Annotated in this window: 51 protein-coding genes and 1 pseudogene (2 of these 52 only partly in view); 38 read left to right on the top strand and 14 right to left on the bottom strand. The window is 65.2% G+C overall.

The genetic code is table 11. The features are described from left to right. Positions 1 to 479, bottom strand: partial view of a peptide-methionine (R)-S-oxide reductase MsrB gene (gene msrB, locus AWB78_RS10710; protein ID WP_062604545.1) — the 5' portion only. Its footprint begins 37 nt before the window's first position; only the first 479 of its 516 coding nucleotides appear in the window; it begins with the start codon at positions 477 to 479; its stop codon lies beyond the left edge, outside the window. 186 nt (positions 480 to 665) lie between these two features. On the opposite strand from msrB, the gene AWB78_RS10705 reads away from it, so the two are divergent. From AWB78_RS10705 to AWB78_RS49695, 3 genes and pseudogenes are all read left to right on the top strand, one after another. Further along, positions 666 to 1,397: a response regulator transcription factor gene (locus AWB78_RS10705; protein WP_062604544.1), complete on the top strand. Its 732-nt coding sequence runs from the start codon at positions 666 to 668 to the stop codon at positions 1,395 to 1,397. Beyond that, a complete protein-coding gene (locus AWB78_RS10700; RefSeq protein ID WP_062604543.1) occupies positions 1,394 to 2,914 on the top strand; it encodes a sensor histidine kinase in 1,521 nt (506 codons plus the stop codon). Before AWB78_RS10705 ends, AWB78_RS10700 begins: the two co-directional genes overlap by 4 nt. A gap of 907 nt (positions 2,915 to 3,821) precedes the next feature. Beyond that, a pseudogene (locus AWB78_RS49695) lies at positions 3,822 to 4,373 on the top strand (ESPR domain-containing protein); the annotation flags it as partial. On the opposite strand, the gene AWB78_RS48260 reads toward AWB78_RS49695, so the two are convergent. Continuing rightward, positions 4,370 to 5,641 carry a hypothetical protein gene (locus tag AWB78_RS48260; RefSeq protein ID WP_062604542.1) on the bottom strand — a complete coding sequence of 424 codons (1,272 nt, stop codon included), beginning with the start codon at positions 5,639 to 5,641 and terminating at the stop codon, positions 4,370 to 4,372. The pseudogene AWB78_RS49695 and the gene AWB78_RS48260 overlap by 4 nt on opposite strands. Before the next feature lie 52 nt (positions 5,642 to 5,693). Between AWB78_RS48260 and AWB78_RS48255 the strand changes: the two genes are divergently transcribed. The 8 genes from AWB78_RS48255 to AWB78_RS10655 all read left to right on the top strand — a co-directional run bounded on the left by AWB78_RS48255 (position 5,694) and on the right by AWB78_RS10655 (position 15,750). Beyond that, a complete protein-coding gene (locus AWB78_RS48255; RefSeq protein ID WP_062604541.1) occupies positions 5,694 to 8,399 on the top strand; it encodes a YadA family autotransporter adhesin in 2,706 nt (901 codons plus the stop codon). A 158-nt stretch (positions 8,400 to 8,557) separates the two neighbouring features. Beyond that, on the top strand, positions 8,558 to 9,250 hold the full coding sequence (locus AWB78_RS10685) for a FadR/GntR family transcriptional regulator (protein ID WP_062604540.1): 693 nt from the start codon (positions 8,558 to 8,560) through the stop codon (positions 9,248 to 9,250). Between the two features lie 132 nt (positions 9,251 to 9,382). After that, on the top strand, positions 9,383 to 10,315 hold the full coding sequence (locus AWB78_RS10680; protein WP_062604539.1) for a dihydrodipicolinate synthase family protein: 933 nt from the start codon (positions 9,383 to 9,385) through the stop codon (positions 10,313 to 10,315). 412 nt (positions 10,316 to 10,727) lie between these two features. Then, positions 10,728 to 11,831 (top strand): ABC transporter substrate-binding protein, encoded by a 1,104-nt coding sequence (locus AWB78_RS10675; RefSeq protein ID WP_374729458.1) that lies wholly within the window; start codon positions 10,728 to 10,730, stop codon positions 11,829 to 11,831. Between the two features lie 81 nt (positions 11,832 to 11,912). Further along, positions 11,913 to 12,989, top strand: coding sequence for an ABC transporter ATP-binding protein (locus tag AWB78_RS10670; protein ID WP_062604537.1), 1,077 nt, complete (start codon positions 11,913 to 11,915; stop codon positions 12,987 to 12,989). Next, positions 12,986 to 13,849 carry an ABC transporter permease gene (locus tag AWB78_RS10665; RefSeq protein ID WP_062604536.1) on the top strand — a complete coding sequence of 288 codons (864 nt, stop codon included), beginning with the start codon at positions 12,986 to 12,988 and terminating at the stop codon, positions 13,847 to 13,849. The genes AWB78_RS10670 and AWB78_RS10665 overlap by 4 nt, the downstream gene beginning before the upstream one ends. Beyond that, entirely contained in the window at positions 13,849 to 14,757 is a 909-nt protein-coding gene (locus tag AWB78_RS10660) for an ABC transporter permease (protein WP_062604535.1), read from the top strand. The genes AWB78_RS10665 and AWB78_RS10660 overlap by 1 nt, the downstream gene beginning before the upstream one ends. A 57-nt stretch (positions 14,758 to 14,814) precedes the next feature. Then, a complete protein-coding gene (locus tag AWB78_RS10655; RefSeq protein WP_062604534.1) occupies positions 14,815 to 15,750 on the top strand; it encodes an aldose epimerase family protein in 936 nt (311 codons plus the stop codon). Positions 15,751 to 15,873: 123 nt separating this feature from the next. Here AWB78_RS10655 and AWB78_RS10650 read toward each other — a convergent pair whose 3' ends face one another. Continuing rightward, a complete protein-coding gene (locus AWB78_RS10650) occupies positions 15,874 to 16,326 on the bottom strand; it encodes a response regulator (protein ID WP_062604533.1) in 453 nt (150 codons plus the stop codon). A gap of 196 nt (positions 16,327 to 16,522) precedes the next feature. Between AWB78_RS10650 and AWB78_RS10645 the strand changes: the two genes are divergently transcribed. Together AWB78_RS10645 and AWB78_RS10640 are read left to right on the top strand one after the other, a co-directional pair. Next, the gene (locus AWB78_RS10645; protein ID WP_062604532.1) at positions 16,523 to 17,218 is read left to right on the top strand and encodes a response regulator transcription factor; all 696 of its coding nucleotides are present in this window, start codon (positions 16,523 to 16,525) and stop codon (positions 17,216 to 17,218) included. A gap of 164 nt (positions 17,219 to 17,382) precedes the next feature. Next, the gene (locus AWB78_RS10640; protein ID WP_062604531.1) at positions 17,383 to 17,901 is read left to right on the top strand and encodes a hypothetical protein; all 519 of its coding nucleotides are present in this window, start codon (positions 17,383 to 17,385) and stop codon (positions 17,899 to 17,901) included. 15 nt (positions 17,902 to 17,916) lie between these two features. On the opposite strand, the gene AWB78_RS10635 is transcribed toward AWB78_RS10640, so the two are convergent. After that, positions 17,917 to 18,273 (bottom strand): hypothetical protein, encoded by a 357-nt coding sequence (locus tag AWB78_RS10635; protein ID WP_062604530.1) that lies wholly within the window; start codon positions 18,271 to 18,273, stop codon positions 17,917 to 17,919. A gap of 400 nt (positions 18,274 to 18,673) precedes the next feature. On the opposite strand from AWB78_RS10635, the gene mprF reads away from it, so the two are divergent. From mprF to AWB78_RS10620, 3 genes are all read left to right on the top strand, one after another. Next, entirely contained in the window at positions 18,674 to 21,268 is a 2,595-nt protein-coding gene (gene mprF, locus AWB78_RS10630; protein WP_096031771.1) for a bifunctional lysylphosphatidylglycerol flippase/synthetase MprF, read from the top strand. Beyond that, a complete protein-coding gene (locus AWB78_RS10625; RefSeq protein ID WP_062604624.1) occupies positions 21,265 to 22,560 on the top strand; it encodes a virulence factor family protein in 1,296 nt (431 codons plus the stop codon). The genes mprF and AWB78_RS10625 overlap by 4 nt, the downstream gene beginning before the upstream one ends. A 71-nt stretch (positions 22,561 to 22,631) precedes the next feature. Beyond that, complete coding sequence (locus AWB78_RS10620; protein WP_062604528.1) at positions 22,632 to 23,015, top strand: VOC family protein; 384 nt, start codon at positions 22,632 to 22,634, stop codon at positions 23,013 to 23,015. Here the strand turns inward: AWB78_RS10620 and AWB78_RS10615 are convergent. Together AWB78_RS10615 and AWB78_RS10610 are read right to left on the bottom strand one after the other, a co-directional pair. Further along, positions 23,008 to 23,517: a DUF1993 domain-containing protein gene (locus AWB78_RS10615; RefSeq protein WP_062604527.1), complete on the bottom strand. Its 510-nt coding sequence runs from the start codon at positions 23,515 to 23,517 to the stop codon at positions 23,008 to 23,010. The two genes, AWB78_RS10620 and AWB78_RS10615, sit on opposite strands and share 8 nt — an antisense overlap. A 93-nt stretch (positions 23,518 to 23,610) precedes the next feature. After that, the gene (locus AWB78_RS10610) at positions 23,611 to 23,796 is read right to left on the bottom strand and encodes an oxidoreductase-like domain-containing protein (protein WP_062604526.1); all 186 of its coding nucleotides are present in this window, start codon (positions 23,794 to 23,796) and stop codon (positions 23,611 to 23,613) included. Between the two features lie 160 nt (positions 23,797 to 23,956). Here AWB78_RS10610 and AWB78_RS10605 point away from each other — a divergent pair, with 160 nt between their 5' ends. From AWB78_RS10605 to AWB78_RS10595, 3 genes are all read left to right on the top strand, one after another. Further along, entirely contained in the window at positions 23,957 to 26,449 is a 2,493-nt protein-coding gene (locus AWB78_RS10605) for a penicillin acylase family protein (protein WP_062604525.1), read from the top strand. 97 nt (positions 26,450 to 26,546) lie between these two features. Continuing rightward, the gene (locus tag AWB78_RS10600; protein WP_062604524.1) at positions 26,547 to 28,016 is read left to right on the top strand and encodes a M20 family metallopeptidase; all 1,470 of its coding nucleotides are present in this window, start codon (positions 26,547 to 26,549) and stop codon (positions 28,014 to 28,016) included. A 181-nt stretch (positions 28,017 to 28,197) separates the two neighbouring features. Beyond that, positions 28,198 to 29,307, top strand: coding sequence for a malate/lactate/ureidoglycolate dehydrogenase (locus AWB78_RS10595; RefSeq protein WP_062604523.1), 1,110 nt, complete (start codon positions 28,198 to 28,200; stop codon positions 29,305 to 29,307). 57 nt (positions 29,308 to 29,364) lie between these two features. Here AWB78_RS10595 and AWB78_RS10590 read toward each other — a convergent pair whose 3' ends face one another. Next, entirely contained in the window at positions 29,365 to 30,264 is a 900-nt protein-coding gene (locus AWB78_RS10590; RefSeq protein ID WP_062604522.1) for an NAD-dependent epimerase/dehydratase family protein, read from the bottom strand. Between the two features lie 108 nt (positions 30,265 to 30,372). Between AWB78_RS10590 and AWB78_RS10585 the strand changes: the two genes are divergently transcribed. Beyond that, complete coding sequence (locus AWB78_RS10585) at positions 30,373 to 31,272, top strand: LysR family transcriptional regulator (protein ID WP_062604521.1); 900 nt, start codon at positions 30,373 to 30,375, stop codon at positions 31,270 to 31,272. Positions 31,273 to 31,301: 29 nt separating this feature from the next. Beyond that, positions 31,302 to 31,694: a RidA family protein gene (locus AWB78_RS10580; RefSeq protein WP_062604520.1), complete on the top strand. Its 393-nt coding sequence runs from the start codon at positions 31,302 to 31,304 to the stop codon at positions 31,692 to 31,694. A gap of 3 nt (positions 31,695 to 31,697) precedes the next feature. On the opposite strand, the gene AWB78_RS10575 is transcribed toward AWB78_RS10580, so the two are convergent. After that, positions 31,698 to 33,395: an acid phosphatase gene (locus AWB78_RS10575; RefSeq protein WP_062604623.1), complete on the bottom strand. Its 1,698-nt coding sequence runs from the start codon at positions 33,393 to 33,395 to the stop codon at positions 31,698 to 31,700. Between the two features lie 282 nt (positions 33,396 to 33,677). Next, on the bottom strand, positions 33,678 to 34,472 hold the full coding sequence (locus tag AWB78_RS10570) for a sulfite exporter TauE/SafE family protein (RefSeq protein WP_062604519.1): 795 nt from the start codon (positions 34,470 to 34,472) through the stop codon (positions 33,678 to 33,680). 178 nt (positions 34,473 to 34,650) lie between these two features. Here AWB78_RS10570 and AWB78_RS10565 point away from each other — a divergent pair, with 178 nt between their 5' ends. Then, entirely contained in the window at positions 34,651 to 36,906 is a 2,256-nt protein-coding gene (locus tag AWB78_RS10565) for an amylo-alpha-1,6-glucosidase (protein ID WP_062604518.1), read from the top strand. Positions 36,907 to 36,951: 45 nt separating this feature from the next. On the opposite strand, the gene AWB78_RS10560 is transcribed toward AWB78_RS10565, so the two are convergent. Continuing rightward, positions 36,952 to 38,133: a 4-hydroxybenzoate 3-monooxygenase gene (locus tag AWB78_RS10560; protein WP_062604517.1), complete on the bottom strand. Its 1,182-nt coding sequence runs from the start codon at positions 38,131 to 38,133 to the stop codon at positions 36,952 to 36,954. Between the two features lie 187 nt (positions 38,134 to 38,320). After that, positions 38,321 to 39,376 carry an aldo/keto reductase gene (locus tag AWB78_RS10555; protein ID WP_062604516.1) on the bottom strand — a complete coding sequence of 352 codons (1,056 nt, stop codon included), beginning with the start codon at positions 39,374 to 39,376 and terminating at the stop codon, positions 38,321 to 38,323. Between the two features lie 217 nt (positions 39,377 to 39,593). Between AWB78_RS10555 and AWB78_RS10550 the strand changes: the two genes are divergently transcribed. The 5 genes from AWB78_RS10550 to AWB78_RS10535 all read left to right on the top strand — a co-directional run bounded on the left by AWB78_RS10550 (position 39,594) and on the right by AWB78_RS10535 (position 42,766). Continuing rightward, a complete protein-coding gene (locus AWB78_RS10550; RefSeq protein ID WP_198399247.1) occupies positions 39,594 to 40,592 on the top strand; it encodes an AraC family transcriptional regulator in 999 nt (332 codons plus the stop codon). Positions 40,593 to 40,778: 186 nt separating this feature from the next. Then, a complete protein-coding gene (locus AWB78_RS10545) occupies positions 40,779 to 41,159 on the top strand; it encodes a COG4315 family predicted lipoprotein (RefSeq protein ID WP_062604515.1) in 381 nt (126 codons plus the stop codon). A 95-nt stretch (positions 41,160 to 41,254) separates the two neighbouring features. Continuing rightward, positions 41,255 to 41,395: a hypothetical protein gene (locus AWB78_RS46420; protein ID WP_157697453.1), complete on the top strand. Its 141-nt coding sequence runs from the start codon at positions 41,255 to 41,257 to the stop codon at positions 41,393 to 41,395. A gap of 58 nt (positions 41,396 to 41,453) precedes the next feature. Continuing rightward, entirely contained in the window at positions 41,454 to 41,978 is a 525-nt protein-coding gene (locus AWB78_RS10540) for an RNA polymerase sigma factor (RefSeq protein WP_062604514.1), read from the top strand. After that, positions 41,975 to 42,766 (top strand): anti-sigma factor family protein, encoded by a 792-nt coding sequence (locus AWB78_RS10535; RefSeq protein ID WP_082883281.1) that lies wholly within the window; start codon positions 41,975 to 41,977, stop codon positions 42,764 to 42,766. Before AWB78_RS10540 ends, AWB78_RS10535 begins: the two co-directional genes overlap by 4 nt. Before the next feature lie 63 nt (positions 42,767 to 42,829). Here the strand turns inward: AWB78_RS10535 and AWB78_RS10530 are convergent, their stop codons facing one another. Next, positions 42,830 to 43,048 (bottom strand): hypothetical protein, encoded by a 219-nt coding sequence (locus AWB78_RS10530; protein ID WP_062604513.1) that lies wholly within the window; start codon positions 43,046 to 43,048, stop codon positions 42,830 to 42,832. Between the two features lie 408 nt (positions 43,049 to 43,456). On the opposite strand from AWB78_RS10530, the gene AWB78_RS10525 reads away from it, so the two are divergent. Then, positions 43,457 to 43,981, top strand: a complete 525-nt coding sequence (locus AWB78_RS10525) for an RrF2 family transcriptional regulator (RefSeq protein WP_062604512.1) — start codon at positions 43,457 to 43,459, stop codon at positions 43,979 to 43,981. A 6-nt stretch (positions 43,982 to 43,987) separates the two neighbouring features. Here AWB78_RS10525 and AWB78_RS10520 read toward each other — a convergent pair whose 3' ends face one another. Beyond that, positions 43,988 to 44,410, bottom strand: a complete 423-nt coding sequence (locus AWB78_RS10520; RefSeq protein ID WP_062604511.1) for a BspC domain-containing protein — start codon at positions 44,408 to 44,410, stop codon at positions 43,988 to 43,990. 237 nt (positions 44,411 to 44,647) lie between these two features. Here AWB78_RS10520 and AWB78_RS10515 point away from each other — a divergent pair, with 237 nt between their 5' ends. From AWB78_RS10515 to AWB78_RS10480, 8 genes are all read left to right on the top strand, one after another. Next, complete coding sequence (locus tag AWB78_RS10515) at positions 44,648 to 45,208, top strand: putative glycolipid-binding domain-containing protein (RefSeq protein WP_062604620.1); 561 nt, start codon at positions 44,648 to 44,650, stop codon at positions 45,206 to 45,208. Positions 45,209 to 45,252: 44 nt separating this feature from the next. After that, positions 45,253 to 46,308, top strand: a complete 1,056-nt coding sequence (gene selD, locus AWB78_RS10510) for a selenide, water dikinase SelD (RefSeq protein WP_062604510.1) — start codon at positions 45,253 to 45,255, stop codon at positions 46,306 to 46,308. A gap of 16 nt (positions 46,309 to 46,324) precedes the next feature. Further along, positions 46,325 to 47,251, top strand: coding sequence for a cation diffusion facilitator family transporter (locus tag AWB78_RS10505; protein WP_062604509.1), 927 nt, complete (start codon positions 46,325 to 46,327; stop codon positions 47,249 to 47,251). 160 nt (positions 47,252 to 47,411) lie between these two features. Next, positions 47,412 to 49,973, top strand: coding sequence for a mechanosensitive ion channel family protein (locus AWB78_RS10500; protein ID WP_062604508.1), 2,562 nt, complete (start codon positions 47,412 to 47,414; stop codon positions 49,971 to 49,973). 84 nt (positions 49,974 to 50,057) lie between these two features. Continuing rightward, entirely contained in the window at positions 50,058 to 51,137 is a 1,080-nt protein-coding gene (locus tag AWB78_RS10495) for a purine-nucleoside phosphorylase (RefSeq protein WP_062604507.1), read from the top strand. A gap of 528 nt (positions 51,138 to 51,665) precedes the next feature. Beyond that, entirely contained in the window at positions 51,666 to 51,983 is a 318-nt protein-coding gene (gene flhD, locus AWB78_RS10490; protein WP_014250878.1) for a flagellar transcriptional regulator FlhD, read from the top strand. Between the two features lie 18 nt (positions 51,984 to 52,001). Next, on the top strand, positions 52,002 to 52,664 hold the full coding sequence (gene flhC, locus AWB78_RS10485) for a flagellar transcriptional regulator FlhC (protein WP_062604506.1): 663 nt from the start codon (positions 52,002 to 52,004) through the stop codon (positions 52,662 to 52,664). 165 nt (positions 52,665 to 52,829) lie between these two features. Beyond that, on the top strand, positions 52,830 to 55,217 hold the full coding sequence (locus AWB78_RS10480; protein WP_062604505.1) for a DNA polymerase II: 2,388 nt from the start codon (positions 52,830 to 52,832) through the stop codon (positions 55,215 to 55,217). Between the two features lies 1 nt (position 55,218). On the opposite strand, the gene AWB78_RS10475 is transcribed toward AWB78_RS10480, so the two are convergent. After that, the gene (locus AWB78_RS10475; protein WP_082883280.1) at positions 55,219 to 56,223 is read right to left on the bottom strand and encodes a hypothetical protein; all 1,005 of its coding nucleotides are present in this window, start codon (positions 56,221 to 56,223) and stop codon (positions 55,219 to 55,221) included. Positions 56,224 to 56,494: 271 nt separating this feature from the next. Between AWB78_RS10475 and AWB78_RS10470 the strand changes: the two genes are divergently transcribed. Together AWB78_RS10470 and AWB78_RS10465 are read left to right on the top strand one after the other, a co-directional pair. After that, positions 56,495 to 56,734, top strand: a complete 240-nt coding sequence (locus AWB78_RS10470; protein WP_062604503.1) for a hypothetical protein — start codon at positions 56,495 to 56,497, stop codon at positions 56,732 to 56,734. Between the two features lie 117 nt (positions 56,735 to 56,851). Continuing rightward, positions 56,852 to 57,022, top strand: the 5' end (the start) of a protein-coding gene (locus tag AWB78_RS10465; RefSeq protein ID WP_232477666.1) for a DUF3574 domain-containing protein. It continues 216 nt past the right edge of the window; only the first 171 of its 387 coding nucleotides appear in the window; the start codon lies at positions 56,852 to 56,854; its stop codon lies off the right edge, out of view.

Below are 57,022 nucleotides of genomic sequence, written 5' to 3'. Positions count from 1 at the left end.
TTCATGCAGTAGCGCAGGCCGGTGGGCTTCGGACCGTCATCGAAGACGTGTCCCAGATGACCGCCGCAGCGCCGGCAATGCACTTCGGTGCGCGCCATGCCGAACGAACTGTCGATGCGCGTCGCGACCGCATGATCGAGCGGCGCCCAGAAGCTCGGCCAGCCCGTGTGACTGTCGAACTTGGTACGCGACGAGAACAACGCCAGCTTGCAGCCCGCGCAACTGAACGTGCCCGCGCGATGCTCGCCGTTCAGCGGGCTCGTGTAAGGGCGCTCGGTGCCTTCGCGGCGCAGCACGTCGTATTGCGCTGGCGTCAGCAGGCGGCGCCATTCGTCATCGGGATGGACGATTTCAAACTGCTCCTGCGACGATGCCCGCGGCTGTGCGCCGGCCGCGAGCGCGCGCAGTCGTCCGCCCAATGCGAACGCGGCGGTGGCGGCCATGGTGCCCGTCAGGAGAAAACGGCGGCGTGTCGGCATGATGCGAACCTCGTTATCGGGTGGATTAGCCGCATCGTAGGCGCGCGTGTATCCCCGAGTCCTCACCGAAAGTTAAATTAAATGTGATACTTGGCCGCGGGCTTTTCTGCACAATGGCACATACGCGCGTGTTCAGTTTTGCGGACAGCGCGCGCATCGTTCCTTGTCCGTCGATGACATTCGCTCATGGATCATCCGAAACGCATTCTGATCGTCGAAGACGACGTGCATATCGCCGATGTGCTGAGTCTCAATCTGCGCGACGAGCGCTATGAAGTCGTGCATAGCGCCGATGGCGCAGAAGGTCTGCGTCTGCTCGAACAGGGCGGCTGGGATGCGCTGATTCTGGATCTGATGCTGCCGGGCGTCGATGGCCTCGAAATCTGCCGCCGCGCGCGCGCGATGACGCGCTATACGCCGATCATCATCACGAGCGCGCGTTCGAGCGAGGTGCATCGCATTCTCGGCCTCGAGCTCGGCGCCGATGACTATCTCGCGAAGCCGTTCTCGGTACTCGAACTCGTCGCGCGCGTGAAGGCGCTGCTGCGCCGCGTCGATGCGGTCGCGAAAGATTCGCGGCTCGATGCGGGGCGTATCGAAGTGGCGGGCATCGCGATCGATCCGCTCGCGCGCGAAGCATGGGTCGATGGCGCGCGCATCGAGCTCACGCCGCGCGAATTCGATCTGCTCTATCACTTCGCGCGTCATCCGGGCAAGGTGTTCTCGCGCATGGACCTGCTCAACGCGGTGTGGGGCTATCGGCACGAAGGCTACGAGCACACCGTGAACACGCATATCAACCGGTTGCGCGCGAAGGTGGAGAGGGACGCGGCGGACCCGAAACGCATCCTCACCGTGTGGGGCCACGGCTACAAGCTCGCGACCCCGGCGCCGGAAGGCAAGGACGCGGCGCCGTGAAGCTCACGCTGTCGCAACGGCTCTTCGCGGTGTTTTGCGTGCTGCTGCTCGCCTGTTGCGGCGCGTCGGCGTGGCTGCAGATCCGCGCGAGCGATCTGCGCGAGAAGGAGGTCATTCAAAGCCTGTCGCGCGGGCTCGCGGCGCATATCGCGCGTGATGGCGCGCTCGCCGATGCGAACGACATCGACGCCCCCGCCGTGCGCCGTCTCTTCAGTCAGCTGATGGTGGTGAACCCGAGCGTCGAGGTCTATCTGCTCGATGCCGCGGGCCGCATCCGCGCCGACGATGCGCCGCCCGGGCACCTGAAGCGCGATCACATCGATCTCGCGCCGGTGCGCGCGTTCCTGAACGGCGATCCCTTGCCGATTCCGGGCGACGATCCGCGCAGCATCGACACGCGCAAGGTCTTCAGCGCCGCGCCGCTCGCGGCGCCGGGCAAGCCGCCGTTCGGCTACGTCTATGTCGTGCTGCTCGGCGAGGAGCATGATGCGCTCGCGGCGAAGGCATCGGCGAGCACGGTGTTGCGCACCACGCTCGCGTCGATGGGGCTCGTCACGCTGCTCGGCCTCGTCGCGGGCGTGGTCGCATTCGGGCTCGTCACGCGGCCGCTGCGCCGCCTGACCGAAGCGATGCGCAAGTTCGACGCGCGCGGCGCGCCCACGGAACCGCCGTTGCCATCGATGCCCCTCGACGACGGACCCGATCCACGCGCCGACGAGCGCGATGAGATCGTCGTGCTCGAGAGCGCCTTCGCGCAGATGGCGGACCGAATCGGCGAGCAATGGCGCGAGCTCGGCCGGCAGGATCGCGAGCGGCGCGAGATGGTCGCCAATATTTCGCACGATCTGCGCACGCCGCTGTCGTCGCTGCATGGCTATCTGGAGACGCTTGCGCTCAAGTCGGACACGCTCGGCGAGGCGGACCGCCGCCGCTATCTGTCGATCGCGCTCGCGCAGAGCGCGAAGGTCGGCCGTCTCGCACAGTCGCTGTTCGAGCTTGCGAAGCTGGAACACGGCATGGTCGCGCCGGAAGCCGAACCGTTCTCGCTGGCCGATCTCGTGCAGGATGTGTTCGAGAAGTTCGAGTTGCCGGCGCAATCGCGCGGCGTGCGACTCAACGCGCGGATCGCGCCGCGCCTGGCCGTCGTGATGGCGGACCTGGCCATGATCGAGCGCGTGCTCACGAACCTGCTCGACAACGCGATCCGGCATACCCCCGCGCAAGGGCTGGTGGAAGTGACGCTCGCGAATGCGGGCGATCCTGCCGACCGAGTCGAGGTCACCGTCAGCGACACGGGACCAGGCATTCCGCCCGCGATGCGCGATGCGCTCTTTCAGCGGCCGTTCGCATCGGGTGGCGCGCATCGGGGAGGGTTGGGCCTGCTGATCGTGCAGCGCATGCTGCAGTTGCACGGCAGCCAGATTCGATTGGTCGATGGCGAGGGTGCGGGGACCACGTTTCGATTCGATCTGCCGGCGGCTGTGGCGCGATCGGGCGGTGGGGTGCGGGGAACCTAGGCGCTCGGGGGGATTTTCTGAGCCGCCCCAGGTTTTTCGGGCCGCGGTCTGACGCGTGCCCGGTCGCATCAACCCTGGCGCAATCGACGGATCGTGGCTGACGACTTGCCGGTGGGGGCTTGCGCGTACGTGTCGCTGCCAGAGGGCCTTGAGCGGCGCTGGCGTTGTCGTAGAGCGGCGCCTGTCTTTCAAGACGCTCGAACTATCGACCGGGCAGGCTCACGACACGGAATTGCCATTCATGGCGATTGCCCCCACAGCGGACGGCCACTGGCTTGCTGCCCGATTCGCTCAACGGGCAGCGTGGGCTCTGGCATCAACAGCGACCGCCGACATTTTTATTGCCTTTTCGCGATTACATGACCGCTCTCCTGAGTCGTGGCCATGAACGCCAAACGAAACCGAATGGGTTTCTCGGCTTCAGACTTTTCAAATATCAGTGGCTTGTTTCACTGCGTCAGCGCCAATAATTTGTTTGCGTTTTGGCATCTATATTTATGAATTGACTGCCAATATCGCTAATTGGGTATTTTAACTGCCGTTGAGCAGCTAAATGTATTCGGATTTGATGAAGAAGCCTTGCGACCATCTAGGAATCGAGCATTTTTACACTCGATTTTAAGAATTCCTCAATTGAAAAAAGTCAAAGAAAAACCAAGAATTGCGCGGCAATCGTGCGGCATCAATTCTCGGTCAGGATAACCCGCTCTTTCTGAGATAAGCAATACCAAAAACGGTGTTGGATTCGTGCTCTCTGGCAAGTTATTTAAGCCGGGGTTTGCATCATTTCTTCCACATCGGCACCGGTAGGTTCTCCGCGACAAACTGTTTGTCTCTGCGCTGACGAGCAGGCGTTTTACGCCGTGATATTGCATTTTGAGAAATTTGAATTTTTGAGGCTTTTTTTATGAATAGAACGCATAAGGTGGTTTGGAGTCAGGCGCAGGGGGAGTGGGTCGTCGTGTCTGAAAATACCCGGACAAAGGGGAAGGGTGCACGGAAGTCAGTGGTGGCGGTGGCTGCTGCTGCGGCGGCGTTGGGGGCAGGGGGGGCGCAGGCGGTGGGACCGTCGAACGGCTATGCCATTGGCACCTTCGGCACCGGAAATCAGAACTGCTTTATGTCGTCGGCTGCGGGTCCGCAGTTCGGCACTGACTGCGATGACGCGAGTAAGGCCGGCACGGGTTTTATGGCGTTCACCACACTCGGTTCGGCCGGCGCTTATGCATTAGCCGTCGACAGCAACACGATCAAGATAGGCACCGCAGGGGCGGACCGCTTGTCCATCACTACGGCTTCCGGAATTACGACGGTTGCCGTGACCGCGCAGCAAACCAACATCAGTGGGGCCTTATCTGTCGGCTCGGGCATCAATGCCAATGGATACAAGATCACAGGGCTGGGGGACGGGGACACTAGTGCTGGCAGCCAGGAAGCCGTCAACGGCGGGCAGCTCTACGATGTGTTCTCCAGTCTCGATGGCAAGATAAGCTCGTTGTCGACTTCGACCTCGACGGGCTTGAGCACCGTGACGTCCAAAGTCGGTTCGCTGTCGACAGGGCTCAGCACGGTGACGTCCAGCGTGGGCTCGCTCTCGACGGGGCTGAGCACGGTGACGTCCAGCGTGGGTTCGCTTTCGACCGGGCTGAGCACGGTGACGTCCGACGTGGGTTCGCTGTCGACCGGGCTGAGCACGGTGACTTCCGACGTGGGTTCGCTGTCGACGGGCGTGAGTACGGTGACGTCGGGTCTTGCGTCGCTGTCGACATCGACGTCGACGGGCTTGAGCACGGTGACCTCCGACGTGGGCTCGCTGTCGACGGGCTTGAGCACGGTGACCTCCGATGTGGGTTCGCTGTCGACGGGCGTGAGTACGGTGACGTCGGGTCTTGCATCGCTGTCGACTTCGACGTCGACGGGCCTGAGCACGGTGACGTCCGACGTGGGTTCGCTTTCGACGGGCCTGAGCACGGTGACGTCCGACGTGGGCTCGCTCTCGACGGGCTTGAGCACGGTGACGTCCGACGTGGGTTCGCTTTCGACGGGCGTGAGCACGGTGACCTCCGACGTGGGTTCGCTCTCGACGGGCCTGAGCACGGTGACGTCCGATGTGGGTTCGCTGTCGACGGGCGTGAGCACGGTGACGTCGGGTCTTGCATCGCTGTCGACTTCGACGTCGACGGGCTTGAGCACGGTGACCTCGGGCGTCAATTCGCTGTCGACGGGCCTGAGCACGGTGACGTCCGACGTGGGTTCGCTGTCGACGGGCGTGAGTACGGTGACGTCGGGTCTTGCGTCGCTGTCGACTTCGACCTCGACGGGTTTGAGCACGGTGACCTCGGGCGTCAACTCGCTCTCGACGGGGCTCAGCACGGTGACGTCCGATGTGGGTTCGCTGTCGACCGGCGTGAGTACGGTGACGTCGGGTCTTGCATCGCTGTCGACTTCGACGTCGACGGGCTTGAGCACGGTGACCTCGGGCGTCAATTCGCTCTCGACCGGCCTGAGCACGGTAACTTCCGACGTAGGCTCGCTCTCGACCGGCCTGAGCACGGTAACCTCCGACGTAGGTTCGCTGTCGACGGGTCTGAGCACGGTAACGTCGGGCGTCAATTCGCTGTCGACGGGTTTCGACTCATTGTCCAGCTCGACCTCCACCGGCCTGAGCACGGTAACCTCGAGCGTCGCCTCCCTATCGACGGGGTTGAGCACGGCGACGTCCAACATTGCCTCCCTGTCAACGGGCATTGACACACTGTCGGCGTCCACCTCGACTGCGGTGATCTCCCTGTCCACCGGCATCGACACGTTGTCGACCTCGACCTCGACCGCCGTCGGCTCCCTGTCGACGGGCGTCAGTTCGCTGTCGGTCGCGCTGAGCAACACGGTTCAATACGACACTCCGGATCACACGAGCGTGACATTCGGCACGCTCGGAACGCCCGTGACGCTCGACAACGTGGCCCCCGGCGCGGTGAACGAAAACAGTCTGCAAGCCGTGAACGGCTCGCAACTCTTTGCAACCGCGCAAAGCGTCGCGGACGCTCTGGGCGGCGGCGCATCGGTGGACTCCGACGGCAAGGTCACGCCGCCGACCTACACGTTCACAGACAAGGACAACTCGACGTTCGACAATGTCGGTGACGCGCTGACGAACCTCGATGGCCGCGTGACGCAGAACACCAACGACATCACCACCATCAACACGTCGTTGAGCACCATCTACAACACCGGCATCAAGTATTTCCACGCCAACTCGACACTGGCGGATTCGTCCCCGACGGGCGCGGAATCGGTGGCGATCGGTGGCGCGGCGGTGGCGTCGGCGGACAATTCCGTCGCGCTCGGCTCGAACTCCGTGGCGGATCAGGCGAACACGGTGTCGGTCGGTGCGCCGGATGCGGAACGCCGGATCACGAACGTCGCCGCAGGCATCGATTCGACGGACGCCGTCAACGTCTCGCAGTTGACGTCGACGATCTCGACCAGCCTCGCGAACACGGTGACCTACGATGATCCGTCGCGCACCAGGATCACGCTGCATGCCGAGGATCCCGCGGCCCAGGTGACGATCGACAACGTGGCCAACGGCAAGGTCGACGCCACGAGCCACGAAGCGATCAACGGCTCGCAACTCTTTGCAACCGCGCAAAGCACCGCGGACGCTCTGGGCGGCGGCGCATCGGTCGACGCAGACGGCAAGATCGTCAAGCCGAGCTACACGTTCACAGACAAGGACAACTCGACGTTCGACAATGTCGGTGACGCGCTGACGAACCTCGACGGCCGCGTGACGCAGAACACCAACGACATCACCACCATCAACACGTCGTTGAGCACCATCTACAACACCGGCATCAAGTATTTCCACGCCAACTCGACACTGGCGGATTCGTCCCCGACGGGCGCGGAATCGGTGGCGATCGGTGGCGCGGCGGTGGCGTCGGCGGACAATTCCGTCGCGCTCGGCTCGAACTCCGTGGCGGATCAGGCGAACACGGTGTCGGTCGGTGCGCCGGATGCGGAACGCCGGATCACGAACGTCGCCGCAGGCATCGATTCGACGGACGCCGTCAACGTCTCGCAGTTGACGTCGACGATCTCGACCAGCCTCGCGAACACGGTGACCTACGACGATCCGTCGCGCACCAGGATCACGCTGCATGCCGAGGATCCCGCGGCCCAGGTGACGATCGACAACGTGGCCAACGGCAAGGTCGACGCCACGAGCCACGAAGCGATCAACGGCTCGCAACTCTTTGCAACCGCGCAAAGCACCGCGGACGCTCTGGGCGGCGGCGCATCGGTCGACGCAGACGGCAAGGTCACGCCGCCGACCTACACGTTCAAGGACAACTCGACGTACAACACGGTCGGTGGTGCGTTGACGAATCTCGATGACCGCGTGACGCAGAACACCGCCAACATCGCCACGATCAACAACACGCTGAACAATATCAACGAGGGTGGTGGCATCACGTACTTCCACGCCAACTCGACGTTGAACGATTCGTCGGCGACCGGTACGGAATCCGTCGCGATCGGAGGCAACGCCCAGGCTGCGGCGAACAACGCCGTCGCGCTGGGTTCGAACTCGGTGGCGGATCGGGACAACAGCGTGTCGGTCGGTGCGAAGGGCGCGGAGCGTCAGATCACCAACGTCGCCGCCGGCACGGCAGATACGGACGCAGTCAACGTGTCCCAGTTGAAGCAGGCCGGGCTCATCAATGGCGATGGCTCGTCGAAGACGGCCGTGACGTACGACACCAAAGCGGACGGCACTACCGACTACTCGAGCCTCACGCTCGGCGACGGCACGGTCAACACGACGATTCACAACGTCGGGGAAGGCGTTGCGGGCACCGATGCCGTGAACGTGAACCAGATGAACGCCGCGATCGATCGCGTGACGAACATCGCCGAGACCGGCGGCAATCCGATGTTCGCCGCGCAGGGCAATCGCGACACCGAAGCCGCCAGCGCGACGGGCGCGCACGCCACCGCGATGGGCGCAAACGCGAGCGCGACCGCCGACAACTCCGTCGCGCTGGGTGCGAATTCCGTGGCGGACCGCGTCAACACGGTGTCGGTGGGATCGGCGGGCAACGAGCGTCAGATCACGAACGTCGCCGACGGTACGCAGGCCACCGACGCGGTCAACGTCCGTCAACTGAATCTGGCGGCGGCGCAATCGCAAAGCTATACCGATTCGCGCATCGCCGGCGTGCAGAGCCAGATCAACGACGTGTCGAAAACGGCCTACGGCGGTATCGCCGCCGCGATGGCCGCCGCAGGATTGCCGCAGCCTACGACTCCCGGCAAGACCATGGTGGCGATCGCGGGTGCGCGTTACGCGGGTGCCTCCGGTGCGGCAATCGGCATCTCGTATGTCACGCAGGACGACAAGTGGGTCGTGAAGGCATCGGGCAACACCAGCAGTTCCGGCAACGTCGGCTTCACCATCGGGGCCGGTCATCAGTGGTAATGCCGTGGTAATCGCCTGACGTAGCATCAGGGCGATCCGGATCGGTCGACGCAGCGATTGCGTCGACCGATTTTTTTTTGACACGCGGTCGCCCATCTTTGGGCGAAAAATCTGCCTTACAATCGTTGACCACCCTGACAAGCACGTCCCGCGCGAACATGAACGAGCGTAAGTCATCCGGACTCGCCGACCGGATCTACAGCGACATCCTCAACAGCATCATCGAAGGTGAGTTCAAGGAAGGCGACCGGCTCCTCACCGAGCACGCACTCGCCGAACGTTTCGCGACCTCGCGTCCGACCGTGCGCGAGGCGCTGGCGCGGCTGCGCGCGGACGGCATCATCGTGACGCGGCGCGGCTCGGGGACGATCGTCGGACGCCGCCCCGATCCGGACGTGCGCCGCTTCGCGCCGCTCGAAACGCTGTCCGACATCCGCCGTTGCTACGAATTTCGCGTGGTGACGGAGTCCGGCGCGGCCGAGCTCGCCGCCATCAAGGCCGACGAAGACGACATCCGCGCGATTCAGGACGCGTGGGACCGGCTCGAACGCATCGTCGAAGCGCAGCAGGGCATCGGCGCAAAGGACGATTTCGCGTTCCATCTCGCCGTCGCGCGGGCGTCGAAGAATCAGTTCTTCATCACGGTGCTGTCGTTCATCGAGGAACAGGTCGAGTTCAGCATGAACCTGTCGCGCAATCTCTCGTTCGTCAAGACAGTGGAACGCCAGCGGCTCGTGCAACGGGAGCATCTCGACGTGCTCGAAGCAATCCGCGCGCGTGATCCCGCCCGCGCCGGAAAGGCGATGCGAGCGCATCTCGAGAATGCCGTCGACCGCATGTTCGGCAACTGACCAGGCTCGCGGCAGTTGTCACACAACCTTGATCGCGGCGCGCTAAAAGTTTCGAGTCCGGGCAAAGTTGTTTGACAACTTTTGGCCATCTTGCTAATTTCGGTGACTCTCTCACCGATCCAGCGAGGCGCCATGAACATCGATCCCATCGTCGTCAGCGAGTTCTCCGAAACCGTCTTGGCCGTGCCGCCTCTGGCGCGGCGCGCGGATTATTCGCTCGATCCGGACCAGAACCGCAAGCTCATCGCGCATATCGAGGCGGGCGGCGTGCGCACGTTGCTGTATGGCGGCAACGCGAATCTGTATCACGTCGCCGTCAGCGAATATCGCGAGTTGCTTGACATGTTGGCCGAACTCGCCGGTCCGCACACGCGCGTCATTCCGGCCATCGGCCCCGACTACGGCAAGATGCTCGATCAGTCGCGCATCCTCGCGCAGACGGACTACCGCACCGCGATGATTCTCCCGCTCGCGGGCTTCACGACATCGCAGGGCGTCGCCGATGGTCTCAGGCGCCTCGTCGATGTCGCGGGCATGCCGTTCACCCTCTATATCAAGAGCGAGGGCTACATCGACGTCGATACGCTCGCCGCGCTCGTCGACGAAGGCACGCTGCTCGCGGTGAAATATGCGATCGTCCGCGCCGATCCGGCCGACGACGGCTATCTGCGTCGCCTGCTCGAATGCGTGCCGGCATCGAAGGTCGTGTCGGGCATGGGCGAGCGTCCGGCGCTGATCCACACGCGCGACTTCGGTCTCGCCTCCTGGACGACCGGCTCGGGATGCATCGCGCCGCACGCGGTGATGGCGCTTCTGCGCGCCGCGAAGGACGGCCGCATGGATGAAGGCAAAGCGCTGCACGACCACTTCCTGCCGCTCGAAACGCTGCGCGACGACATCTCCCTGATTCGCGTGCTGCACGATGCCGTGACGCTTTCCGGCATCGCCGACATGGGTCCGATCCTGCCGCTGCTGAGTGCGTCGCCCGACGCTTCGCTGCCTGTCATCGCACGGGAAGCGCGCAGACTTCTCGCGTTCGACGAAGTCGTCAGCAAGCAACGATAGCCAGCGAAAACTAACGGGAAACCCGCGGTTAAACGCGGTTAAACAGCGAGGTAACACGCGCTCGGGGTATATCCCGAGACAGCTTGCAAAGCGCTATCGGCAGAGGAAAAAGGGCGCCTGCGCTGTTTCGGTAACAGCCTCGGCGTGATCTGATTTGCTTGACATCCTATAACCGCGTTGGCTATTTTTCAGCATCCAGCCGCAACGAGGACGCACGCGCACGAAAACACGCGATAAAACAGAACGAAGCAAAATCAGGCCGGCGATCGACACAATCGACAACATCGACGATACGACCGGACCTCTTCCCAACCCACGGTTGCGAGAGAAGTGAGGAGACAACATGGCTTTCAAGGCAGGACTGTCAGTAAAACTGGCGGCGGTTTGCGTCGCCGTGACCGCGGCATTCGGCATGAGCGCGGCGCGCGCGGCCGATCCCGTATCGATCAACATCGTCGACGTCGCAGGCAATCTGCAACTGACGCAAAAGGGCTTCGAGGCGTTCAAGGCCAAGTATCCCAACCTCGTGTCCAGCATCACCTTCACGAACGCGCCCGCGCCGCAGCTGCCGGGCAAGATCAAGGCGATGCAGGCGGCGGGCCGCTCGGATATCGACCTCGTCGTGACCGGCACCGACGCGCTCGCGGCCGGCATTCAGCAAGGCCTGTGGGAAAAGCTGCTGCCGGATCAGTCGAAGGCGTTCCCCGGCGTGCTCGACAAGTACGCGCCCGGCCCGCGCAAGATGCAGGACATCGCGCAGGGCTACGGTCTCGAAGTGACCTACATGCCGGCCGGTCCGCTGCTCGAATACAACCCGGCCAAAGTCACCGACGTGCCGAAGACGCCGGATCAGCTGCTCGCGTGGTGCAAGGCGCATCCGAACAAGCTCATCTATGCGCGTCCGGCCAACTCCGGTCCGGGGCGCACTTTCCTGATGGGCCTGCCGTACGTGCTCGGCGACAAGGACCCGATGGACCCGGTCAACGGCTGGGACAAGACCTGGGCGTTCCTCAAGCAGCTGAACGACTGCATCCCGTACTACCCGGGCGGCACTTCCGCCGTGATGAAGGAACTGGGTGAAGGCACGCGCGACATGACCGTCACCGTGACGGGCTGGGACATCAACCCGCGCGCGCTCGGCATCGTGCCGGCGGAGTTCAAGGTCGGCGCGTTCGACAACATGACGTGGGTCAACGACGCGCATTACATGGTGATCCCGAAGGGCGTGCCGAAGGAAAAGCTCGACGTGCTCTACAAGCTGATGAACTTCATGCTCGAGCCGGCGCAGCAGGCCCTGACCTATGACGATGGCTACTTCTATCCGGGTCCGGCGGTGAAGGACGTGCCGCTCTCGATGGCGCCTGCGAAGAGCCAGGAAGTGATCCAGAAGTTCGGCCGGCCCGAGTACGCGAAGCTGCTGGCGGATCGTCCGCACGTGCTGCCGCTCAACGCGCAGGCGATGGTCGCGGCGTTCCAGAAGTGGGATCGCGAAATCGGCGCGGCCAAGACCAAGTAAGTTGGCGTATCGCTGTGATGAGACGGCGGCGTTCCCTCGGAGGAGCGTCGCCGCTTGTACAAAAAAGCGCAGGAAATTGTCATGAAGCACACTTTTGAGCAGTTGCGCCTCGACTCGGTCTCGCGCAGCTTCACCAATGCGGAAGGGCAGCAGCTCGCCGCGTTGAAGGGCCTCGATCTGAATATCCAGCGCGGCGAGTTCATCGCGCTGCTCGGGCCGTCGGGCTGCGGCAAGTCGACCGCGCTGAACTGCATCGCCGGATTGCAGCCGTTGACCGGCGGCGGCATCTGGCTCGACGACAAGCGCATCGACGTGCTGCCGCCCGAGAAGCGCGGCTTCGGCATGGTCTTTCAGAACTACGCGCTGTTTCCGCATATGTCGGTGCTGGATAACGTCGGCTTCGGCCTCAAGATGCGCGGCGTGTCGAAAGCGGAAGCGACCAAGCGCGCGAAGGCCGCATTGCAGCTCGTGCAGCTGATCGGCCACGACGCCAAGCTGCCCGGCCAGCTGTCCGGCGGCCAGCAGCAGCGCGTGGCGATCGCGCGCGCGATCGTCATCGAGCCGCCGCTCGTGCTGATGGACGAGCCGCTGTCGAACCTCGACACCAAGCTGCGCATCGAGATGCGCGCCGAGATCCGCCGCATCCACGGCAAGCTGGAGCGCGCGACCATCTACGTGACGCACGATCAGGACGAGGCGCTCTCGATGGCCGATCGCATCGTCGTGATGAAGGAGGGCGTCGTGCAACAGGTGGCGTCGCCGAAGGAAGTCTATTCGCGGCCGAAGAACCTGCATGTCGCGCGTTTCATGGGCTTTCGGAATGTCGTGCAGGCGACGCTCGAAGGCACGCAGGGCGAATCGGTCGCGGTGAACGCGAACGGCGTGAAGCTGCTCGGCACGCCGATGGAAGGCTTCGACAGCAAGCGCGTGTCCGTCGCGCTGCGTCCCGAGGACATGGAGCGCGCTGCCCCCGGCGCCGACAATGCATTCGATGCGCACGTCGAAGTGGTCGAATACGGCGGCCGCGATTCGCTCATCATCGTGAACACGGCGTTCGGCAAGCTGTGGGCGCGCATCGCGGGCGAATGCAGCGAAGGCGAGCGCATTTCGCTGCGCGTCGCGCCGTCGAAGACGCTCGTCTACGGAGAAGAAAAATGATCGCGCTTCCCGCGCAGCGCGATCCGAAGGGCTGGCTCGTCGCGCCGGCGCTCATTTTCATTCTCGCGCTGTTCATCTATCCGTTCGCGTACGGGCTGATGCTGTCCTTCAATCCGATGAACGGCGGCGGCATCTGGGCGAACTACGTCACGTTCTTCACCGATTCGTCGATGTGGCCGACGATCGTCGTCACGCTGAAGCTCGCCGTGCCCGCGACGATCATCAACGTGGGCGTGTCGGTGCCGGTCGCGTTCGCGCTGCGCCGCACGTCGCCGTGGCAGAAGTTCGTGACGACGCTGCTCGTCGTGCCGGTGACGCTCGGCACCGTGCTGATCGCCGACGGCATGCTGACCTACTTCAGCCCGAACGGCTGGTTCCCGCAGGCGTTGCAGGCGCTGCATCTGTATGGCGATGAAGTGCGGCTCACGCACAACTACTGGGGCGTGCTGATTTCGCTGATCGTGTCGGGCTTCCCGTTTGCGTTCCTGCTGACGCTGTCGTATGTGACGGGCATCGACCCGACGCTCGCACGCGCCGCCGCGACGCTCGGCGCGAGCCCGTGGCAACAGTTCCGTCAGATCTATCTGCCGCTCCTGCTGCCCGGCCTCACGATGACCGCGTGTCTCTCGTTCGTTCAAGCGTTCTCGGTGTTTCCGTCGGCGGTGCTGCTCGGCGCACCGGCCGGCCCCACGCGCGTGATCTCGATCGCCGCATCGGAGGCCGCGTTCGAGAACTACGATTACGCGCTCGCTTCGACCATCGCGATCGTGATGGGCTTCGTGCAACTGCTCGTCGTGGGCGGCATGCTCGGCGCGCGCCGCTTCTTCTACACGGGTCCGGTGACGGGAGGCAAGGGATAATGACGACCGATAACCGCGCGGCGTCCGGCTGGCAGGCCGGCACGCTGACTCCAAGCACCGGCAAGAACATGAAACAGCAAAGGAGCCTGCGCGACAGGCTATGGAAGTTCTTCGTCTGGACGACGATGGCCTTCTTCCTCATCAACGTGCTGCTGCTGATCGCGACGGTGGCCGTGAATTCGGTGGCCACGCGCTGGTTCGGCACGCTGCTGCCGCAGGGCTTCACGCTGCACTGGTACGCGCAGGCGTGGAGCGACTTCCAGCTTTCGAGCGTGCTGCTCGTGACGCTCGAAGTGGTGGGCGCGGTGGTGCTGCTGTCCATCGCGCTCGGCGTGCCGGCCGCGTATGCGCTCGCGCGCGTGCAGTTCCCCGGCAAGCGTTTCGCGATGCTCGTGTTCCTGCTGCCGCTGATGGTGCCGCCCGTGACCTACGGCATCCCGATGGCGACGGTCATGTACAAGTTCCATCTCGCGGGCACGCTGACCGGCGTGATTCTCGCGAACCTGGTGCCGGCGCTGCCGTTCGTCATTCTCGTGATGACGCCGTTCATCGAGCAGATCGATCCGAATCTGGAATCGGCCGCGCGCATTTTCGGCGCGAACACGTTCCGCTATTTCCGCTACGTGCTGCTGCCGCTGCTCGTGCCGGGCATGCTCGCGGCGGGACTGCTCGTGCTGGTGCGGACCATCGGCATGTTCGAGCTGACCTTCTTCACCGCCGGTCCGACGACCCAGACGCTCGTCGTCGCGCTGTACTACGCGGTGTTCTCGACGGGCGTGCGCGCGCCGCAATCCATCGACGCGATGGCGATGATCTACATGGCCATCACGATGATCTGGGTGCTGATCGCGCTGCAGTTCGTGAGCCCGACGCAGCTCGTGTCGCGCGTGAAGGAACAGAAGCAGTGATGTCCGGCGCGGCCGCGGAATGCGGCCGCGCAGACTTTTTCATACCGAAGCCCCGTCGTGACGAAAATCCGTGAAGTCGTAGAGTTGAACGCCGAGCCGCGCCTGAGCATTTCGAGCGGGCCGCATCTGATCGAAATCGCGCCGGCGGCGGGCGGGCGCATCACGCGCTTCGCCACGCGGGACGAGCGCGGTCTGCACGACTGGCTCGCGCCGGTGACGGTCGCGAGCTGGCCGTGCGACGCGTGGCCGAAGGGCGGAAGCTATCCGCTCGTGCCGTTTTCCAATCGTGTGCGCGATGCGCGCTTTCCGTCGCCGGATGGTTCCGCGGTCGAACTCGCGACGTTTCCCGGCATGGCGCACGCGCTGCACGGCTTCGGCCAGTTCGCGGCATGGGGCGTCGAATTGCAGGAAGCGGATTGCGTCGTGCTGCGCTATGTGCACGGCGAGGGCGAACACGGCTGGCCGTGGGCCTTCGAGGCCGTGCAGATGATCGAGGCGAACGCGGACGGAGCGAGACTGTCGATGCGCGTCGTGAACCGCTCGTCGAGTCCGATGCCGGTCGGCCTCGGGTTTCATCCGTACTTCGGCGCGCAGGAAGCCGAACTCCATACGACGACGCACTGGCGTCACGAAGCGGAAATCGCCATCGAGCCGACCGACGAGCGGCCCGCGCACCGCCACGTGCGGGAAGCGGAAGGCTACACGCGCTATCTGGGCGGCTGGAACGGCCGCGCGACGCTGCGCTACGCCGATGGCCGCACGCTCCAACTGAAAGCCGACGACGCGCTGAGCCACGTCGTCGTGCATTGCCCGGCCGGAGCAGGCTATCTGTGCGTCGAACCGGTCTCGCATGTGAGCGACGGCTTCAATCTCGCGGCACGCGGCTTGGCCGGCACGGGCGTCGCCGTCATCGAGCCAGGTAGTGAAATACAGGCGTCGCTCGTGATGGCAGCCGGCGCGAACCCGGTCCGGCGCGACGGCGGCGCCGCCTGACGCGCGCCTCGACACAGGCGCGCTCGCGGGGCGCCGGGAGGCGCGATGCATTTGCCGGCAATCTCCCCCCGGCGACGAGGCAGGCATCCCTGTTCATGGCGGCACCTCCATCCAGTTTGCGTATCAGCGCGTGAGCGGCATGGAAAAGAACGATTCGACGAGATCGACGATGCGCCAGGTCGCGCAAGGCCGGCGGCAGTGGGCGTCGAAGCCGGCTTCCTTGAGCGTTTGCACCGGATCGGCCGGCCACACGTTGCTCATCGCGACGAGCAGGCGTCCGGTGACGTCGGCGTCCATGCGCAGCGTGCGCAGAAAGACGTAGCCGGAATCGCTGTCGAGACTCGTATCGAGGAGCAGCGCGTGCGGCCGCCAGCTATGCGCCAGCGTGCGCACCGATTTCAAATCCTGCGAATGGATGACCTGCAAGCCTTTCAGCCGGAGTTGGACGGCGAGCGAATCGCCGATCGACTTGTCCTTGTGGGCGATCAGCACGCGGCGCGATGCATCGCCGGTGCGGGCCCGCTTGATACGCCACAACGCGAACTCGCTTTCGTTGTCGGCCAGACGGCTTGACATCTCATCCTCCAGTCTCGTATTGGCTTACGTGGTTGATTCGATTGCCACCAGTGTCGGCCGAACGTGCTTTTCGCTAAACCCGGCACGGGAGGGGAAGCCGGGAATTTCCGGGAGACTGCCGAACCTATCCCTGCGAAAGAGGGGTGGAAGTCACCCGGGGCGCGCGTAATATCTGAACCGTTCTCGGAGCGTCGCAATGGAAAATGGCTATTTCAAAACAGTGTTGCTGGTAGAGGACGAAGGGCTCACCCGGAGCGCCATGAAAAGCCTCATCCTGGCGAACGAGCCCCTGCTCGAAATCGACGAAGCCGATGGATTCGAGCAGGCGAAAGCCAAGCTTTCCGCCAACAACTACGATCTGATGTTCCTCGACTACCATTTGCGCGGCCACGCCACCGGCATGGATCTGCTCAACTGGATCCGCGAGGAAGAGCGCGAGGTTCAGACGATCATGCTGTCGGCGCAGGATGACCGCGACACCGTGCTCGAGTGCATCAAGAACGGCGCGTGCGGATTCATCTCCAAAGGCAGCGAGCAGGGCGCGGGCGTCTTCCGCGAGGCGCTGAAGACGATCCTCAATGGCCGCGTCTACCTGCCGAACACGGTGCTCGGCAAGGGCGGCCACAGTCCGAAGCCGGTCTCGCCGCATGCGGCCGTGACGGTCGAATCGCTCGATCTGCCGCCGCGCCTCACCGAGACGCTGCGCTATCTGCTGCAGGGACTCTCGAACAAGGCGATCGCGCGCAAGATGAACATCAGCGAAAACACCGCCAAGGAATATTCGAGCGATCTGCTCGCGCGCTTTCACGTCACGCGGCGCACCTTTCTGATCGTCGAAATGGCGCGGCGCGGGATCGAAATGCCGATGAGCAACACCTCGTCGGCGGCCTGAGCGCCGGATCAGCTCCCTTTTCCTCGACGCGGGCGCACCGGAAGGGCGTCCGCGTCGTCGCATGTGCGCGGCGTTTTTCTCATCGATCCGAGGAATGCGCGGCGGGATGGTAAGGTAGAGCCCGGACTAATTTTGAGATGGGGTCGGCGTAGGTGATTCGCAGGATGACGTTCATAAAAATGCAAGGTGCCCGCGCGGCATTGACGGTGTCGGCGGCCCTGATTCTGGGCGCATGCGCGCCCCTTCCGCAGCAGAGCGACGCGGACGCGGCGGCGGCGGCTTCCGCCGCATCGGCGGCACAGGCCGCGCAGGCGGCCAGACCGCCCGCGCCACCGACGCCGCCGGGCGAGCAGCGCATCATGGTCGGCACCGCGAACGGCTACCACCTGATGGTCAAGACGACGCCGCCGTCGCAGGTCTGCGACAACGACGCCTTCGCGGACGGCGTGCGCTACGGCTACGCGCTGACGTGGAACCGCCTGGTCGGCGAGGATGTGCGCAGCGGCGGCAAGCCCAGGCGCAAGTTCGACGCGTCCGCGGTCCGTTCCCAGGACGACCAATACAAGATCCAGTGGAACGGCAAGGAGCGCGTCAACGCGTGTGCGTCGGACGGCTATCTGATCGGACGCGTCGTCGGGACGCATCTGGCCGGCGTCGACATGAAGAACGGCAAGCCTTCCTGAATCCGGGAAGCGTCGTCAGTCGCAGGCGTGCGTGGCGGTGACGTAGCGGATTCCGACTGCAACATCGCCGTAGATCGTGTAGCCGGTTCCGTTGGCCGACGCCTGCGCGATCACCAGCACCACCGACTGGCTCGTGTAACCGCCGCTCGGCACCGAAACCGCCTGCGTATCGGCGCTCGGCGAGTATTCGCGCACGCGCCCGGCGATCGGCGTCCATTTCTCCTTCACGCAGCGGATGAAATCGTACGGCTTGGACCGCGACGTGCCCGACCCGATCGGCACGGTCTTGAGCAGGGCGTCGTCCGTGGAGACGCAGGCGCTCAAGGCGGACGCGCCGATTGCAGCGCACAAGACTACGATGATTTTTCTCATGGTTCCGATGCCTCTTTTTATAGGACCCGCTTAAGCTACTGCCCCGTATCAATGTCTGCCCGCAGCGTTTTCGCCCACCGAATCAGCCCGTTTCTCTGACAAACCGTAAGAATATCGCGACCGGTCGTTCGCACGTTCCGCGGTGCCCGGCGAGCGGCGCCAGATACTAATACAGGCTTTCGATCCGTAGTTTTCCCAATATTAGTCAAGTCGGGTCAACCTTCGCCGTTATATAGGCGTTTCATGCTTTGAAGCCTTTTGTATGGCGCGAGCGCGGGCGGCGGGAGCCGAAGTGGCGCTCTCCGACCGCGTGTCGTGCGCGGGTCCCCGATAACCGTGATGTACGTTGCCTTCGACCGTTCGCGGCCGATACGCAGCGTGAGCCAGTTTGATAGAACGCATGTCTCGCACAAAGTTGCTCGCCCGGCTTCGCGCCATTTCCGCTTCCGGACGCCCGTCCGGCGGCTCTGATCTTCAGCGGCTCGCCGCGCCCGTGCTCACGGTCGTCATCTGCGTGCTGCTGCTCGTGGTCTTCCAGCATCTGTCGCGCTCGGTCGATTACAAATCGGTCATCCACTCGCTGCGCATGATGACGCCGCAAGCCTGGCTCGCGGCGCTGTTCGCGACCGCGCTGTCGTTCGCGGCGCTCGTCGGGCGCGATGCGGTCGGGCTGCGTCACATCGGCGTGGCCGTGCCGCGCTCGCTGCTGTGGGTCGGCGCGACGGTCGGGTCGGCGCTCGGCAACGTGACGGGCTTCGGCGCGCTGACGGGCGGCGCGGTGCGTTGCCGCGTGTACGGCGCGGCCGAGGTCACGCCGGCGCAGGTCGGCCGCCTGACGATCTTCACCAGCGTGACACTCGCGCTGTCCCTCGCGTTCATGGCCGCGGCCGGCATGCTGTTCGGCGCAGGCATGCTCTCCGGCATGATGCATCTGCCGCCGGCCGCGCTGCGCGTGACCGGCGCGGCGCTCCTCGCCGTGTTCGCCGCGATGGTCCTGCTCTGCGGCCGCGAGCCGCGCACGCTGCGTTCGCGCTGGAAGTGGCTCGCGTTCACCGTGCCCGCGCGGCGCGATTTCGTCGCGCAGGCCGCGCTGGCGGTCGTCGACGTCTTCGGCGCCGGGCTCGCGCTCTGGGCGCTCCTGCCGAGCCCGCAAGTCGGCTTCGGCGAATTCATGACGGTGTTCTCCGCGGCGATGCTGCTCGGGATGATCGGCCATACGCCGGGCGGCGTCGGCGTGTTCGAGGCGGCGATGGTCTTCGCGCTCGGCGGCAGTGCCCGGACGCCGGACGTGCTGGCCGCGCTGCTCGCATATCGCGCGATCTACTTCGGCCTGCCGCTGATCCTCTCCGCCGGCGTGATGGCGGCGTTCGAAGGCCGCGCGCTGAAAGGGCGCTTCGGCTTTCTGAAGCCGCGTCACATGTCGCAGCTCGCGCCGCTTTTCCTTTCGATCATCACGTTCGCGGCGGGCTCGATGCTCGTCATCTCGGGCGCGACGCCCGCGTTCAAGATGCGCATCGCGGTGTTGCAGACCATCGTGCCGCTGTGGGTGCTGGAGAGCTCGCAACTGCTCGGCTCCGTGCTCGGCGTGCTGCTGCTCTTCGTCGCGCGCGGCCTGATGCGCCGGCTCGATGCCGCCTGGTGGCTCGCGCTGATTCTCGCCGTGGCGAACCTCGCGCTGTCGCTCGCGAAGGGGCTCGCGTTCGTCGAAGTGGGCGTGCTGGCCTTTCTCATCGTGTTGCTCGTCCTGACGCGCGAGCGCTTCAACCGCCGCTCGTCGCTGTTCGCCGAGCGCTTCACCGCGACGTGGCTGATCTCGATCGGCGTCGTGATGGCGCTCGCCGTCTGGATCATGTTCTTCGCCTTCCGCGACGTGCCGTACAGCGGCGATCTCTGGTGGCAGTTCGCCTTCGACGAGCGTGCTCCGCGGGCATTGCGCGCGACGCTCGCGGCGGCGGTGGTCGCACTGGCGTTCGCGCTCTGGCAACTGCTGCGCCCGGCGGCGGGCCGCTTCGTGAAGCCCGCGCCGCAGGATCTCGCGGATGCCGCGCGCATTTTCCGCGCGCAGGAGCGCAGCGACGCCGGCCTCGCAATGATGGGCGACAAGAGCTTTCTCTTCTCCGAATCGCGCGAAGCTTTCCTGATGTACGCGAAGCATGGCCGCACATGGGCTGCGCTGCACGATCCGGTCGGTCCGCGCTGCGAATGGGCCGAGCTGATCCGCAAGTTCGTCGAGCTCGCGCACGCGCACAACGGCCGCGCGGCGTTCTATCAGGTGCGCGCCGATGCGCTGCCGCTCTACCTCGACGCCGGTCTCACGCTGATGAAGCTCGGCGAGGAAGCGCACGTCGCGCTGTCCGAATTCGATCTGAAGGGCTCGCACCGCTCGCATCTGCGCTATGCGCTGAAGCGCGGCGAACGCGACGGCTTCGATACCGAAGTGATCGGACCGCAGCGCATCGCCGACAGCATGCCGACGCTGCGCAAAATTTCCGACGACTGGCTCGAAAGCCGCTCCGCGCGCGAAAAGAGCTTCTCGGTCGCGGCGTTCAACGAGGAATATCTCGCGGCGCAATCGGTGCTGCTCGTGCGTCAGCAGGGCGAGCCGGTCGCGTTCGTCACCTTCATGACGACGGACATGAACACCGAGGCGACCGTCGGCGTGATGCGCCATGTCGCGCAAGCGTCGCCGTACGCGATGGAATACCTGTTCACGAAGCTCGCGCTGCATCTCAAGGAAGCGGGGTTCAAGTCGCTGTCGCTCGGCATCGCGCCGCTGTCGGGGATGGAACCGACGCCGCTCGCATCGCACTGGCATCGTCTCGCCGGGCTGGTGTGGCGCTTCGGCGGCCGTTTCTACAACTTCCGCGGATTGCGCGGATTCAAAAGCAAGTTCCAGCCGCGCTGGGAGCCGCGTTATCTGGCGGCGTCCGGTTCGGTCGGCGTATTTTTCACTTTGGCGGATCTTTCGCTCCTCGCGGGCGGTTGGCGTTCATGAAATTCCTTTGCAAGAAAGCGGCGGCCCGGCTCGTGGCCGCCGTGTGCGGTCTCTCCCTGCTCGGCATGGCGCACGGCGCCGAGACGATTCCCGGCGGCCGTTACGGCCAGGTCACGCTCGTGAAGCCCGCCGGCCCCATGACCGGTTTCGTCGTGCTGTTTTCCGAGAAGAGCGGCTGGACGCCGGCCGATCAGCAGGCCGCCGACGCGCTCGCCGCGAAGGGCGCGATGGTCATCGGCGTCGACACGATGAAGTACGCGGCGCAGCTCAAGGCCGACAAGACCGAGAAGTCCTGCCACAACCTCGTCGGCGATGCGGAGAACATGAGCCATCAGCTCGAACGCACGGTGCAGACGAATCACTATCACGCGCCGATTCTCGTCGGCACGGGGCAGGGCGCGATTCTCGCGGAAAGCGCACTGAAACAGGCGCCGGACAACACGGTCGCGGGCGCGGTGTCGCTCGCGGCGGATCCCATGCTCGACGCGCGTTTCGATCCGTGCGCGCCGGATTCGACCATCATCCACGCGAAGGGTTTGCCGGGCTTCTTCGAATACACCGCAGTGCTTGAGCCGAACCGCTCGAAGGCCGATGCGCTCGTCGCGATGACGGCGCCGCATCTGAAGAAGGCCGAGCCCGCGACGGAGAACGATGTCTCCGATCTGCCGCTGATCGAACTGCGCGCCGCGCAGCCGACCGATCTGCTCGCGATCGTCATTTCCGGCGACGGCGGCTGGCGCGATCTCGACAAGACGATGGCGCTCGCACTGCAGAAAGACGGCGTGTCGGTGATCGGCATCGACTCGCTGCGTTACTTCTGGAGCGAGAAAACGCCGCAGCAGACGGCCAACGATCTCGCGCGCGTGATCCGCACGTACAACGCGCGATGGCATACGAGCCATGTGGCGCTCGTCGGCTATTCGTTCGGCGCGGACGTGATGCCGTTCGCCTACAACCGTCTGCCGGACGCGGTGCGCGAGCAGGTTTCGTATATTTCGCTGATGGGCTTCTCGCCCGCGGCGGATTTCCAGATCCGGGTGACGGGCTGGCTCGGCATGCCGGCGAGCGACAAGGCGCTGAAGGTGCGGCCGGAACTCAACAAGCTGCCGCCGGCGATGGTGCAATGCATCTACGGCGAGAAGGAGGAGGACACGTTGTGTCCGCAGCTTACGAAGACGGGGATCGAAGTGGTGAAGCTGCCCGGCGATCATCACTTCGGCGGCGATTACGATGCGCTCGCGCGCCGCATTCTGGCGGGTTGGAGGAAGCAGATCGCGGCGCGGCAGGGTTAAGGAGACCGAGCGCCACATGCCGGCTTGAACATCCGCTGTACCATGTGCGCACTCGCCCAACGGAGTCCGGCATGTCCCTGATCGACCATCTCGACCACGTGGTGCTCACCTGCGTCGACGTCGAGGCGACTCAGCGCTTCTACGTCGACGTCCTGCAAATGAAGCTCGAAACCTTCGGCAACGGCCGCATGGCGTTTCGCTTCGGCAATCAGAAGATCAACCTGCATGTGCGCGGCTCGGAGTTCGAGCCGAAGGCGCATCTGCCGGTGCCGGGCGCGCTCGACCTGTGCTTCATCGCCGCGGTGCCGCTCGACCAGGTGATCGAGCGGCTCGCGCGGATGAACGTGCCGGTCATCGAAGGCCCGGTCGAACGCACGGGCGCGACGCGCAAACTTCGCTCCGTCTACGTGCGCGACCCGGACTACAACCTGATCGAGATTTCCGAATTCATTTGAGCGGGCCGAGATAGTCCCGCTTGCCGATCGGCGCGCCGAGATGGCGCAGGATGTCGTGCGTCGTCACGACGTGGAAATAGAAGTTCGGCAATCCGAATCCGAACAGATAATCGTCGCCCGAAAACGAAGGCGAGAAGTCCGGAAACTTCAGCGTGACGGTGCGCGTTTCGCAGCCGGCGAGCGCCGACTTGTCGATGCTCTTCAGGAACGCGATCGTCTTCTCGATGCGCGCCTGCAGCGCCGGAAAGCTGTCCTCGTCGTCCTCGAAGCGCGGCGCCTCGACGCCCGAAAGCCGCGCCGCCGAGAGCTTCGCGGTGTCGCTCGCGCGCTGGATCTGCGCGGCGAGCGGCAGCATGTCGGGCGCGAGGCGAGCGTTGATCACATCGGCGTGGGCGAGGCCTTTTTCGTCGGCGAAGGCGGCGCCCTTTTTAAGCAGATCCGCGCACACTTCGAGTCCGCGGATGAAAACGGGAATCGACGCGCGATACATCGTGAGAGACATGGGATTGCGCTCCTTGAGTTTTCGTTTCGACAGCGACAGGGGACACAAGCATAGCGCCGGGCCGATTTGCCTGCTCGATTCGGCCGGTCCGTTTCAAGAGCCGGACGGCGCCGCATGCCGCGCTTCCCAGGCGCGCAACTCCGCCTCATAGCGCTCGAGCGCTTCCTCATAAAGATCGTAGACGCACGGATTGCAGCCGCTCTGACAGCAATCCTCCGGCAACGGACGCTCGGGCGGCGTCGGGCGCGGATCGTCGGCGGGGGCGTCGTTGTCGGTCATCGGAAAGGGAAGGGCGTGATCGGTTCATTGTGCATCGGCTTCGCCGGACGGGCGCGAGCGGCTAGACTTTGGCTGCGGATGACACCGCGCCCGATGCGATACTGCGCCGGGGCGGCGATCCCGCCCGTCATCACGTCGATCGGACCGAGGAATTCCCGCGATGAATCAGATCGTCAAGCTCGCGATCTCCGGCGCGCTCGCGAGCGCCGTGCTGGCCGGCTGCGCCGTGCCGCCGGAAACGCCGGGCGGTTCCGGCCAGACGGGCCAGGGCGATCAGGCCACTCAGCGCGCTGCGAGTGCCTGGAGCGCCGAAATCCGCCGCACGCAAGACGGCATTCCGCATATCCGCGCGGCCGACTGGGGCAGCCTCGGCTTTGGTTTCGGCTACGCGCAGGCGCAGGACAACCTGTGCACGCTCGCCGACGGCTTCATCACGTATCGCGGCGAGCGCTCGGCGTATTTCGGGCCGGACGCGCGCCCGCCCTCGGCCGCGACTTTCGGCCAGCCGCGCAACATCGACGCCGATTTCTTTTTCCGTCTCGTCGGCGACCCGGCGGCGATCGAGCGATACCGTGCCGCGCAGCCGGCCGAGGTGCGCAGTCTGATCGACGGCTTCGCGAGCGGCTACAACCGCTATCTCGACGATCTCAACGCGGGCAAGGCTCCGAACGCGCATGCGGCGTGCCGGGGCCAGCCGTGGGTCGGCAAGATCGGCGCCGACGACATCTATCTGCGGCTCATCGCGGCCAATCTCGCGGGCGGCTCGGCGCGCTTCGTCACGCCGATCGCGACGGCGCATCCGCCGAAGCCGGGCGCAGCCGCACCGCGCGGCGGCGATTCGCCCGCGGCACCTGAAGCATCGCAAACCGCGCTCGATGCGTTGCGTTATCCGATCGGCGAGCATCCCGGCATCGGCAGCAATGCGCTCGCGTTCGGCGCGCCGATCACGCGTGACAAGCGCAGCATTCTCTTCGGCAATCCGCACTGGTTCTGGCGCGGCCCCGACCGTTTCTATCAGGCGCAACTGACGATTCCCGGCCAGTTGAACGTCGCAGGCGTGTCGTTTCTGGGCATGCCGCTGATCGTGCTCGGCTTCAACGAGAACATCGCGTGGACGCATACGGTGTCGAGCGCGCGGCGCTTCGGCATCTTCCAATTGACGCTCGATCCCGCCGATCCGACGCGTTATCTCGTCGACGGTCAGGGCGAAGCGATGACGCCCGTCGCGCTCACCGTGCGCTCGCGCCGCGCCGACGGCTCGTACGAATCCGTGTCGCGCACGCTGTATCGGACGCGCTTCGGGCCGGTCGTCGATCTGTCCGCCATGGCGCAAGGCCTCGGCTGGAGCGCGCAGCGCGCCTATGCGCTCGCCGACGTGAACGTCGACAACACGCGCGCGTTCCAGAACATATTCGCGTGGAACCAGGCGCACTCGCTCGTCGATTTCATGGCGATCCAGAAACGCTACGCCGCGACGCCGTGGGCGAACACCTTCGCGATCGGACGCGGCGACGAGCGCGTCTGGTTCGCCGACATCGGCCCGATTCCCAATGTGCCCGACGCGCTCGCGGAGTCGTGCACGACGCCGCCGGGCCGCGCGTTCGCCGGCCGCGTGCCGGGCGTGCCGTTCCTCGACGGCTCGAAGAGCGCGTGCGCGTGGCGCGTCGATCCGGCGAGCGCGCAGCCGGGCGCGCTGCCCGTCGAGCAGCTGCCGAACATCGTGCGCGGCGATTATGTCGGCAACTTCAACGACAGCTACTGGCTCACGAATGCGAATGCGCCGCTGTCGGGCTACCCGCGCATTACGGGCGCGACGCGCGTCGAGCAGTCGCTGCGCACGCGCTACGGCCATCTGCTCGCCGCGCGCCTGCAGCGCGAGCGCGGCGGCGTGACGCGCGAGGCGCTCGAATCGACCGTGCTGGAGACCCACTCGATGTCCGAGCGGCTCTTTCGCCAGCCGCTGCTCGACGCCGTCTGCACGGTCAACGAGGCGGTCGGTCCGCTGCACGAGCCGTGCGAAGTCTTGCGCCGCTGGAACGGCACGGCGGATATCGACGCGCGCGGTGCGAACCTGTGGGACGAGTTCTGGCTGCGTGTGACGCGCATCGCGCCCGAGCGGCTGTACGAGTCCGGCTTCGATCCGTCCAAGCCGCTCTCGACGCCGGGCGGTTTCAATGTCGGCAATCCGTCCGTGCTACAGGATTTGCGCCAGGCGCTCGGCGGCGCGGCGCTCGCGCTGACGTTGAACGGCTTCGCGCTCGATTCGCGGCGCGGCGACATTCTTTACACGGAGCGCCGCGGCGCGCGCGTGCCGCTCTACGGGGGCTGCGACGAAGCGGGCTATTTCACGATCGTGTGCGCGCGGCGTCCGCTCGATGCGAAGGGCTATCCGATGGACGCGAGCGGCCAGGGCGACAGCTACGTGCAGGTCGTCACGTTCGGCGCGAACGGCGTGGAAGCGGACACGATGCTGTCGCATTCCGAATCGGACGATCCGGCTTCGCCGCACTCCGGCGACGCGACGCGCGCGTTCGCGGCGAAACGCTGGTCGCGCTTTCCGTTCACCGAGCAGGCGATCGATGCGGACCCGGTGGTGACGCGTGTCGTCGTGTCCGGCGCGCGCGAAGGCGGCTCGACCGCGCCCGCGCGTTGAAAAAATTCACGCAAAAGGGGCAGACGCGCCGCGCGGCCGGTCGAGCCGAAGGCAAATCCCGTCTATGATTTGAGTTTGCTCGAATGGAACTACGGTCATGACTATCGGCGACAGCACGCAACACGGCGAAGCGGTACGCCTCGATTCCGCCGCGCTGCGGGATTTCGTGGATCGCAAATGGAACGACGAGATCGTGCCCGCACTGACCGACTACATCGCGGTGCCGGCGAAGAGCCCGATGTTCGACCGCGACTGGGCCCGCCACGGCTTCATCGAGCGCGTGGTCACGGATGCGGTCGACTGGATCAAAACGCAGCCGGTCAAAGGTCTGAAGGTCGAAATCGTGCGCTTGCCCGAGCGCACGCCGGTGATCTTCTTCGAAGCGCCCGCCACGCGCTCCGGCAGCACGGAAACGGTCGTGCTGTACGGCCATCTCGACAAGCAGCCGGAGTTCGAAGGCTGGCGCAGCGATCTCGGCCCATGGACGCCGAAGCTCGAGGACGGCAAGCTCTATGGCCGCGGCGGCGCCGACGACGGCTATGCCACCTACGCCAGCATCACCGCGCTCGCGGCGCTGGACGCGCAGGGCGTCGAGCGGCCGCGCTGCGTCGGCATCATCGAGACGTGCGAGGAATCGGGCAGCTACGACCTTTTGCCGTACATCGACGCGCTGCGCAGCCGCCTCGGCGACGTCGGCCTCGTGATCTGCCTCGACTCCGGAGCGGGCAACTACGATCAGCTCTGGCTCACGACGTCGCTGCGCGGTCTCGTCGCCGGCGATCTCGAAGTGCAGGTGCTCGACGAGGGCATTCACTCGGGCGGCTACGGCGGCATCGCGCCGTCGGCGTTCCGCATCATGCGGCAGCTGTTCGAGCGCCTCGAAGATTCCGGCACCGGCAATCTGCTGCCGGAAGGCTTTCACTGTCAGATCCCGATGCTGCGCCGGCGCGAAGCCGAAGCGACGGCGCGCATTCTCGGCGACGACGTCTGGAAAAAGCTGCCGTGGAGCTGCGGCCAGGACGGCGGCAGCGTCCTGCCCACCACGACCGATCCGCGCGAAGCGCTGCTCAATTCGACCTGGCGTCCGTCGCTGACGGTGACGGGCGCGTCCGGCCTGCCGCCGCTCGCGGATGCGGGCAACGTGCTCGCGCCGCGCACGGCGTTCAAGCTGTCGCTGCGCCTGCCGCCGCTCGTCGACGCGGCGAAGGCGGTGCTGCAACTGCAAAGACTGCTCGAAACGGAGCCGCCGTATAACGCGAAGGTCACGTTCAAGCCGGAAGCGGGCGCGGCCACCGGATGGAATGCGCCGGATCTCGCGCCGTGGCTGCGTTCGTCGCTGAACGAGGCATCGAAGCGTCACTTCGGCGCGGATGTTGCCTACATCGGGCAGGGCGGCACGATTCCGCTGATGAATACGCTGAAGGAAGGCTTCCCGCGCTCGCAGTTCATGGTCTGCGGCGTGCTCGGCCCGAAATCGAACGCACACGGTCCGAACGAATTCCTGCACGTGCCCTATGCAAAGAAGCTGACGGCCTCCGTCGCGGAAGTGATCGCGGCGGCGCCCTGAGCGGCACGGACCTTTCGGTTTGCCAGCAAGCCCGGCTCGGCCGGGCTTTTTTTCGCCCGTCTTCAGCGATTTTGTAAAAACAAACTGGTAAGGCCAGTTGATCGTCTGTAAAGTGATAGGCCCGCGCGCGTCTCAAAAAAGGGGAACGCGCAAGACATCAACTACGGAGACAAGTGCCGCAATGAACGCATCCCCCACGTCCACCTATTCCGCCAACGAACAGCGCATCGCCGCCGACACGCTGCACGCCTATGTCCGCGCGATCTGGGAATATGCCGGCAGCGCGTCGCGCGAGGCGGAGCTGGTCGCGGATCACCTCGTGATGTCGAATCTGTCGGGCCACGACTCGCACGGCGTCGGCATGATCCCGCGTTACGTCGCGTCGCTCGGCGAAGGCCAGCTGAAGCTCAACACGCACGCCGACATCGTGCGCGACGCGGGCGCGGTGCTGACCGTCGACGGCCGCAAGGGCTTCGGCCAGGTCGTCGCTTACGAGGCGATGGAGCACGGCATCGAGCGCGCGAAGAAGCTCGGCGTGTGCGCGGTGGGCCTGCGCAACGCGCATCACATCGGGCGGATCGGACATTGGGCCGAGCAATGCGCGAAGGCGGGGCTCGTGTCGTTCCACTTCGTGAACGTGGCGGGCGATCCGCTCGTCGCGCCGTTCGGCGGCATCGACCGGCGCTTCGGCACGAACCCGTTCTGCGCGGCCTATCCGCGCGACGGCAAGACGCCGCTCGTGCTGGACTTCGCGACGGCCGGCATCGCGTACGGCAAGACGCGCGTCGCATACAACAAGGGCGTGAAGGTCGCGCCGGGCATGCTGCTCGATCACGCAGGCAAGCCGACGATCGAGCCGAAGGTGATGCACGAAGAGCCGTTCGGCTCGCTGACCGCGTTCGGCCTGCACAAGGGCTCGGGGCTCGCGGCGCTGTGCGAGATTTTCGGCGGCGCGCTTTCGGGCGGCTATACGACGCACGAGGACACGCTGGAGAAGTCGAACGCGATCATCAACTGCATGACCTCGGTGATCGTCGATCCGAACGCGTTCGACGCGCCCGCCGCGCAAGCGGAAGCCGAAGCGTTCCTCGAGTGGATGAAGGCGTCGCCGCGCGCCGAGGGCATCGACGCGATCTACGCGCCGGGCGAACCGGAAGAGGCGCGCCGCGCGGAGCGCACCGCGAACGGCATCGCGATCGATCCGACGACGTGGAAGCAGATTCGCGATTCGGCGGTCAAGTCGGGCATGCCGGCAGCGGAAATCGAGAAGTTCGCGAGCGCGCTGAAGTAATTTTTTGGACGCGCGGACGCGGCAAATTGGTCAAGCCAGTTTGCCGCGTTTTCGTTTTTATCGGGCGATGAGGTCCTTCGCGATCCACTCGATCACCGACGTGCGCTTCGGCTGCCAGCCGAGGATTTCGCGCGTGCGCTTGCTGCGCACGCGGCTATTCGAGCCGAGACCGTACGACGCCATTTCGTAACCCCATTCCTTGATCGCTTCCTCGAGCGGCCAGTCTTCCGGTCCGCGCAGATCGAGCGCCTTCGCGATGGCCGTGGTCATGTCGCGGAATTGCGCCTCGCCGCTTTCGACGAAGTAGAACGTGCCCGCAGGCGACTTCTCCAGCGCAAGACGGTAGACATCGACGACATCGTCGATATGCACGTTCGACCAGATATTCAAGCCGCGTCCCACATGGCGCACGATGCCGCTCTTCTTCGCCTGGCGCTCCAGCCGCGGCAACTGCACGCTCGCCGTATCCGGCATCGCGCCATGGCCGTAGATCAGCGTGTTGCAGAGCACCACCGAGCGCACGCCGCGCTTGGCCGCGCCGAGGATGAGATTGTCGATGGCGACGCGCGGCGCCTTGTCGGGCGTCGGCTCGGGCAAATCGTCCTCGGTGTAGATCGTGTCCGATGCCTCGCCGCCCGACGCATCGCCGACGATGCTCGATCCGCTCGTATGCAGGAACGGCTTGTTCGAGCCTTCGAGCGCGCCGATTAGCGCTTCGACCGCGCCGCGATGATCGCTGCTCGCCGCGTTGATGACCGCGTCGGCCTCGCGGGCTTCGCTGGCGAGAAGCGCCGTGTCGTCCAGGCTGCCGATGACCGGCTCGATGTTCAGGCGTTTCAGCGCGTCGGCCTGCTCCGCGCGGCGGATGAGTCCGCGCACGCGATGGCCGTCGCGCGCGAGCCCCGCCGCGATCGATCCGCCGATGAAGCCGCCCGCGCCCGTGATGAAGATGTTCATGTTCCTGCTCCGTTGAGTGTTCAAACTTCGATGAACACAGTATCGTCTGCTTCGACTTTCGCAAAAACAGTGGTAGTCTCAAATGAACCTTGACTCAGAGTCAATAATTTGAAAACCAACACGGACGAACTGCTCGTCTTCGCCACGGTGATCGACAGCGGCTCGATGACAGCCGCGGCCGAAGCGCTCCAGCAGACCGTCTCGGGCGTGAGCCGCACGCTGACGCGTCTGGAAAAGAAGCTCGATGCGACCCTCGTGCGGCGCACGACCCGCCGTCTGCAACTGACCGACGAGGGCGAACTCTTCCTTGCGCGCGCCCGGGCGATTCTCGCGGCCATGGAGGATGCCGAGGAAGCGATGGCGCGGCATCGCGAACGGCCGGCAGGCAGGCTGCGCGTGGACGCGGCGTCGCCCTTCGTGCTTCACTGCATCGTGCCGCACGTGAAGGCGTTCGCGGCGTCGTATCCGGAAATCACGCTGGAGCTGACGAGCAACGAGCGCATCGTGGATTTGCTGGAGCAGCGCGTCGATATCGCGATTCGCATCGGCGCGTTGCAGGATTCCACCTTGCATGCTCGCGCGCTCGGCAGCAGCCGTCTGCGGGTGATGGCGAGTCCGGCGTATCTCGCGGAGCACGGCGAGCCGCGCGACATCGAAGACCTGATGCGCGCGCGTCTGATCGGCTTCACCGCACCGGAAAGCCTGAACGACTGGCCGCTCTCCGACACACGCGAAGGCCGCAATGCTTCGTTCGTGTCGATACGCCCGGCGGTTGCGGCATCGAGCGGCGAGACGATCAGGCAGCTCGCGCTCGACGGCGGCGGGATCGCGTGCCTCGCCGAGTTCATGACCGCCGCGGACGTGCGCGCGGGCCGCTTGCGCACGATCCTCGACGATATCCTCGAAGACGTGCGCCAGCCGATCAACGCGGTCTTTTATCAGAGCGAGTCGATGGCGGCCCGCTCGCGCGCTTTCCTCGACTTTCTCGCGAGCCGGCTCGCGCCGTAGTTCTCCACCTACCCAAACTTCATCCGACCATGCCACCGATCGAACTCATCAACGCGCCCGGCCTGCCGATTCCGGCGGGCCACTACAGCCACGCGACGCGCGCCGGCAATCTCGTCTGCGTGTCCGGCCAGTTGCCGATCCGCCCGGACGGCACGCATACCGGCGAGCTGCCGTTCGAAGCGCAGGCGGAGCAGACGCTCTCCAATCTGCGCACCGTGCTCGAAGCGGCGGGCGCGAGCTTCGAGGACTGCATCGAGGTGACGGTGTATCTCGTCGGCGTCGAGCACTGGAAGGCGTTCAACGAGATCTACGCGCGCCACTTCGGCGAGTGGAAGCCGGCGCGCGCCGTGGTGCCCGTCGGCGCGCTGCATTACGGCTACTTGCTGGAAATCTCGGCGCGCGCGTGGGTCGAGCGTAAGTAGCGGCTAGGCCAGATCCAGCGACTTCGTCAGATCGCCCAGCGGCGCCTGGCCGCTCGCGGCGAACGCCCGATCCCGTGCGGCGACGCCGCCGAGCGGCGTGAGGTCGTGCACGCGCGAAATGAAGCGCAGGATCGAGTTCGTGTCGTACACGGTGTGATCGACGTAGCCCTTCTTCGCGAACGGCGATATCACGAGCGCCGGAATGCGCGAGCCCGGCCCCCAGCGGTCTCCCTTCGGCGGCGAGACGTGGTCCCACCAGCCGCCGTTCTCGTCGACGGTGACGATCACCACCGTGTTCTGCCACTGCGGCGCGCGCTGGATATGCTCGATCACCTTCGAGATATGCCGGTCCCCCGACGCGATATCCGCGTAGCCCGCGTGCATGTTGAGATTGCCTTGCGGCTTGTAGAACGTGACGGCGGGGAGGCGGCCCGCGTCGATGTCGGCGAGCAGCTTGTTCGTCGTCGGATCGTCGCCGAGACCCGCGTCGCGCAGATGCATGGCCCGCGCCGCCGTGCCCGGCGCGAAGTTCGCGAAGTAATTGAACGGCTGATGGTGGTACTGGAAATCGGGCACCGCGCCGGTGTCGCGATGCTCCAGCGCGTACTGCCAGGCGCCGCTGTACCACGCCCAGTCGACGTTCTTGTCCGACAGGCGATCGCCGATGGTCGCGTAAGTCTGGGGCGGCAGCACGAGCGCGTTCGAACGGTCCGCGTAGCGCGGGTCGCCGCCTTTGGGGGGCGGCACGTTGCTCGGCTGGTAGGGCGGGAACATCGTGTTGACCGCGTAGCCGTCGGCGGTGAGGGCGCCGTCGCGCGCGAACTTGGGTGGCCCTTCGAGCGCGGACTTCGGAGAATCCGGCGCGAGCTTCAGACGCGAGCCCGTGGGATCGTCGCCTTCGACGACCGCGAGCAGCTTCGCCGCCGGGCTGCCCTTCGCATCCGGATAGAAGGGCGCCTGCGCGGAAATCAGAAAGATGTGGTTCAGCCACGACCCGCCGAACGCCGACATGAAGAAGTTGTCGCAGAGCGTGTATTGCTGCGCGAGCCCCCAGAGCCTCAGCGTGTCCGGCGAATTCCGGTAATGGCCCATGACGAGCCCGCCCGAATCGCCCCACGCCGCGAACTGGTTGTTGCGCCCGGCGTTGATCTGCATCTGGTTCTGATAGAAGCGATGCACGAGATCGCGCGTGATGACCGAATTCGGCAGCGGCGCGCCATGCGCGTCCATGATCTGGAAGGGCGCGTTGCGCAGATTGCCGATCTGCTGCTCGGTGATGGCGTAGCGCTTGCCGTCGATTTCCTGCGCCTGCGGCACGAGCCCGCCCCAGATTTTCGGCAGCGTGGGCATCGGCGTGAGGCCGTCTCGGTCCAGTTGCGTGTAAAGCGATGCCGGCACGGCCGAGAGCGGAGATTGCACGCCCGGATAGTTGCCGTAGAGATTCGTGAAGCTGCGGTTCTCCGCATAGATCACGACGATGTGCTTCACCTGTGTCGCGAGCGTGCGGTCGAGCGCGAGATCGGCGGTGGTTTTCGGGGTGGCAGGCTTCTGCTCGAACAGGTTGCACCCGCCGAGCGACAGGCCCGCGATGCCCACGCCTGCCGCGAGGAGCCGCCGCCGCGCGGGGTCTGCCGGTGCGTCGCTGGCCGGTGTGTCGTGGCTGGAGGGAAGCTCGTTTTGCGGATGGTCGTTCTCATTCATCGCCTGACTCCTCGTGAACACGCGGCGCACGCCCCGATGACGCGCGCCTGCACTATCGACGCCGAAAGATGACGCGCCCGTTAGCCCCATTAGCCCCATTGGCCAATTACCCGGCGCTCCGACTCGACCGCGTTGCTGCTCGCGGCTAGCTGAGTGGGGATAATGCCGCATCGCTCCGCCGCGTGAAACCCGGCCGAACGGCATAGGCAAAAAAACGCAACGACATGTGAATCGGCCTATGTCTTCTGGCCGACTGGAAAGCGCGAACGACCGTGACTAACATCAACTGAACACGAGCTTTGCTCCGACGAGAACCAGCGTCGCGGCAAGCACGTGGCGCAGCAGCGCTTCCGGCGCCTTGGAGGACAGCGCGCTGCCGATGGCGATGCCCGGAATCGAGCCCACGAGGAGCGAGGCGAGCAGGGACCAGTCGACGGAGCCGAGCATCCAGTGGCCCGCCCCGGCAATCAGCGTGAGCGGCACCGCGTGCGCCACGTCCGAGCCGACGATACGCACCGTCGCGAGACGCGGATAGAGCAGAAGCAGCACCGTCACGCCGATTGCGCCGGCGCCCACGGACGTGATCGAAACGAGCACGCCGAGTATCGCGCCGGTGAGAACCGTCCAGGCAGCGGTGCGTACCGGGTGTTCGGGGCGGCCGTGGCCTTTCTTGTAGGCGAGACGCGCGAGCTGCGGCCGGAAGATCAGTGAAATGGCGGTGATGAGAAGCGCGGTGCCGAGAATCAACTGGATGAGTCGCGCCGTGCCGGGCGCCGTGATGCCGTGCGCGTGCAGGAAATACAGCGTGATCGCCGCCGCCGGCACGCTGCCGGCCGCGAGCCGGCCGGTGATGCGCCAGTCGACCGAGCCCTTGATGCCGTGCACGAGCGTGCCGGCCGTCTTGGTCGCCGCAGCGTAAAGCAGGTCGGTGCCCACGGCGGTCGCCGGGTGAATGCCGAACAGCAGCACGAGCAAGGGCGTCATCAGCGAGCCGCCGCCGACGCCCGTCAGGCCGACCAGGAAGCCCACCGCGAGCCCTGAGGCAGAATAGAGTAGATCGATATGCGGAAATGACATTGCGCGCGGAGAACCCGTCAGGCGTGGTTGGGTCGAAAAACCGTCGATGATAGCGGGTAAGCGGCCCGCTTGCTGCATGAAAGCAACGCACGACCGGGCGGGAAGGGCTGTGCCGGGACCTCAGGCGCGCTCCGATGCGGCTCACGAACACCCTTCAGATTACTTTCAGGAAGGTGCAATGGATAACCACGAACAGACGCAGCAACAGACGCAACAGCAGCAGCAACAGGCGCAGCAGCCGGCGCAAGTCGCGGACGATGCGTTCATTCCCACCGAGCACGCCAACATGGCGAGCGAACGCCAGTTCGTGCTGAAGTCCGGCAATACCTTTGCCGTGTACGACGCGAACGGCGACATCCGCGGCGGCGACGACGGCCTTTTCGTCAACGACACGCGGGTGCTGTCCGAGCTCGTGCTGACCTTCGGCGGGCGCGCGCCGTCGCTGCTCTCGGGCAGCGTATCGAGCGACAACGCTGTGTTCACCGCGCACCTCACCAACCGTCCGCTGCCGCCGATCGGCGGGGCGCGCACGCCCGAAGGCGTGATCCACGTCGAGCGCAAGCGGGTGCTGTCGGGGCACGTGCTGCACGAGAGCATCGTGCTCACCAATTACGGCATGGAGCCGTCCACCGTGCCGCTTTCCATTTCATTCGCCGCGGACTTCCTCGATATGTTCGAGGTGCGCGGCGCGAAGCGCGGCAAGCGCGGCACCTTACGGCCGCCGATGGTCGAGAACGGCGAGGTCGTGCTGCGCTATGTCGGCCTGGACGAAGTCGAGCGCACCGCGCGCATCCAGTTCACGCCCGCGCCCGACGTGCTTTCGCCGACGCGCGCCGATTACGCACTGCATATCCAGTCGGAGACGGCGATCTCCGTGTATCTGTCGGTGACGGCGGTCACGCTCGCGCTCAGCGACGCCAGCGAGGAAAGCAAGCGCAACGCCGCCGAAGCGGCGGAATGCGCGCCCGAATCCGGCCGGCCCGCGATCCGCGAAGCACTCGTCGATGCGCACCGGCGCATGCGCGACAGGCGTCGTGCGAGTGCGCGCGTGCGGTCGAGCAATCCGCTTTTCAGCGAATGGATCGACCGTTCGCTCGCGGATCTCGGTCTGCTCACCACCGATCTCGAAACCGGCCCGTACCCGTACGCGGGCATCCCGTGGTTTTCGACCGCCTTCGGCCGCGACGCGATCATCACGTCGCTCCAGATGCTGTGGCTGCATCCGACGCTCGCGCGCGGTGTGCTGCGTTTTCTCGCCGCCAATCAGGCGCGCGAGGACTCGGCGTTCCGCGATGCCGAGATCGGCAAGATCATGCATGAGACGCGCAAGAGCGAAATGGCCGCGACGGGCGAGGTGCCGTTCGCGCTCTACTACGGCGGCGTGGACAGCACGCCGCTCTTCATCGTGCTGGCGGGTGCCTATGCCGAACGCACCGGCGACCGCGCGCTGATCGATGAAATCTGGCCGGCGCTGCAACTCGCGGCGCAATGGGTTGCGCGCCATTGCGACAAGAATCCGCAAGGCCTGCTCGACTATCAGCGCGCGTCGGAGCACGGCCTCGCGAATCAGGGCTGGAAGGATAGCCAGGATTCGGTGTTCCACGCGGACGGCCGGTTCCCGATCGGCCCGATCGCGCTCGTCGAAGTGCAGGCGTACGCGTCGACCGCATTCTCGACCATGGCGCGCCTTGCCCGCGAGCGCGGCGAGGATGAGCGCGCGCGCGACTTCGAGCGGCGCGCGCGCCACATCCGCGAACGCGTCGAAGAGATGTACTGGATGCCGGACATGGAGTTCTACGGCATCGCGCTCGACGGCAAAGGGGAACTGTGCCGTGTGCTGTCGTCGAACGCGGGGCATCTGCTCGCCTTCGATCTCGTCGAGCGCAAGCGGGGCGAGGCTGTCGCGCGCCAGCTCGAATCGACGCTCTTTCACACCGGCTGGGGCGTGCGAACGCTTGCGGCGGGGCAGCCGCGCTTCAATCCGATGTCGTATCACAACGGCTCGGTTTGGCCGCACGACACGGCGCTGTGCGCGCGCGGCCTTGCGCGTTACGGCGATCGCGGCGCGGCGGTCGGCTTGCTGCAGTCGCTGTTCGAGGCGGCGGTCACCTTCGATATGCGCCTGCCGGAGCTCTTCTGCGGATTCACGCGCCAGCGCGGCGAGCGGCCGATCGCGTATCCGGTCGCGTGCCTTCCGCAGGCGTGGGCGGCGGGCGCGCCGTTCATGATTCTGGAAGCGTGTCTCGGCGTGACCGTCGACGCCGTCAATAATGAAGTGCGAATCGATCGGCCCGAGTTGCCGGAGGGCATCGACTGGCTGGAGATCGGCGATCTGCGCCTCGGCGACAAGAACGTGACGATCACGTTCCGGCGCGTCGGCGGGCAAGTGGTTCCGTCGGTAGATGGAGACGCGCGGGTCGTCGCGGTGCTTTGATGCGAAAAACGCACGGCGCCATCGCGGCGCCGTGCGTGACCTTCGTTAAACCGCCACGCTGCCGACGTAATTCTCGGCGAGCGCGGTGGCCGCCGCGCGCGACGTCGTCACGTGCTCGAGTTCCGCCACTTGCAGGCGCTGCTCGAAGGGCGACGTGTCGTCGAGCTTGTGGAGCATGCGCGTCATCCACCACGAGAAGTGCTCGGCGCGCCATACGCGCTTCAACGCCGTCTCGGTATAGCGCGCGAGCTTCTCGCCGCTGCCTTCCTGGTAGAAGTCGAGGAGCGCGGCGTTGAGCACGCGCACGTCCGAGACCGCGAGGTTCAGCCCCTTCGCGCCGGTCGGCGGCACGATGTGGGCGGCGTCGCCGGCGAGGAAGAGCTTGCCCGACTGCATCGGCGTGGAAACGAAGCTGCGCATGCCGACGATGTTCTTCTGGAAGATCTTGCCTTCCGTGATCTGCCAGCCATCGGCGGTATCGACGCGTGCGTGCAGTTCGGCCCAGATGCGGTCGTCGGACCAGGCATCGACGGAATCCTTCGGGTCGCATTGGAAGTACATGCGCTGCACGCCCGGCGAGCGCGTGCTGATGAGCGCGAAGCCGCGGTCGTGGCGCGCGTAGATGAGTTCATCGGAAGAGGGCGGCGCTTCGACCAGAATGCCGAACCAGCCGAACGGATAGATGCGCTGATAATCCTGGCGGACCGCTTCGGGAATCGACTGGCGCGAGACGCCCTGCGAGCCGTCGCAGCCGATGATGAAGTCGCACTCCAATTCCTCGTCGCGGCCTTCGTGCTGATACTTGATGCGCGGCTTGCGGTCGCTGCCTTCCTGGAAATCGTGCAGCGACACGTTCGACACGTTGAATTTCAGCGCGCCATTGGCCGCGATGCGCGCTGCGACGAGATCCTTGATGACTTCGTGCTGCGCATAGACCGTGATCGAGTGCCCGGTCAGCTCGGTCAGCGCAATGCGGCGGCGCTGACCTTCGAACGCGAGCTCGAAGCCGTGATGCAGCGCGCCTTCCGCCTGCATGCGCGCGCCGAGACCGGCCTGATTGAGCGTGTCCATCGTGCCTTGTTCGAGCACGCCGGCGCGGATCGTCGATTCGATGTCGTTCTGGCTGCGCGCTTCGAGCACGACCGATTCGATCCCGCGCAGATGAAGCAGATGAGAGAGAAGAAGCCCGGCGGGGCCCGCGCCGACGATACCGACTTGAGTACGCATAGTTGTCTCCGGGAGGCAGTGGTGATGTTGTGCGTACAGTGTCGGCAGAGCGGCCTTATGCCGCAACGCGATAGGGAGGATAAGGTCTATGCGATTTCGAGATAAAGGCCTCAAACGGGGCGAAAACAGCGAAAACTGCGGGTAAATCCCTACGAGACGCGAGCGAGCGCCCGCGTCCCGGAGGACCTTACTCCGCCGCCTGTTCCTTCAATTGATTGCGCCGGTATTCCCCTTGCCGCGTCAGCATCCAGCCGGGATATTCCGCAGGCAACTGGCTCACTTCATCCAGCGCGGCGAGCTCGTCCTCGTTGAGCCTGACCTTCGTCGCGCCGATGTTGTCATCGAGCTGCTCGACGCGCTTCGCCCCGACGATCACGCTCGACACCGCCTTCTGATGCAGCAGCCAGGCAAGCGCGATCTGCGCGACCGAGACGCCCTTGGCTTCGGCCATGTGCCGCATCACGTCGACGCAGTCGTACGCGCGCTCGACATTGACCGGCGGAAAATCGAACTTCGTGCGGCGGCTGCCTTCCTCTTTTGCGCCCTCGCGCGTGTACTTGCCCGACAGCAGCCCGCCCGCGAGCGGACTCCACACCATCAGCCCGACATTCTCGCTCTTCAGCAGCGGCACGATCTCGCGCTCCAGATCGCGGCCAGCGATCGTGTAATACGCCTGCAGCGACTCGAAGCGCGCGAGCCCGAGCCGCTCGGAAATGCCGAGCGCCTTCATGATCTGCCACGCCGCCCAGTTCGACACGCCGATGTAGCGCACATGCCCGTGCTGGACGAGATTGTCGAGCGCGCGCAGCGTTTCCTCGATCGGCGTCGCGGGATCGAAGCCGTGAATCTGGTACAGGTCGACGTGATCGAGCTGCAGGCGCTTCAGGCTCGCCTTCACGCCATCGATGATGTGATAGCGCGACGCGCCGCGCGAGTTCGCGGTTTTGGTGCCGGTCTCGCCGAGAATCTTCGTCGCGACGACGACGTTCTCGCGCGGCACCTTCAGATTTCTGAGCGCCTGGCCCGTGATGATTTCCGACTGGCCGTCGGCGTAGACGTCGGCGGTGTCGATGAAGTTGATGCCCGCATCGAGCGAGCGGCCGATCAGCGTGTCCGCGTCCGTCTGCTGCAACTGGCCGATGTTGTCCCAGATTCCGCCGGTCCCGCCGCCGCCGAAGGTCATCGTGCCCAAGCACAGTTCGGAGACGAAAAGACCGGTATTGCCGAATTTCCTGTAGCGCATGGTTGCTCCCGAGTGACTGGAAAGGCGCGGCATCGCACGACCCATGCGAGACGATCCGCGCCGGCAATGCAGTATCGTTCCGGCGCGCGCCCGGTTCATAGCCTGATCCTGTTCAATCCTTGCCTGTTCCTGCAAACGCGGAGGGCGGTCGCGAGCAATCCCGCGCCCGCGCGAGTAAGCTAGGCGGACTCCTCCTTCATCTCGAAATCAGTCAGCCATGGCTCTGAACGACACGCCCGGTCTCGCCGGAAAAGACAGTCACGACCAGCCACAGGAGGTGCGCCACGGCGACGCGCCCGATGCCGCGCTGGATCAGGCGCGCCTCGATCTCGTCGCGCTGCTGGACCGTTTCACCGACGGTTGCGAGGGCTCGGTCGAAACGCCGGTGCCGGGACTCTTCCTGCATCGCATCATGAATCCGGGCGGGCCGAAGCACGGCATCCAGACGCCGGCGCTCGCGCTGATCGCGCAAGGCAGCAAGCGTCTCATGGTCGGCGACGAGGTCTATATCTACGATCCGATGCACTATCTGGTGTCGTCGGTGGATCTGCCGGTGTGCGGGCAGGTGTCGGTGGCGAGCGAGTCGGAGCCGTATCTCGGCTTGCGGCTCGATCTCGACGTCGAGGAAATCACCTCGCTGATCCAGGACGAAAGCCTGCCGCCCGCGACGCAGGCCGACGCCTCGCGCGGCCTCTACGTGAACCGTCTCGGCAACGCGATGCTCGACGCCGTGCTGCGCCTGCTGCGGCTCGTCGACACGCCCGAGGACGTGCCGATCCTCGCGCCGCTCGTGAAGCGCGAGATTCTCTATCGCCTGCTGATGAACGGCTCCGGCGCGCGGCTGCGGCAGATCGCGCTGCAGGACAGCCAGACGCAGCGCATCGCGAAGGCGATTCAACTGCTGCGCCAGCATTTCGATCAGCCGCTGCGCGTGGAGGACATCGCCCGCGACGTGCACATGAGCGTGTCGTCGCTGCATCATCATTTCAAGGCCGTCACCGCGATGAGCCCGCTGCAGTATCAGAAGCAGCTGCGTCTTCAGGAGGCGCGCCGTCTGATGATGCTCGATATCGTCGATGCCGCCACCGCCGCGCATCGCGTGGGCTATGAGAGCGCGTCCCAGTTCAGCCGCGAGTACAGCCGGCTCTTCGGCGCGCCGCCGCTGCGCGACACGCGGCGCTGGCGCGATGCGACCGCGGCCGCGGCAGGCGTCTGAGCGCCGGTTTCACCGTCCCGCCGACGAAATTTCGATGAACCTCTGGCAACGCGCGCGCGAATGGTCTTGAATGGATTGCCGGGCCGCGATGCGACGGCGCTGCCGCATCGACTTATTTCATCGTCCGCGGAATAGTGCAGCGCTTCCGAACGTTCTACGGATACTTCTACAACAAGGAAAGATGAAATGAAGAAGCGCATCCAGATGTTCGCCGCTGCCGCAACGGTCGCCACCGCTTTTGCCTCCATCGCTTCATCCGCCCATGCTGCGGCGCCGAAGGAGGCGAACGGCATGTTCGTCGATGAAAAAGGCATGACGCTCTACACGTTCGACAAGGACACGAAGGGCGGGCCGAGCGCCTGCACCGGCGGCTGCGCGCAGGCGTGGCCCGCCGCGATGGCGGGCGCCTCCGACCAGCCGAGCGGCAAGTGGACCATGGAAGCCGCCGACGGCGGCAAGCAATGGGCCTACGACGGCAAGCGCGTCTATCGCTTCGCGAAGGACACGAAGCCCGGCGACAAGAACGGGGACAACTTCCGCGACGTCTGGCACGTCGCGAAGCCCTGAGCGCTTCGGTAACGCCGGAGCAATCTTTCGCAAGGCGGCGGGTTCGCGGAATAAAACCATGAGCCTGCCGGTCTATGAGTCAATGGGAAACGATCATGAAACGAGCGATCGGAGTGACGGTGCTCCTGGTCGCGCTCGGCCTCGCGCTGGGCGCGGCGGGCTGTGCGAGCGGCACGCAGAGCGCGCCGAATTCCTCGGGCGCGCCGAGCGGGACGTCCGGCGGAGGAAGCTACTGATGGCGCAATCCACGACCACCGCCTGCGGCGTTCGGGGCATCCCGACGGGCGCACGGCCTTGAGCTTCGAGAGCGATCTTCTCGCGCATCTGCCGCAGTTGCGCCGCTATGCGCGCGGGCTGACGGGCGATCGCGCGTGGGCCGACGATCTCGTGCAGGACGCGACCGAGCGCGCGCTCAATCGCGCCAAATCGTTTCAGGCGGGCACGAACCTGCGCGCGTGGCTGTTCACGATCATGCGCAATCTGTACATCGATCAGTTGCGCGGGCGCCGCGATATCGCGGTCGATGACGAAACCGCGCCCTGGCGGCACATGGCCGCGCCGCGCGGCGAAGTCGACGGTCTCGTGCTGCGCGACGTGCAGCGCGCGCTCTATTGCCTGCCGGTCGAGCAGCGTGAGGTGATGCTGCTCGTGTGTGTCGAGGAAATGAGTTATCAGGAGGCATCCGTGGTATTGAACGTGCCGACCGGAACCGTGATGTCGCGCTTGTCGAGAGCGCGGGAGCACATGCGGGTTCTGCTCGGCGAGGAACCGGGCCGCAAGGCATCGCCGTCGTCGCTGAAAGTGGTGAGCCGCTCATGACGAATCAAGACCGTCCTACCGAAGGCGGCGACCATATGGGGCCGCCGAAGCCCGATCGCGATCTGCAGGCGCTGTCCGCCTTCATCGACGACGAGCTGACCGGCGACGAGCGCGACGCCGTAGCCGCGCGCATCGCCAGCGATCCCGCGAGCGAGGCGACCGTCGCCGCGTATCGCGCGCAGGACAATGCGCTGCGCGCGCTCTTCGCGGATCAGCGCGAGCCGCAGGTTGTCCGGTTGCGGCCGCCCGCGCGCGAGCGTTATCTGATCGCGGCGTGCTTTCTCGTCGTGGGTGTTGCGTGCGGATTCCTGATGCACATGCTGCTGCCCGAGTTCGGCGAAAGGCCGCGCTTCGCGGAGCGCGCGGATATCGCCTACGCGGTGTATGCGCCCGAACAGCGGCATGCGGTGGAAGTGGCGGCGTCGCAGCAGGATCATCTCGTCACGTGGCTGTCGAAGCGGCTGAATCGCGCGGTGACGATTCCCTCGCTGGCCGAGTACGGGTTCCAGCTCGTCGGCGGACGGCTGTTGCCGGACGAGGAGGGGCCCGCCGCGCAGTTCATGTATCAGAACGCGGCCGGCGAACGCCTCACGCTCTACATGACGACCGCGACGATCCGGCGCAACGACAGCAAGATCAGAACGCTCAAGGACGGGCAGCGCACGACGTTCTATTGGGCGTGGGACCGCGTCGGCTATGCGCTCTCCGGGCAGATCGGCGAGGCGAAGCTGCAGGCGATCGCCTATGACACGTGCAAGGAACTCGGCGGCGATCCCAAGAGCTGGTGAGCGGCCGATCAGAAAAAAGCCGCAGCGGATCGCTCCGCTGCGGCTTTTTCATGCCTCATGGGATCAGTAGTAACGATGCGCGGGCGGCGCGACGTGATGATGACGCTCCCACTCCTTGCGTTCCCAGTAGCGATGGCCATCCCAGTAGCGATCGCCATGCCAGCCCACGCTCACGTGATGCGGTGCGTAGTGATGCACGTCGGCGGAAGCGACGTTGGCGAGTCCCATGCCCAGCGCGGCGGCGAGGGTGGCGATCAGCAGGCTCTTCTTCGTCTTGTTCATGATGTTGACTCCTTGTTCGTATGCTTGCGGTCCAAACCGCGATTCACGTGGTAGCAGTTATGCCGAAATCCGGTGAGTGATTCAGCACCGGTTCAGTCGCGGTAATAACCGTGGTGATGGTGATATCCGCCACCGTCCGGCACGACGATGCAGCCCGATAGCGCGCTGCTCAGCAACACGCCCAACGCTGCAAGGATCGCTAGTTTCTTCATGGTTTTCTCCGTGTGAATCAATGGAGACCAATGTAGCGGTTCGCAAAATGACAAGCCGTGTTCGTTTGTAAGCAAACGTGTAACCTGAAATATTTTCGAGCGGCGCCCGTAAGGGTCCGGCGCGGCGCATCGGATGCGTTGCACGCGGCCCTGCGACACGTTATCCTGAACTACGATTTATATTGTCGGAGTGGATATGTCCCACATCAGCACGGGCGTCGAGTACGCGCTGCACTGCATGCTCTATCTGGCGGAACCGCCGCACGGCGTGCGCGAGGCGAGCGTACGCGATCTCGCGGAATTGCAGGGCGTGCCGGCGGAATACGTCGCCAAGCTCTTCACGAAGCTGCACAAGGCGGGCCTCGTCGTCGCGACGGAAGGCGCGCGCGGGGGCTTCGCGCTCGCGCGGCCGTCGCGGGAAATCAGCGTGCTCGATGTCGTCGACGCGATCGACGGCGACAAGCCGCTCTTCGATTGCAGGGAGATTCGCGCGCGCTGCGCGGTGTTCGGCGAGGACGCGCCGCCCTGGGCGACGAGCGGCGTGTGCGCCGTGCACGCGGTGATGAAGAACGCCGAGAAGCGCATGCGCGAGGCGCTGGCGGCGGATCGGCTATCGGATCTCGCAGGCCGGGTTCACGCGAAGGCGCCGCGCACGTTCGGGCCGCAGGTCGTCAAATGGCTGGACGAGCGCACCAGCCAGCGCCGCGCGGCGAAGAACTAAAGGAACTCAGCGCACGATCTTCGGCTTCATGTTCGGCGTGAGCGAGACGCCGACCACATGACCGTCGCGGACGCCGCAGCGGCTGTCCACGCGCGTCCATTGCGCCGTGCCGCGCGCCTTCGCGAACGCGCGCATCACGATGACCTTGTCGACCGGAATCGGGTTGCCGACACTGAAGATCGGAGTATCGTCGTCGATCTTCGCGGACAGCACGCGCCGGTCGGGCACGATGAGCGTGTCGTACTTCGGCGCGTTTTCCACCCAGCGGTCGAATGCGGCGACGCATTGCGCGACGGCATCGGGCACATGGAGTTTGGCGAGATACGAATAATCCTCGGGCAGGTCCGGCGCTTCCTGTGCCGCGACGAGCTGAAACATCGACGCCGACAGCGCGAGCGCGAACAAGGCGGGAGCAAGAATGGGCTTCATGCGATGGGCGATGAAAAAGGGGCGTTCGGGATGGTCGGGCAGAGCGCGGATCGCCGGGGCACGGATCGCGTGAATGGCGCTGTGAGTGCGGTGCGCGCGCCTGCGCAGGAATGGCGCGGAGTATACCGTGTGACGTTTTGTGACGTCGAGCAATTCGCGCATGTCGAATGCTGATCGAAAGCATTGCGCGGCGCGATGTATCCTTCGAAGCAGACGAACACACGAAAGAGGTGCGCGATGAAAGCGGTGCGATGGTCGCAACAGGAAGGCCCGGGGCTCGAGCATCTCGTCTTGAACGAGGCGCCCGATGGCATCGTGATCGAGAGCGCGGTCGTGGGCGAGGATGAAGCGCATGCTTTCGGCCTCGTGTATCGGATCGAATGCGATGCGCGCTGGCAGGTCACGCGTCTCGCCTTGAAGCTCGCGGGCGGCGCGACGCTCGATCTGCATCGCAGAGGCGGCAACAACGGCGACGCGCACGCATGGACCGACGCGCACGGCGATCCGCAGGACGCGCTGCGCGGCTGCATCGACGTGGACATCACCGCGACGCCTTTCACCAACACGCTGCCGATCCGGCGCCTGCAACTGGAGCGCGGCGAGCGGCGCGTGATCCGCGTCGTCTACGTGCGCGTGCCGGAGCTTTCCGTGAGCGCGGTCGAGCAGGCGTACACGTGCATCGAGCCGAATCATCGCTATCGTTACGAAGGGCTGGATACGGGCTTCACGGCGGACATCACCGTCGATGAAAGCGGGCTCGTGCTCGACTATCCGGGGCTCTTCAAACGCATCGCGTGAGCAACGGCGATAATACGCAGACTCTCGCTCCAACGAATTCCACGATGACCGACACCACTTCCCCCCGTCTCACGAGCCTGTCCCACGGCGGCGGCTGCGGCTGCAAGATCGCGCCCGGCGTGCTCGCCGATCTGCTCAAGCGCGCGACGCCATTGCCCGCGTTCCCGAATCTCCTCGTGGGCAACGACACCGCCGACGACGCCGCCGTCTACAAGCTCAACGACGAGCAGGCGATCGTCGCGACCACCGATTTCTTCATGCCCATCGTCGACGATCCGTTCGACTTCGGCCGCATCGCCGCGACCAACGCGCTGTCCGATGTCTACGCGATGGGCGGCAAGCCGATTCTCGCGCTCGCGCTCGTCGGCATGCCGATCAACGTATTGCCGCATGAAGTGATCGCGCAAGTGCTGAAGGGCGGCGAAGCGGTGTGCGCCGAAGCGGGCATTCCGGTCGCGGGCGGCCATTCGATCGATTCCGTCGAGCCGATCTACGGGCTCGCGGCGCTCGGCATCGTGCATCCGTCGCGCGTGAAGCGCAACGCGGCCGCGCGCGCGGGCGACGTGCTCGTGCTCGGCAAGCCGCTCGGCGTCGGCGTGCTGTCGGCGGCGCTGAAGAAAGACAAGCTCGACGCCGCCGGCTACCGGGCGATGATCGATGCGACGACCAAGCTCAATCGCCCGGGCGCGGAGCTCGCGCAGCTCGACGGCGTGCACGCGCTGACGGACGTGACCGGCTTCGGCCTGCTCGGCCATACGCTGGAACTCGCACGCGGCGCGCAACTCACGGCGCGCATCCGTTATGCGGACCTGCCGTGGCTGCCGCAGGTGCGCGAGTTTGTCGGCGCGGGCATCTACACGGGCGCGTCGGGCCGCAACTGGGCGGCCTATGGCCACGACATCACGTTGAACGTTGACGGCAAGGAAAACGATGAGGCCCGCGCCTTGCTTACCGATCCGCAGACGTCGGGCGGCCTGCTCGTATCGTGCGCGCCCGAAGCGGTGAACGACGTGCTCGCGATCTTCCGCGCCGACGGCTTCGACGAAGCGGCGGTGATCGGCGAGATGGTGGACGGCCCGAGCCGCGTCGACGTGTCCTGATCCGATATAAAAAGGCATGAAGGAAGAATCTCCGAAAGCCATCTTCTACGCGCTCGCCGCGAATTTCGGCATCGCCGTCTGCAAGTTCGGGGCGGCGGCCTTCACCGGCTCGGGCGCGATGTTCGCCGAAGCCATCCATTCCACCGCCGATTGCGGCAACCAGTTGCTGCTGCTCTTCGGCCTGAAGCGCGCGCAGAAGCCCGCGAACGCGCTGCATCCGTTGGGCTCGGGGCGCGAGATCTATTTCTATGCGCTGATCGTCGCGCTGCTGCTGTTCTTCGTCGGCGGGGCGTTCTCGGTGTATGAAGGCGCGCATCGGCTGCTCCATCACGAGCCCTTGTCGAATCCGATCGTCGCGCTCGTGATTCTCGGCGTCTCCGTCGTGCTCGAAGCGTTCTCGCTCGCGGGCGCTTTACGCGAAATCCGCAAGGGCGCGCCGGACAAGACCTTGTGGCGATGGTTCCGCGAAACGCGCGAATCGGAGTTGCTCGTCGTCGCGGGCGAGGATGTCGCGGCGCTGCTCGGTCTCGCGATCGCGTTCGCCGCCGTGCTCCTGACCATGCTCACCGGCAATCCGGCGTATGACGCGGCGGGGTCGATCGGCGTCGGCGTGCTGCTGATGGTGATCGCGTATCTGGTGGCGCGCGAAGTGAAGTCGATGATCGTCGGCGAATCCGCGAGCCCCGAAGTGCGCAAGGCGATCGACGCGCACTTGCGCACGCGTCCCGAGATCACGCGCATCATCAGCCTCATCACGCTGCAATGGGGCAAACACGTGGTCGTCGCGGTCCAGGCCGAGATGATCGACTACGCCAGCGGCCGCGCGATGATCGATGCGATCAATATCATCGAGGAAGACCTGCAGCGTGCGTTTCCGCAAGTGCGCTGGGTATTCTTCGAGCCCGACATCGCCCGCGATCGCGGCGAACCCGCGATGCTGTAGGCTCGATTCGCGCCAATTCATGGCGGGGCAGGAGCGCCGCGTGCTAACGACCTGAGGGTCGTCCGGGGCCGCTTCTGCCGCGCTGGCGGCATCGCGTTAACATACGTCGTGCGCGTCGTCCGCATCGAGTCCCTGAAATTTCGTGATCTTCATCCGACCCATGCGCAAATTGCTCCTGGCAGTGCTGCTCGTCGCCGTGTCGAGCCTTCTTCCGATCTTTTCGCAGTCCTCCTTCGCCGCAGCCGCTCCCGCGCAGCACGCGTCGCAGCCGGCCGTCGCGCTGACGCCGCAGCAGGCGCGCGATGCGCTCGCGGTGCTCAACGATCCCGCGCGCCGCTCGCAGGTCGCGGATACGCTGCGCGCCATCGCGGCGGCGGGCGCGCTCGCCGCGCCCGCGAGTGCGCCGCAGGCTGCGTCGTCGTCGGCGGCGGCGCCCGCATCGGGCGCATCCGGCGTGCTCGCGCATTCATTGACCGCGAACGGTCTCGCTTCGCAGATATCCCGGCAGGCGGGCCACTGGCTCGTGCAGTTCGGCGGGGGCATGCGGCGCGCGGCGGCGACGCTGCTCGATTTCGGCTCCGTGATCTCGTGGTGGCGCGACCGCACGTCGAGCGCGGACGGGCGCGCGCTCATCGGTCATGTCGCGTGGACCGTGCTGGCGTCGCTGCTGCCCGCGCTGCTGCTCGAATTCCTGTGCTCGCGCTTCCTGAAGAAGCCGCGCGCGAAAATCGCGGCGCGCGGCATCGCCGATGCCGAGGAGCAGGATCCGAACCTCGTGCGCCAACAGCACGCCGCCGAGCGCGCGGAAGACGCCGCGGCGCGAAGCGGCGACGAAACCGCGATGCATCTCGCGGAGCGCAAGGCCGACGACGCGCGCGGACAACGACATGCGGCGCGTCACTGGACGCTGTTGCAGCGCCTGCCGAGCGCGCTGCTCTACGGCTTCCTCGCGCTGGTTCCGCTCGTCGTCTTCATCGGCGTGGTGACGCTGCTGATGTCGGTCTTCATCAACGACGACACGCCCGAAGCGCGCGTCGCGGGCTCGCTCATCGACGTCTATCTGGTATGCCGCGCGATCGTGATCGTGAGCGGCTTCTTCGTCGCGCCGCGCGCGCCCGGCCTGCGCCTCATCCAGATGCGCGATGTCTACGCGGTGTACACGCATCGCTGGGTGCGGCGCATCGTGAGCGTCGCGGGCGCGGGCCTCGCGCTCGCCAATGCCGCCGAGCCGCTGGGTTTATCGGGCGACGCCCATATCGCCATTACGAAGGGCGTCCTGCTGATCGTGCATCTGATGATCGCGTTCGTGATCTTCGAATGCCGCAGACCCGTAGCCGAACGCATTCGCGCGCGCGCGCGGGCGAACCGCTCCGTCAAGCTCTTCGGCAACTGGCTCGCCGATATCTGGGCGGGCGTCGCGATCTTCTTCGTGATCGCGCTGTGGTTCGTGTGGGCGCTCGACGTGCAGAACGGCTATCGCACGCTGTTCCATCTCGGCGGCCTGTCGCTGCTCGTGCTCGTCGGCACGCGCGTGCTGGCGATCGTCGCGTTCGGCGCGCTCGGCCGCGTGTTCCATCAGGACGACGAGGACGATCTCGCAAACGAATCGATCGCGCGACGGCGTGCGTATCGCTATTACCCGGCGTTGCGGCGCATCGTGCAGGCGCTGATCTCGGTCGTGACGGTCGTCGCGCTGCTGGAAGTGTGGGGCGTCAACATCGTGCATTTCTTCACGTCGGGCGGCGTCGGCAACCGGCTCGCGTCGGCGCTCGTCACGATCGTGATCGCGGCCGTGTTCGCCGTGCTCGTGTGGGAAGCGGCGAACATCGTCGTCGAGCGGCGGCTCGAGCAGTGGACCGCGAGCGGCGAACGCCTGCGTGCCGCGCGTCTGCGCACGCTGTTGCCGATGATGCGCACCGGCCTCTTCATCGTGATCGCGATGGTCGTCGTCCTGACGGGGCTTTCGGAGCTCGGCGTGAACACGGCGCCCTTGCTCGCGAGCGCGAGCATCTTCGGCGTGGCGCTCGGCTTCGGCTCGCAAAAGCTCGTGCAGGATCTCATCACCGGCATCTTCCTGCTGATGGAAAACGCGATGCAGGTGGGCGACTGGGTGACGCTCGCCGGGGTGTCGGGGACAGTCGAATATCTGTCGATCCGCACGGTGCGTCTGCGCGGCGGCGACGGCTCGCTCTACACCGTGCCGTTCAGCTCGGTGTCGACGGTGAACAACACGAATCGCGGCATCGGCAACGCGGCGGTGCGCGTGTCGATCGCGCTCGGCCAGGATGTCGATCTCGCGATCTCGACGCTGAAGGAGATCGGCACGGCGCTGCGTGAAGACGAGGCGTTCCGCGACGGCATCCTGTCCGATTTCAGCTTCTGGGGCGTCGATGCCGTCGACGGCTCGACCGTCACGCTCGCCGGTCAGATCCAATGCCGCGACAGCGCGCGCTGGCCGGTGCAGCGCGAGTTCAACCGGCGCATTCTCAACGAGTTCACGGCGCGCGGCATCGAGATTGCGAATCCGCAGCGCAACTTCGTGATCGTGAATGGCGGGGGCCAGGAAGGCGGTCAGGATTCCGTTGCCGATGCGGAGGAGGCCGGCGCGGATCAGCGCGGCGAGCCGTCGAAGGCCGCGCAGCATCCGACGAGCGAAGCCGCGGGTCCGGCGAACGCCGCATCGAATGCGCCGCCGCCGCGGGCCTCGCAGAGCGGCACGTGATCCTATAATCGTTCGGCCCGATCGCGCCCCCCGAGGGCGCGATTTTCTTTCGAGGGTCGAACTTTTACGAGGATCACGCCTGCCATGAAAGCCGCCGCATCGGAACCGAAGAAGACCACGAAGCAGTTCCGCCGCGCGATCGTCGCGATGGCGTTCGCGGCGAGCCTCGCGGGATGCGCCTCCGCCCCGCGTTCATCCGACGCCGCCAACGGCTCGCGCGAAGTCAAGGTCATGATCGTCACGATGTTCGCGCCCGAAGGCAAGGTCTGGCTCGACAGGCTCGGGCCGTGGGACGCGATCGAGGTGCCGGGATTGTCGCCGGATTATCCGGCCGTGCATTGCAATCGCGACGATGTGTGCGTCGTCACGACGGGCATGGGACACACCAACGCCGCCGCGTCGATGATGGCGCTCGCATTCTCCGACCGCTTCGACTTGCGCCGCGCGTATTTTCTGATCGCCGGCATCGCGGGCATCGATCCGGCGCAGGGGACGGTCGGTTCGACGGCGTGGGCGAAGTATCTCGTCGATTTCGGCCCGCAATGGGAACTCGACGCGCGCGAGAAGCCTGCGAGCTGGCCGAGCGGGTTCACCGGCATCAACACGAAACGGCCGGACGAGAAACCGCCGCTCGACTATCGCACCGAATTGTTCGCGCTCGACGCGACGCTCGCCGACACCGCGTACGCGCTGTCGCGCAACGTCACGCTCGCCGACAGCGACGAGGCCAAAGCCGCGCGCGCGAAGTTCGATTACGCGCCGGCGAACCGGCCGCCCGGCGTGATCCAGTGCGACACGCTCGCCGGCGATACATGGTGGTCGGGCAAGTACATCGGCGAGCGGGCGCGCGCCTGGACGCGTCTACTGACCGATGGCCGCGGCGTCTATTGCACGACGCAGCAGGAAGACAACGCGACCTACGAGGCGCTCAGGCGCGCGGCGAGCGTCGGGCGAGCGGATGTGTCCCGCGTGGCCGTGCTGCGCGCCGGCTCGGACTTCGATCGCCCTTATCCGGGGCAGAGCGCCGTCGACAATCTGCTGAATTACGCGGCGCAGGGCGGCTTTGCGCCCGCTATCGAAAATCTGTATCGAACGGGCCATCCGTTCGTGCAGACGGTTGTTACACATTGGGATGCGTGGCGCACGGGCGTCCCGAAAAGGTAACGCGCCACGTTACAAATCGGGGTAACAAAAGCCGTTTCACGCGTGTAACAAGCTGAAGGTAATTATTACCTCTCTCAACGGTCATCGGTACGGCCCGATTATCAGGCTGTTTTCCTGCTATTTTCATCGGATGAATCATCTCGAAAATAGCTGTTCTGAGTGTCAACCGAATCGCAAAACCCCCGTTATTACTGGCGTCGAACGATTTATCCGATCAAAAACGAAACCGCGCCAGATGGACCTCGCAAACGTATGACAAATACGAAGCGAGCGCGAAACCAAGGTAAATTCGACTGACCGAAAAAATTACCGATCGAAAGTGTTGTTTGCAACAAAATATTATTGAGATGCCCTTGCTTTCGATTCGGAGCGTACTTAGAATCCGTTTCACAGTGTTGTTACAAGATGTAACGCACTGAAACAAAGATTACGCAGTACGTAGCCGGGCAGAACTAGCCCGGTGAGGCATAAAAAAGATATCGGCAAAAAGCCGGCTGGAAATTCGGGGTTTTACTGGAAGTTGCAACCATGAACGGTCGCGAAACGCTGGAATCGATCCGGGAAATCAACCTGTCGTACATCATGCTCGCGCAGCGTCTCCTGCGCGAGGACCGCGCCATCGGCATGTTCCGGCTCGGTCTGTCGGCGGAACTCGCCGATCTGCTGTCGGGCCTCACGCTCGCGCAGGTCGTCAAGTTGGCGTCGTCGGATAACCTGCTTTGCGCTTTCCGCTTCAACGATCACACGATGCTGTCGGCCTTGACGCAACCCGCGAAGAACGCGGACATCGCGCCGACGCACGCGGCAATCCTGCTGGCTGGCCAGCCGGCCGAACAGTTCGCTTAAGAGACGACGGAGCGAGCCATGCTGAAGAAGAGCCTCACCGAAGACGCCCAGGAAGTGTTCCGCGCCATCGCGCTGATCGAGCTCGGCGCGCGCATGCAAGTGCTGGAGAGCGAACTCACGCTCTCGCGCGATCGCATGATCCGCCTTTACCGTGAAGTGAAGGGCGTATCGCCGCCGAAGGGCATGCTGCCGTTCTCGGCCGACTGGTACATGACGTGGCTCGCCAATATCCACGCATCGCTTTTCTATAACACCTATACGTTCCTGAAGAACGAAGCCGGTTGTTCGCATCTCGATGCGTTGACCAAAGGGTATCGGCTGTATCTCGAGCACTGCAACCATAGCGGCGCCGAGGCGGTACTCGACCTTACGCGGGCCTGGACTCTTGTGCGCTTCTTCGACGCGGGCATGCTGCAGATGACGCCGTGCTGCCGCTGTACCGGGAAGTTCGTTGCACACAAACATGATTTGCAGAACAACGTGGTGTGCGGGGCCTGCCAGCCGCCGTCACGCGCGGGGAAGACCAAGAAAGCGGCGGCCGCGAAGCAGGCCACTCGAGAAGCCGCTCTGGAGGTGGTGATGTCGAAGAAGGAAGTGCCGGAGCATGCGGAGCAAACGGTACTCGGTAACGTAGCGGCGTTACAGCCGCAACGGGCAGGCCTGGTCGCACAGGCCGCTTAGGCGGTGGCGGCGGCCAGCCGTTCTCCGGGGACTGTCCGTGAGGATGGTGGACGACGGGCTCGCCGCCACCGCGTTTTACTTCCGCTTGCTTTTCTCCCAGATTTCGAGACCCGGCGCCCATATCCGCGCCGGGTTTTTCATTTCCACGCCAAGTAAAATGTGTCGATGGCACGCGCTATCGAAGGTAAGGGCTTGGCTCCCGCACAACAGGGTTTTCTGCTGACTCGTCACTGGCGCGATACCGCGGCAGGGACCGAGGTCGATTTCTGGCTCGCCACCGGCGACGGCCCCAAGAAGATCCGCATCGCCTTGCAGACGAGCGTCGCGTTCATCCGCGCCGAGGATCGCGCGAAGGCCGGGCCGGTCATCGCCGGCGCGCGGGATGCGTATCTGCGCGAGCTGCCGCTGAAGGATTTTCGGCAGAAGCCGGTGCTCGGCCTGTACTGCCCGCAATACCGTCAGTTGCTCGCGCTCGAAAAGAATCTGAGAAGCGCGGGCGTCAACGTCTTCGAAGCCGATATCCGTCCGCACGAACGTTATCTGATGGAGCGCTTCATCACCGCGCCGGTGTCGTTCGAGGGCGTGGAGCGCGACGGTTGCGTGTCGAGCGAACTGAGGCCCGCGCCCGATTACCGGCCATCGCTGAAAGTCGTGTCGCTCGATATCGAAACGAGCGTCAAGGGCGATCTCTACTCGATCGCGCTCGAAGGCTGCGGCGCGCGTCAGGTGTATATGCTCGGCCCGCCCAACGGCGCACCCGCCGAGACGGATTTCGCGCTCGACTACTGCGACACCCGCGCCGACATGCTGCGCCGTTTCAACGCATGGATCGCGGAGCACGATCCGGACGCGATCATCGGCTGGAACGTCGTGCAATTCGACTTGCGCATTCTCCAGCGGCACGCCGACGACTTCAACGTGCCGCTCGCGCTCGGCCGCGACGGCAGCGCGGTCGAATGGCGCGAGCACGGCATGAACCGCAATCACTGGTTCATCTCGATCGCGGGCAGGCTCGTGATCGACGGCATCGAGGCCTTGCGCTCGGCGACGTGGAATTTCCCGTCGTTCAGCCTGGAATACGTCGCGCAGTCCTTGCTCGGCGAAGGCAAGTCGATCGACAGTCCCTACGCGCGCATGGACGAAATCGAGCGGCGGTTTCAGGAAGACAAGCCCGCGCTCGCGCATTACAACCTCGGCGACTGCGAACTCGTCACGAAGGTCTTCGAGAAGACGGAACTGCTGTCGTTCCTGCTCGAACGCGCGACCGTCACCGGATTGCAGGCCGATCGCAGCGGCGGCTCGGTCGCGGCGTTCACGCATCTGTACATGCCGCGCATGCATCGGCTGGGCTTTGTGGCGCCGAATCTCGGCGACGTGCCCGAGGAAGCGAGCCCCGGCGGCTTCGTGATGGACTCGCGCCCCGGCCTCTACGATTCCGTCCTCGTGCTCGATTACAAGAGCCTGTATCCGTCGATCATCCGCACGTTTCTGATCGATCCCGCCGGGCTCGCGGAAGGCATGGCCACGGGCGATGACGCCGCCACCGTGCCCGGCTTTCGCGGCGCGCGCTTTTCACGCGGCACGCACTGTCTGCCCGCGATCGTCGCGCAGGTGTGGGAAGGGCGCGAGGCCGCGAAGCGTCAGCGCAACAAGCCGCTGTCGCAGGCGCTCAAGATCATCATGAACTCGTTCTACGGCGTGCTCGGTTCGAGCGGCTGCCGCTTCTTCGATCCGCGTCTCGCGTCGTCGATCACGATGCGCGGGCACGAGATCATGCACCGCACGCGCGAGCTGATCGAGGCGCGCGGCTACAGCGTCATCTACGGCGATACGGATTCGACCTTCGTGTGGCTCAGGCGCGCGCGCAGCGAAGAGGACGCGGCACGCATCGGGCGCGCGCTCGTCGCGCATGTGAACGAATACTGGCGCGAGCATCTGCGCGACGCGTTCGGTCTCGACAGCGCGCTCGAACTGCAGTTCGAAACGCACTTCACGCGCTTTCTGATGCCGACGATCCGCGGCACGGAAGAGGGCAGCAAGAAGCGCTACGCAGGCCTGACGACACGCGCCGACGGCAGCGAGGAAATCATCTACAAGGGTCTGGAGACGGTGCGCACCGACTGGACGCCGCTCGCGCAGCGCTTCCAGCAGGAGCTCTATCTGCGCGTGTTCAAGGGCGAGGCCTACGAGGATTACGTGCGCGATTATGTGGGACGCACGCGGCGCGGCGAACTGGACGAGCTGCTGATCTATCGCAAACGTCTGCGCCGCACGCTCGGCGATTATCAACGCAACGTGCCGCCGCACGTGCGCGCCGCGCGCATCGCCGATGAATACAACGCGCGTGCCGGCCGTCCGCTGCAATATCAGAACGGCGGCTGGATCAGCTATGTGATGACGACGGCCGGTCCCGAGCCGGTGGAAGCGCGTCATGCGCCGATCGACTACGAGCATTACGTGAGCAAGCAGCTTCAGCCGGTCGCGGACGGCATCCTTCCTTTCATGCGCGACGATTTCACCGCGCTGATGTCCGGGCAGAAAGAACTCTTCTAGCCTAGAACCGCACGCCGAATCCCGCCTCGATGATGTCCGAATCGCGGTCATAGCGCGTGATCATGCGGTTCCACGTGACGCGCGCGAGCCAGCGATCCGTGAAGCGATAACTCGCCGATACGGATACGAGACCGGAGAAGCGGCCGTCGCCGGTACGGTTCTGCGGCAGGTCGTCGTTTTGCGTGATCGACAGATACGGGCCGATGCCGGCGGCGAGGGTGAGCTTGTCGTCGAAGAACGCGCGCGTCGCCCAGATCTGCGCGGCGAGGCCGTCACGGCGCGACTGCACGTGCCCGCCTTCGTGCAGATAGGACGCGGTGAAATCGACGTACTCCCAGAGACCGCGCCGGTACTCGATGCTCTCGGACAGATTCGTTTCCGAATCGGGACTGTTGAGGATCGTCGTGCCGAGCATGACCGTGACTTCGTTGCTGGTGACGTTGGTGGTGCGCGGCACGGGGCGCGCGCGCGGTCCGGGGCCCTCGGGCGCGTCGAGCTGATAGCCCACGCCGAAGAGAAGGGCGGTCGTGTCGGGGCCGCCGAAGGCCTGCACGCGGTTCAGCTTCATCTGGGCGATCCATCGGTTATCGAAGTAATACGCCGCACGCAGCGTGAACATGGCGCCCCAGCCGTGCGTGTTCGAATAGTCGCCGCCGGCCTGCGCCTGGCTGGTGTCGAAATACCGATACGGCCCCGCGCCCGCCGACAGTTCCAGCCGGTCGCCCCGGAGCGGCAGGCGTCCCCAGAGCTGCAAGGCTTGTCCGTCACGATGATGATCCGGGACATGGCCTTCGTTCAGCCACGAAAAGCTCCAGGCGGCATAGCGTCCGAGCCCTTCGCGATAGTTCGCTTCCCAGGAGTACGTGGTCTGGCCGCCGCTCTTGAGCGCGCCGCCGAGCAGGGAGAACTCCTGAGCCTGAACCGCCTTGCTCGCGAAGCCGAGCGCGGCGCAGGCGATCACCCAGGCGGCGGTTCTGCAATGCCGTTCTTTTTTCGTGGCTGTCATTCTGTGGACCCCGAATTGCGGAACTTCCGGCACTCGTTGCCAAGGCCGTCCGTTCGAGAATAACGGCTCAGAAGAATTCCTGCACGGAATCGATCTCATTTCGGACGCTACGCTGCGCAATGTCAAACGTTTGCGGATCGTTTGGGCGGCAGCCGGAACCGACAATCGTTCGGGGTACGTTCGAAGCCACTCACACGCGGGGTTACGAAGTCGACGCGCCTTGCGTAGATTGTCCCCATGCTCCCGTCCATTCATGCAAGCGAGGTCCGCGATGGACTCCACTCCAGTCGAATATCGAGGTTGCGAGATTTCGGTCATCGTCCGGCATCTGGCCGGCGAGTTCGTCGCGACGCTTCTCATCGAGCGGCCCGGCGGCGTGCGGCGCGCGCTCGGGCCTTTTCGCGCATTTCCGACGGCGCACGCCGCCGAGTGCTTTGCGATCGAATACGCCAAGGCGGAACTCGACGGCGCGCTCGCCGGGCGGGGGCCGCGCATCGCGGTGTCGGGATGATCGTGTTGACGGGTTAGCGCGCGGCTTGCGCTCGCGACGCACCGCGAGCATCGTGCCGATGGGCATGCTTCGCTCGCTCATTTCATCGCAGCTATGTTCGGATATCGAACGATTTCGATGGGACTCCTCCTCGCGATGCTATCGGCATGCGCGGCGTCGGGCGGACCGATGTGTCGGACGGGCGAGCAGCGCGTCGTGAGCGATGTCGTCTATTTTGGGACGGGACGCGCGAAGGGCGACGTGACGCAGACGGAATGGGACGATTTCCTTCGCGTCGAAGTCACGCCG

The organism is Caballeronia calidae (genome assembly GCF_900044055.2).
GTDB classification, from domain to species: Bacteria; Pseudomonadota; Gammaproteobacteria; order Burkholderiales; family Burkholderiaceae; genus Caballeronia; species Caballeronia calidae.
This window is presented reverse-complemented; position numbering and strand designations above follow the sequence as displayed.

Bases quoted from the DNA above. Each gene is read 5' to 3' on its own strand.
- AWB78_RS10705 (WP_062604544.1), top strand. From the start codon at position 666: ATGGATCATCCGAAACGCATTCTGATCGTCGAAGACGACGTGCATATC.
- AWB78_RS48260 (WP_062604542.1), bottom strand. From the start codon at position 5,641: ATGTTGGACGTCGCCGTGCTCAACCCCGTCGATAGGGAGGCGACGCTC.
- AWB78_RS10685 (WP_062604540.1), top strand. From the start codon at position 8,558: ATGAACGAGCGTAAGTCATCCGGACTCGCCGACCGGATCTACAGCGAC.
- AWB78_RS10680 (WP_062604539.1), top strand. From the start codon at position 9,383: ATGAACATCGATCCCATCGTCGTCAGCGAGTTCTCCGAAACCGTCTTG.
- AWB78_RS10675 (WP_374729458.1), top strand. From the start codon at position 10,728: ATGAGCGCGGCGCGCGCGGCCGATCCCGTATCGATCAACATCGTCGAC.
- AWB78_RS10670 (WP_062604537.1), top strand. From the start codon at position 11,913: ATGAAGCACACTTTTGAGCAGTTGCGCCTCGACTCGGTCTCGCGCAGC.
- AWB78_RS10665 (WP_062604536.1), top strand. From the start codon at position 12,986: ATGATCGCGCTTCCCGCGCAGCGCGATCCGAAGGGCTGGCTCGTCGCG.
- AWB78_RS10660 (WP_062604535.1), top strand. From the start codon at position 13,849: ATGACGACCGATAACCGCGCGGCGTCCGGCTGGCAGGCCGGCACGCTG.
- AWB78_RS10650 (WP_062604533.1), bottom strand. From the start codon at position 16,326: ATGTCAAGCCGTCTGGCCGACAACGAAAGCGAGTTCGCGTTGTGGCGT.
- AWB78_RS10645 (WP_062604532.1), top strand. From the start codon at position 16,523: ATGGAAAATGGCTATTTCAAAACAGTGTTGCTGGTAGAGGACGAAGGG.
- AWB78_RS10640 (WP_062604531.1), top strand. From the start codon at position 17,383: ATGACGTTCATAAAAATGCAAGGTGCCCGCGCGGCATTGACGGTGTCG.
- AWB78_RS10635 (WP_062604530.1), bottom strand. From the start codon at position 18,273: ATGAGAAAAATCATCGTAGTCTTGTGCGCTGCAATCGGCGCGTCCGCC.
- mprF (WP_096031771.1), top strand. From the start codon at position 18,674: ATGTCTCGCACAAAGTTGCTCGCCCGGCTTCGCGCCATTTCCGCTTCC.
- AWB78_RS10625 (WP_062604624.1), top strand. From the start codon at position 21,265: ATGAAATTCCTTTGCAAGAAAGCGGCGGCCCGGCTCGTGGCCGCCGTG.
- AWB78_RS10620 (WP_062604528.1), top strand. From the start codon at position 22,632: ATGTCCCTGATCGACCATCTCGACCACGTGGTGCTCACCTGCGTCGAC.
- AWB78_RS10615 (WP_062604527.1), bottom strand. From the start codon at position 23,517: ATGTCTCTCACGATGTATCGCGCGTCGATTCCCGTTTTCATCCGCGGA.
- AWB78_RS10610 (WP_062604526.1), bottom strand. From the start codon at position 23,796: ATGACCGACAACGACGCCCCCGCCGACGATCCGCGCCCGACGCCGCCC.
- AWB78_RS10605 (WP_062604525.1), top strand. From the start codon at position 23,957: ATGAATCAGATCGTCAAGCTCGCGATCTCCGGCGCGCTCGCGAGCGCC.
- AWB78_RS10600 (WP_062604524.1), top strand. From the start codon at position 26,547: ATGACTATCGGCGACAGCACGCAACACGGCGAAGCGGTACGCCTCGAT.
- AWB78_RS10595 (WP_062604523.1), top strand. From the start codon at position 28,198: ATGAACGCATCCCCCACGTCCACCTATTCCGCCAACGAACAGCGCATC.
- AWB78_RS10590 (WP_062604522.1), bottom strand. From the start codon at position 30,264: ATGAACATCTTCATCACGGGCGCGGGCGGCTTCATCGGCGGATCGATC.
- AWB78_RS10580 (WP_062604520.1), top strand. From the start codon at position 31,302: ATGCCACCGATCGAACTCATCAACGCGCCCGGCCTGCCGATTCCGGCG.
- AWB78_RS10575 (WP_062604623.1), bottom strand. From the start codon at position 33,395: ATGAATGAGAACGACCATCCGCAAAACGAGCTTCCCTCCAGCCACGAC.
- AWB78_RS10570 (WP_062604519.1), bottom strand. From the start codon at position 34,472: ATGTCATTTCCGCATATCGATCTACTCTATTCTGCCTCAGGGCTCGCG.
- AWB78_RS10565 (WP_062604518.1), top strand. From the start codon at position 34,651: ATGGATAACCACGAACAGACGCAGCAACAGACGCAACAGCAGCAGCAA.
- AWB78_RS10560 (WP_062604517.1), bottom strand. From the start codon at position 38,133: ATGCGTACTCAAGTCGGTATCGTCGGCGCGGGCCCCGCCGGGCTTCTT.
- AWB78_RS10555 (WP_062604516.1), bottom strand. From the start codon at position 39,376: ATGCGCTACAGGAAATTCGGCAATACCGGTCTTTTCGTCTCCGAACTG.
- AWB78_RS10550 (WP_198399247.1), top strand. From the start codon at position 39,594: ATGGCTCTGAACGACACGCCCGGTCTCGCCGGAAAAGACAGTCACGAC.
- AWB78_RS10545 (WP_062604515.1), top strand. From the start codon at position 40,779: ATGAAGAAGCGCATCCAGATGTTCGCCGCTGCCGCAACGGTCGCCACC.
- AWB78_RS46420 (WP_157697453.1), top strand. From the start codon at position 41,255: ATGAAACGAGCGATCGGAGTGACGGTGCTCCTGGTCGCGCTCGGCCTC.
- AWB78_RS10535 (WP_082883281.1), top strand. From the start codon at position 41,975: ATGACGAATCAAGACCGTCCTACCGAAGGCGGCGACCATATGGGGCCG.
- AWB78_RS10530 (WP_062604513.1), bottom strand. From the start codon at position 43,048: ATGAACAAGACGAAGAAGAGCCTGCTGATCGCCACCCTCGCCGCCGCG.
- AWB78_RS10525 (WP_062604512.1), top strand. From the start codon at position 43,457: ATGTCCCACATCAGCACGGGCGTCGAGTACGCGCTGCACTGCATGCTC.
- AWB78_RS10520 (WP_062604511.1), bottom strand. From the start codon at position 44,410: ATGAAGCCCATTCTTGCTCCCGCCTTGTTCGCGCTCGCGCTGTCGGCG.
- AWB78_RS10515 (WP_062604620.1), top strand. From the start codon at position 44,648: ATGAAAGCGGTGCGATGGTCGCAACAGGAAGGCCCGGGGCTCGAGCAT.
- selD (WP_062604510.1), top strand. From the start codon at position 45,253: ATGACCGACACCACTTCCCCCCGTCTCACGAGCCTGTCCCACGGCGGC.
- AWB78_RS10505 (WP_062604509.1), top strand. From the start codon at position 46,325: ATGAAGGAAGAATCTCCGAAAGCCATCTTCTACGCGCTCGCCGCGAAT.
- AWB78_RS10500 (WP_062604508.1), top strand. From the start codon at position 47,412: ATGCGCAAATTGCTCCTGGCAGTGCTGCTCGTCGCCGTGTCGAGCCTT.
- AWB78_RS10495 (WP_062604507.1), top strand. From the start codon at position 50,058: ATGAAAGCCGCCGCATCGGAACCGAAGAAGACCACGAAGCAGTTCCGC.
- flhD (WP_014250878.1), top strand. From the start codon at position 51,666: ATGAACGGTCGCGAAACGCTGGAATCGATCCGGGAAATCAACCTGTCG.
- flhC (WP_062604506.1), top strand. From the start codon at position 52,002: ATGCTGAAGAAGAGCCTCACCGAAGACGCCCAGGAAGTGTTCCGCGCC.
- AWB78_RS10480 (WP_062604505.1), top strand. From the start codon at position 52,830: ATGGCACGCGCTATCGAAGGTAAGGGCTTGGCTCCCGCACAACAGGGT.
- AWB78_RS10475 (WP_082883280.1), bottom strand. From the start codon at position 56,223: ATGACAGCCACGAAAAAAGAACGGCATTGCAGAACCGCCGCCTGGGTG.
- AWB78_RS10470 (WP_062604503.1), top strand. From the start codon at position 56,495: ATGGACTCCACTCCAGTCGAATATCGAGGTTGCGAGATTTCGGTCATC.